We start from the raw sequence: 56,792 nt of genomic DNA, 5'->3' as shown, positions 1-56,792 counted from the left end.
CACCCACACGTTGCTGGCGCCTTCGATGGTCAGGCCGTCGTACTCGGAATTCCAGTTGCCGGCGCTGCCGTCGTCCGGATCCCACACCGGCTGCGGATCCCACGGATTCTCGATGGTGAGGTTGCGGATGATCACGTCGTTGGCCTTGACGTACAGATAGCCTTCGCGGATCTGCGCATTGGAACCGACGCCGATCAGCGTGGTCTTGGTGGGGACGTCCAGGCGCGCGCGGCTCTTCATGTCCGCGGTGGTGCTGTACGGCGTGCCCTCGCTGACGTCGATGATGCCGCTGATCTTGATGATGCGGCCGTTGCTGCCGACGCTGGCCTTCAGCGCGGTCTTCAGCTGCGCGGCGGTGCTGACGCTGTAGACGTTGGCCGCCGCGGCCTTGGAGCCGCCCTTGGTGCCGCCGTTCTGCGTCGCCCACCCGGTGCTGGCGACCTCCAGGCTGGCATCGGCGTAGGCGCTGCCGGTCGCGCCCGCCAGACAGACTGCAAGCGCAATCGCGTGGGTGAGCGTGCGCGGGGATGCGATGAGTGACTGTGTCTTCATCCTGGAACCTCGTAAGCATGGGTGGAGTCGTCGCACGCGTGGCGCGGTTCCGCAGCGCGGAAAACGCAAGCGACGCGCGCGCATTCGCTGTCCCTTCGGACAACTGCGCCTCATGCCATCGAATCAGGCAGCGCCGAAGAGGCGCGCACTGTAGGGAGCGCGTTCGGCTTGGGAAGAGACAAATGCAGCGCGTGCGGATCCAACGCTGCGATATGGGGAAGGCATCTAACAAAACCCACTGGCGATGCCGCTTTCGCATCCGCTCCCGCTGCGGGACAACAACGCTGTCCCGACGACATGTCGCGACATTGCGCGAATGCGCGATGCATTCCGAACGTGCTGAAAAATCCGTGTCGCAGGCGGCATCGTCGGCAGGCATCGGCAGAGCGACAGCGGGCGACACCGGGTCTATCGGTCGCGGCTGGCAACACCGATCACGTCCATCGCGACCGATGGCCCTGGATCACCCGGCGTCGCTCCCACCGCATTCCGCCGGCCGCAAAACGGCCAAGGCCGAAATGCTCCAATCATCGGAAGTGAAACGGCGCGCACCGCCCGCAGAGTGGCGGCGGCGGCAGGCCGTCGCGGGTTACGACATGCCTTCGAAGAACAGTTCGATCGCCATCACCAGCGCGTCCTCGCGGCCGTTCGCCGCCGGGTAGTAGCGCGGGCGGCGGCCGATCTCGTTGAAACCTTCGCTGTGGTACAGCGCGATCGCGCTGGGATTGGACGGGCGCACTTCCAGGAACACGCGGCGCGCGCCCAGGTCGGCGCCGTACTTGATCAGCGCGCGCAGCAGCAGGCGGCCGTAGCCGCGCGATTGCCGTTCCGGCGCGATGCAGACGTTGAGGATGTGCGCCTCGTCGGCGGCGACGCTGATCACGCCGTAGCCGACGATCTGGCCCTGCTCCAGCAGCACCCAGCCCGGATAACCGGCCTGCAGGCAATCGCGGAAGATGCCGCGCGTCCACGGGAACGGATAGGCGCGGCGCTCGATCTCCATCACCGTGTCGAGGTCGGTCTCGCGCAACGTGCGCAGCGTGGCCGCCGCCGGCGAGGACGCCGTGCCCAGCGCGCTCATCGCGGCGCCTGCTTGCGCAGCGCGCGCAGCTGCGGCCACAGCGCGCGCTTGGCGGCGGCATTGCCGCGCAGTTCGGCCAGCGGCCAGGTCGCCATCAACGTCTGCGTGGCCGGATCGTTCGGATTGCGCCCGGAGGCGCGCAACAACGCGATCTGCAGCCGATCCGGCAGACGCAGGCCGGCGCGGCGCGCAGCCGGCGCAGGCGCCGCGCGTTGCGGCTCCGGATAGTCCGCGGGCGCGGCCGGCGCCCGCCCGCGCGGCGACGGCTCCGCAGGCGCGGGCGCTGCGGCGCGCGGCGCGTGAGCCGGTGTCGCGTGCGCGGACGCCCTGGCCGGCGCAGCCACGTCGGCGGCAGGGGCATCGCGCTCCTCGGCCAGCGCCGGCTGCGCGACCACCGCGCCGACGTCGGCGTCGGCCCCGACATAGAGCGTATGGCCCAATGCCTGCAGCCAGCCGTGCTGCTCGGCCGACCACAGCGGCGCGGCGTTGGCCATCGCCTCGCTCACGTCGCGTCCGGCAGCTTGCGCCAGCGCCGCCACAGCCAGTAGCAGGGGCCGGACAGGGCGTACAGCACGCCGATCGCCAGCAACGCGCGCGACAGGTCGATGACCAGCACCGCGATCACCACCGGCGCCAGCACCAGCATCAGGAACGGCACCCGGTCGGCACGCGGGCCTTTGGCGGCGCCGCCCTTGAAGCTCCAGAAACGGATGCGGCTGACCATCAGCAGCGCCGCGACCACGGTCACGCCCAGCGCCACGTAGCGCAGCTGCTCGCCGTCCCAGCCCAGGTTGCCGTCGGCGAACGCCCACACGAAGGCCATCATCAGCCCCGCCGCGGCCGGACTGGCCAGGCCCACGAACCAGCGCTTGTCGACGGTGCCGACCTGGGTGTTGAAGCGCGCCAGGCGCAGCGCGGCGCAGGCCGCGTACAGGAACGCCACCGACCAGCCGACCCGGCCCATCACGCTGCCGTCGAACTTCAGCGCCGACAGCGACCAGTGGTACATCACCAGCGCCGGGGCCATGCCGAAGCTGACTAGGTCGGCCAGCGAGTCGTACTGCACGCCGAATTCGCTGCTGGTGCCGGTCAGCCGCGCCACCCGCCCGTCCAGCCCGTCCATCACCGCGGCGACGAACACCGCCACGCTGGCGTGCACGAACTGGCCGTTGGCGGCGGCGATGATGGCGTAGAAACCGGAGAACAGGCCGGCGGTGGTGAACAGGTTCGGCAGCAGATAGATGGTGCGCGAACGGGGAGGCGGTCGGGATGGGTCCATGCCGGGCAGTTTAATCGACTTGCCAGGCCCGACGGCGGGTGCTGCAATCGGCCCTCGCCCTCGTGCCCCCGGAGAACGTGATGCGCGCCCTGACCCGGCTTTGCTGCCTGTCCCTGCTCGCCGCCAGCGGCGTGGCCGGCGCCGCCACCCTGTACCAATGGAAGGATGCGCAGGGCGTCACCCACTATTCGCAGAGCCCTCCGCCCGGCGGCAAGTACCAGGCGCGGCGGGTCGACCGCCACGGCGACGCCCCGGTCGAGGCCACCGAAGCCGCCGCCCCGGCCGAGAACGCCAACTGCCTGAGCGCGCGCAAGAACCTGGAGATCCTGGGCAAGCCGGGCAAGGTGATGACCGACCGCGACGGCGACGGCAAGCCCGACGCGGAGCTGGACGACGCCCAGCGCGACGCGCAGAAGGGCCTGGCCGAGGCCGCGATCAAGGCCTATTGCGCGCCCCCCGCCGCCGCGGAGTGAGCGCGCCGCGGCGGCACGGACGCGGCGCTGGCCGCCGCACATCCCCGCAGCGCCGGCAATGACTGGCAAAATGGGCGCCCGCCGTTAGCGAAGCCCCTCGATGCGCCTTTCCCAGTTCCACCTGCACACCACCAAGGAAACTCCGGCCGACGCCGAGCTGGTCAGCCACCGGCTGATGCTGCGCGCCGGCATGATCCGCAAGCTCGCCTCCGGCCTGTACACCTGGTCGCCGCTGGGTCTGCGCGTGCTGCGCAAGGTGGAAGCGGTGGTGCGCGAGGAAATGAACCGCGCCGGCGCGGTGGAAGTGCTGTTCCCGACCATCCAGCCGCGCGAACTGTGGGACGCCACCGGGCGCTGGAAGAAGTTCGGCGGCCTGATGCTGCGGATGAAGGACCGCAAGGAGCAGGAATACTGCTACAGCCCCACCGCCGAGGAGGCCGCCGCCGATTTCGCGCGCCAGGAACTGAGCAGCTACAAGCAGCTGCCGGTCAATTTCTACCAGATCCAGACCAAGTTCCGCGACGAGATCCGGCCGCGCTTCGGGGTGATGCGCGCGCGCGAGTTCCTGATGAAGGACGCCTATTCGTTCCACGTCAGCGACGAGGACCTGGCCCGCGAATACGAGAACATGAAGGCCGCCTACAGCCGCATCTTCACCCGCCTGGGCCTGCAGTTCCGCGCGGTGCAGGCCGATTCCGGCGACATCGGCGGCGACGCCTCGCAGGAATTCCACGTGCTGGCCGAGTCCGGCGAGGACTCGCTGGCGTTCTCCACCGGTTCGGACTACGCCGCCAATGTCGAGACCGCGGTCGCCGCCGATCCTGCGCCCCGCGCGGCGGCGCAGGAGGAACTGCGCAAGGTCGCCACGCCCACCCAGAAGACCTGCGAGGCCGTGGCGCAATTGCTCGGCGTCGCGCTGCAGCGCACGGTCAAGTCGGTCGCGGTGATGGCCGGCGACGCGTTCGTGCTGGCGCTGGTGCGCGGCGATCACGCGGTGAACGAGATCAAGCTGGGCAAGGTCGCCGGCCTGGCCGGCTACCGCATGGCCAACGAGGCCGAGATCCGCGCCCACCTCGGCAGCGAGCCGGGCTTCCTCGGACCGCTGAACCCCAGCCAGCCGATCCGCGTGGTCGCCGACCGCGACGTGGCGGCGATGGCCGATTTCGTGGTCGGCGCCAACGAGACCGGCTTCCATCTGGCCGGGGTCAACTGGGGCCGCGACCTGCCCGAGCCGGACACCGTGGCCGACCTGCGCAACGTGGTCGAAGGCGAGCGCGCGCACGACGGCGGCGAGATCCGCCTGGCGCGCGGCATCGAAGTCGGCCATGTGTTCCAGCTCGGCCGCCAGTATGCGCAGGCGCTGGACGCCACCGTGCTGGACGAGAACGGCAAGACCGTGGCGATGGCGATGGGCTGCTACGGCATCGGCATTTCGCGCATCGTCGCCGCGGCGATCGAGCAGAACCACGACGAGGCCGGCATCCGCTGGCCGCAGCCGATGGCGCCGTGGTCGGTGGCGGTGTGCGTGATCAATCCCAAGCGCGATCCGGCGATCGACGCGGCCGGCGAGGCGCTGCTGGCCGAACTGCAGCAGGCCGGCCTGGACGCCGCGCTCGACGATCGCGGCCTGCGCGCCGGCGCGATGTTCGCCGATATCGAACTGATCGGCATCCCGCACCGCGTGGTGGTCTCCGAGCGCGGGCTGGCCGCCGGCACCTTCGAATATCGCGCGCGCAGCGGCGGCGACGCCGAGAACCTGGACCGCGCCGGATTGCTGGCGCGCCTGCAGGGTTAATCGGAAAGGCCGGGAATATATCCCGGCCTTTTTTTTGCGCCGCGATTCGTCACGACGCGGCCTCGACATTTGCCGGGTCAATATGCGATCGAATCAGCGGCGTTACCCCGCGTTGATTTGACAATCGGAATTCGGTGCGTATAAGTGACACCCAGGCCGATCCAGCGATCGGCGTGCCTATCGAAATACCCGGAATATTTGTCAATCCGATAAAGCGATATTATGATTCCGCTCTAGCCAGGGAATGGCTGTATGCCCATCACCCATTTTCCGGAGTACAAATGACCATCGATCTCAGTGGCCTGTCGGCCAAGCAGTTGGGCGCTCTCATCAAGACGGCCAAGAAGCAACAGACCATCGTCGCCAAGCGCACGCCCATCGCCAAGGTCCGCACGCAGCTGGCACGCCTGGCCAAGTCGCACGGTTACAGCATCGACGAAGTCTTCGATGGCGCCGCTCCGGCCAAGCGCGGCCGCAAGCCGGCTGCCGGCAAGCCGGGTCCGAAGCCGGGCCGCAAGCTGGGCAAGGTGCCGCCGAAGTACCGCAATCCGGCCAATACCGCCGAAACCTGGACCGGCCGCGGCAAGCAGCCGCGCTGGCTGGCCGAGCAGGTGGCCAAGGGCAAGAAGGTCGACGACTTCCTGATCGCAGCGCCGGCCAAGTCCGCCGCGCCGGCCAAGAAGACGGCGAAGAAGGCCACCAAGAAAGTCGCCAAGGTCGCCAAGAAAGCCAGCAAGTCCGCCGCCCCGAAAAACTGATCGGCACCCCGATCCGGCAACGGGTCGGGGATCGGTCGTTTATTCGAGAAACGCCGGCGCAAGCCGGCGTTTTTTATGCCTGCCGCAGCGACCGCGGAACTAGAGATTCTTCCGCGCCGGCACCAGCAGATTGCCGAACAGCAGGCCGGCGACCAGCGCCATCACGATATTGGTCACCGCCAGCAGCGCCGACTGCCCGCCGGACACGTCGTGCTGCTGCACCAGGGTCAGCAGTCCGCGCAGGCTGGCGCTGCCGGGCACCAGCATGATGATGCCGGGCAGGCGGATCAGCGCGCCCGGACGCTGCACCAGCCGGCCGAACAGATTGCCGGCCGCGGTCAGCGACATCGCCGACAGGAAGATCCCGACCGGGCTGCCCCAGGCCTCGCCGGCGAAGCGCGCGATCGCGTAGCCGGCCACCGAGGCGGCCATCACCCACGGATAGTCGCGGCCGTTGGCCTTGAACAGCAACGCGAACGCGTACGCCGCGACCAGCAGCGACGCCCATTCCACCCACACCGCCTGCGGCCGCGACGCGTGCACCAGCGGCTCCAGTCCGAGCAACTGCGCCAGGGTCACCGCGATCACCGCGCCCACGGTGAGCTTGAGGATGGTGGTGACCGCGCCGGCGAAGCGCGCCGTGCCGGACACCCAGTGCTGGCTGGTCAGTTCGTTGACCGCATTGGTCAGCGCCATCCCCGGCAGCAGCACCACCAGCGAGGCGATGATCACCGAATTGAGGTTCAGCGGCGCCACGAAGGTCGCCACCAGCGCGGCGACCACGCCGGCCAGCAGCGCCGCCAGCGCCTCGTTGGCCTCCTTGGCGGCCGGGCGCTTGTCGGTGAGCTGGGTCAGCGCGCCGATCAGCAGGCCGATCGCGGTGGCGGTGGCGATATCCAGCCACGGCAGCCGCCACAGCCCGGCCACGCCGAGCGCGGCCAGGCCGAAGCCGAGCACCTGCATCGCCTTCCAGCGCCGCCCCGGCGGTCGGTCCAGCTGGCGCAGCGCGGTATGGCCCTGGGCCACGCTCATGCGTCCGCTGGCGACGTCGTCGGCGATGCTGTCGGCGACGCTGAGCTTGTGCAGATCGTTGTCGCCCGGCGCCAGCCGCACCACGCGGGTGATGTCGCTGGAGCCGATCGCCTTGGTCGGATCGCTGAAGCTGAGGATCAGCCCGGTCGGGTTGGACCAGGGTTCGCAATCCAGGTCCAACTGCTGCGACAACGCCACCACCGCCGCCTCCAGGCGTTGCGCGGTGGTGCCGTAGGTGTGCAGGCGGCCGGCGATCTCGGAGACGAAGGCGATCCGTTGCGCATAGGTGGCGCTGGCAGAGGGAGTGGCGATGGGCGCGGCTTGCATGTCGGCTAGTATGGCGCGAACCCCGCGCACAGCCACCCTGTGGCGCACGACGACATTGCGGTGCAGGCGAAACAGGTATGCTCGCGCCCGGACACCCCATGATCGAACCGCAACCGCCAACACTCAGCCAGGACGACCGAGACCCCACGCGGGTGCGGCTATCCGGCAGTTGGACGCTGGCCACCGCGCTGGCGTCGTCCGACGTGCTGCGCACGCTGCCGGCCGGCACCACCGGCATCGACGCCAGCGGCATCGGCCAGCTGGATTCGGCCGGCGTGCTGCAGCTGATGCGCTACGCCACCCGCAACGGCATCGCCCACGAGGCACTGAACTTCCGCCACGACCACCAGGCGCTGGTCAGCACCATCGAGGACGTCGCCGACGACCGCCCCAAGCGCAAGCGCGACTACGGCTTCGCCGCGGCGCTGGAGCGCCTGGGCTACGCGGTGCACCGCAACGGCAAGGAGATCGTCGCCCTGGTCGGCTTCCTCGGCGAGACCCTGGTCAAGGTGCTGCGCCTGGTGCACGAACCGCGGCGTTTCCGCCTGACCTCCACCGTGCACCACATGGAACAGGTCGGGCTGGACGCGGTGCCGCTGGTCGCCCTGCTGTCCTATCTGGTCGGCGCGGTGATCGCGTTCCTGGGCTCGACCATCCTGCGCGACTTCGGCGCCGAGATCTACGTGGTGGAACTGGTCAGCATCGCCTTCCTGCGCGAATTCGCGGTGCTGCTGACCGCGATCGTGCTGGCCGGGCGCACCGCCAGCGCGTTCACCGCGCAGATCGGCGCGATGAAGGCGCGCGAAGAGGTGGATGCGATCCAGACCCTGGGTCTGGACCCGATGGACCTGCTGGTGATCCCGCGGCTGGTGGCGCTGCTGGTGATGCTGCCGCTGCTGACCTTCGTGGCGATGATCGCCGGCCTGGCCGGCGGCGTCACCGTCGGCGCCTTCGACCTGGGCATCCCGCCGCAGATGTACCTGGCGCGCATGCACGACACCATCCAGCTGCGACACATGCTGGTGGGCCTGTCGAAGGCGCCGATCTTCGCGATCGTGATCGGCCTGATCGGCTGTCTGGAAGGCCTGCGCGTGGAAGGCACCGCGCAATCGGTCGGCGAGCGCACCACCTCCAGCGTGGTGCAGACGATCTCGCTGGTGATCATCATCGACGCGATCGCCGCGCTGTGGTTCATGAACGTGGGGTGGTGATGGAGCCGGGATTGGAGATTGGGAATTGGGGATTCGTTGAAGGCGGGCGCCGCGCGCTGCCTGGCCGGGAGCCATTGCCTTGACCAATCCCGAATCCCCAATCCCCAATCCCGATCAAGAACTGGCCATCTCGGTCCGCGGCCTGCTCAACCGCTTCGGCACCCAGACCGTGCACGAAGACCTGGACCTGGACGTGCGCCGCGGCGAGATCCTCGGCGTGGTCGGCGGCTCGGGCACCGGCAAGTCGGTGCTGATGCGCAGCATCCTCGGCCTGCGCGAGCCCGATGCCGGCCACATCCGCGTGCTCGGCGTGGACACCGACTCCCGGCGCCGCGAAGACCGCCTGCACGTGGAGCGCAATACCGGCGTGCTGTTCCAGGACGGCGCGCTGTTCTCCTCGCTGAGCGTGGGCGAAAACGTGCAGGTGCCGCTGAAGGAGCACTTCGGCGAACTGCCCGACAGCTGGCATTACGAACTGGCGCTGCTGAAGGTGAAGCTGGCCGGACTGCCGGCCGATGCGATCAACAAGCTGCCCTCGCAGCTGTCCGGCGGCATGCGCAAGCGCGCCGGGCTGGCGCGCGCGCTGGCGCTGGACCCGCCGCTGCTGTTCCTGGACGAACCCACCGCCGGGCTGGACCCGATCGGCGCGGCCGCCTTCGACCGCCTGATCCGCACCCTGCAGGAAGCGCTGGGGCTGACCGTGTTCCTCATCACCCACGACCTGGACACCTTGTACGCTATCTGCGACCGCGTGGCGGTGCTGGCCGACCGCAAGGTCATCGCCACCGCGCCGCTGGCCGAGATCGAGCAGGTCGACCACCCCTGGATCCAGGACTATTTCCACGGCCCGCGCGCGCGCGCGGCGCGCGACGCCAAAACCGCCTGGACCGAGACCCACTGAGCCATGGAAACCAAAGCCAACTACGTCCTGATCGGCGCCTTCACCATCGTGGCCGGGCTGGCCTTGCTGCTGTTCGGGCTGTGGGCCGCCAAGTATTCGTCCGACCGCACCTGGCAGGAATACCGGGTGGTGTTCCGCGAGGCGGTGACCGGCCTGTCGGTGGGCAGCCCGGTGCAGTACAACGGCATCGCGGTCGGCTCGATCACCGAACTGACCCTGGCGCCGAACGATCCGCGCCAGGTGGTGGCGCGGGTGCGGCTGAATTCGACCACGCCGATCAAGAGCGACACCCGCGCCAAACTGGGCATCACCAGCCTGACCGGGCCGTCGATCATCCAGCTCTCCGGCGGCACCCCGGAGGCGCCGTCGCTGACCTCCATCGACGCCAGCGACGCGCCGATCATCCAGACCACGCCGTCGGCGCTGCAGAACATCACCGACACCGCCAACCGCATCGTCGAGCGCCTGGACGAAGTGCTCAGCGACCGCAACGTGGCCAGCATCACCGCCACCCTGCACAACCTGGAAACGATCAGCGGCTCGCTGGCCGACCGCGACGAAGGCATGCAATCGCTGATCCTCAGCGCGCGCGATGCCGCGCGCAATCTCGACGTGACCCTGAAGACCACCAACGGCACCATCCAGCGCCTGGACCAGAACCTGGTGCAGCAGCTGCCGCCGATCCTGGACAAGCTGGAAAGCACGCTGAGCAAGCTCGATTCGGCGTCCGGCAACGCCGACAAGATCCTGGGCGAGAACCGCGCGGCGATCAACAGCTTCGCCAACGACGGCCTGGGCCAGCTCGGCCCGACCCTGACCGAACTGCGCGGGCTGATCCGCGACCTGCGCCGGGTCAGCGACCGCCTGGACAACAACCCCGCGCGCTACCTGCTCGGCCGCGACGCCCCGAAGGAGTTCAAACCCAAATGAAGCCGACGCGCGCCCTCCTGCTGCTCGCCCTTCCGGCCCTACTGCTCGCTGGCTGCTCCGCGCTGACCGGCGGCAGCAAGGATCCGGTGACGATCTACGCGCCCAACGTGCGCGTCGCGCCGGATCCGTCATGGCCGCAGGTAACCTGGCAGTTGGCGATCGCCAAGCCCAGCGCCGCGCGGGTGGTCGACAGCCCGCGCATCGCAGTGCGCCCCACCCCGGACGAACTGCAGGTCTACAGCGGCGTCAGCTGGGCGCAGCCGGCCACCGACATGCTGGAGGACACCCTGGTCCGCGCGTTCGAGGATTCCGGCCGCATTCCCGGCGTGGCCCGGCTCGGCACCGGCATCCGCGCCGACTACAAGCTGTTGCTGGACCTGCGCCGCTTCGAATCCGACTACGCCGGCCACGACGTGCCATCGGCCACGATCGAGCTCAACGCCAAGTTGCTGTACACGCCCGACCAGCGCGTGGTCGCCTCGCGCACCTTCCTCGCCGCGCAACCGGCGGCCAGCACCGCGCAGGCGCAGGTCGCCGACGCCTTCAGCCAGGCGCTGTCGCAGGTGACCGGCGATGTGGTCGGCTGGACCCTGCAGCAGGGCCAGGCCGACGCAGCCACGGCCCTGGCACCGGTGCCGAAGGTCGCACCGGCACCGCGCCGCTGATCCGAAGCCCCTCTCCCACCGGGAGAGGGGTTGGGGTGAGGGTACGGCGCGAAGCGTCTAGCAGAGTTGGGTGGCACCAGGCTGCGCCCGTACCCTCATCCGCCCCTTCGGGGCACCTTCTCCCGATGGGAGAAGGGAACGTCTGCCCCTCTCCCACCGGGAGAGGGGTTGGGGTGAGGGTACGGCGCGAAAGCGTCTCGCGGAGTTTGGGGGCACCAGGCTGCGCCCGTACCCTCATCCGCCCCTTCGGGGCACCTTCTCCCGATGGGAGAAGGGAACGTCTAGCCCCTCTCCCACCGGGAGAGGGGTTGGGGTGAGGGTGCGGCGCGAAGCGTCTCGCGGAGTTCGGGTGCACCAGGCTGCGCCCTACCCTCATCCGCCCCTTCGGGGCACCTTCTCCCGATGGGAGAAGGGAACGTCTAGCCCCTCTCCCACCCGGAGAGGGGTTGGGGTGAGGGTACGGCGCGAAAGCGACTCGCGGAGTTGGATGCACCAGGCTTCGCCCATACCCGCATCCGCCCCATCGGGGCACCTTCCCCGGAAAAGGGGGCCATGCTCCCGAGGGGTGAAAGGAATTCGTGGCCGCTAAGGCGCTGCGATTTTCCGAAACGTCAGATTGATCCGCTCGCCGACCGATTTTGCAGTCCGCGGCAAGGCATGCCGGTACAGGCGCTGGGTCTCCCCGCCCATCAACAGCAAGCCACCGGCGCTCAGTTCCAGCGCCTGGCGCAGCGCCGGCTCCTGGCGATGGCGCAGCACGAAGCGGCGTGTGGCGCCCAGGCTCAGCGAGGCGATCAGCGGACGCGCGCCCAATTCCTTTTCGTCGTCGCTGTGCCAGCCCATCGCGTCGCGGCCATCGCGATAGCGGTTGGCGAGCACGCTGTTGAACGCGACTCCGGTCTCCGCGGCCAGCCGTTCGCGCAACGGCTGCAACGCCGGCGGCCACGGATGCGGCGCGAAGCGGGTACCGGAATAGCGGTAGCTCGCCTCCGGGTCGCCGATCCAGCAGCTCAGCCGCGGCGAATCCACCATCCGCCCGAACAGGCGGATGCGGTGAACCTCCCAGGCCACCCCGGCCAGCAGGTGCGCCAACAGCGCCGCCGCCTCGGCCGGGGCGAGCCAGCCGGGCAGCCAGCGGACGTCGGCGCCGGGCAGATCGAGTTGCATCGCGCCACGCTAGCATGCCGGCCGGCACCATACGCCAGCGTGCGGAATTTGCCCCGTCACGCACAAAGCCTGAAAATGCAGACAGCCAGATCGAGCCAACGGGAGCGGACCAGATGACGGAATTGGAGGGCGGCGCCAGCGCGCCGGAGCCAGTGGAACGCGACGTCATGGAATACGACGTGGTCACCGTCGGCGCGGGTCCGGCCGGGCTGGCGTTCGCGATCCGGCTCAAGCAGCTCAACCCGGACATCTCGGTCTGCGTGATCGAGAAGGCCAGCACGGTCGGTGCGCAGATCCTGTCCGGCGCGGTGATCGAACCGGCGCCGCTGGACGCGCTGCTGCCCGGCTGGCGCGACAGCCCGCCGCCGATCTGCGTGCCCGCCGGCGAAGACGAGTTCTGGCACCTGAGCAAGGACGGCGGGCGCAAGTTCCCGATCGTGCCGCCGGGCATGCGTAACCACGGCAACTTCATCGTCAGCCTCGGCGCGCTGTGCGCGTGGCTGGCGCCGCAGGCCGAGGCGCTGGGCGTGGAAATCTATCCCGGCTTCGCCGCCGCCGAGACCCTGCATGCCGACGACGGCACGGTGCTCGGCGTGCGCATCGGCGACATGGGCGTGGCCAAGGACGGGTCGCACAAGCCCGGCTACACCCCCGGCATCGATATCCGCGCCAAGGTCACGGTGCTGGCCGAAGGCGCGCGCGGGCACCTGACCAAGCGCCTGGTCAAGCGCTTCGCGCTGGACGCCGACAGCGACCCGCAGGCCTATTCGATCGGCATCAAGGAACTGTGGCAGCTGCCGGAAGGCCGCGTGGTGCCCGGCAAGATCGTGCATACCCTGGGCTGGCCGGCGGACAACGCCACCTATGCCGGCAGCTTCCTGTACCACCTGGAGAACAACCAGGTGGCGCTGGGCTACGTCAGCGGCCTGGACTACCACGACCCGGAATACCGGCCGTGGGAAGCGTTCCAGCAGTGGAAGAACCACCCGCTGATGAAGCCGCTGCTGGAAGGCGGCACCATCCTGTCGGCCGGCGCCCGCGCCATCGCCAGCGGCGGCTGGCAGTCGTTGCCGAAGGTGGAGATGCCCGGCGCGCTGCTGATCGGCGACAGCGCCGGCCTGCTCAACGTGCCCAAGATCAAGGGCACCCACCAGGCGATCCGCAGCGGCATGCTCGCCGCCGAACACCTTGCCGCCGGCGTGGCGCTGAACCCGGCCGGCTTCGACGCGCGGCTGCGCGGCTCGGAGGTGATGGCCGAACTGCGCCAGGTGCGCAACATCAAGCCCGGTTTCAAGAAGGGCATGTGGTTCGGCCTGCTCAACGGCGCCTGGGAGACCCTGGTCAAGGGCGCCTCGCCGTGGACGCTGAAGGTGACCGCCGACTGGTCGTCGCTGGACCGGCTGGGCGAACACGAACAGCCCAAGCGCGACTACGTGCAGCGCGACCTGGCGCCGCGCGACCGCCTGCAGGCCGTGTACTTCGCCGCCACCGAACACGACGAAGACCAGCCCGTGCACCTGCAGGTGCTGGACCCGCAGATCTGCGTGACCCGCTGCACCGAGGAATACGGCAACCCCTGCACCCGTTTCTGCCCCGCCGCGGTGTACGAGATCGTCGACGACGCGGCCGGCAAGCGCCTGCAGATCAACGCCGCCAACTGCGTGCACTGCAAGACCTGCGACATCAAGGACCCCTACGAAATCATCAACTGGGTCACGCCGGAAGGCGGCTCCGGGCCGAACTACCAGAACCTGTGAGCCACACGCTTCCGACACGATGCTCCTGTTGCGCCGCCGCCGCGTTCTTCGCCACGTGACATCGCGATGAGAGCCCGCTGGCGCAAGGCCGGGTTTGCCGCGCGTGCGGCCGTCGAGCGGCACGGCGGCGGCTGGCGTGGCCTGGTCGCGGTTGCCGAGCGCAGCTGGAAGGTCCTGCGAGCGCTGGGCCTTGCCGGTTTCGTGCGGCGCCTGCGCAATGCCGCGCACGCGCAAACGTCGGCACCTCCGCCATCGGATGTCGCGTTTCCCGCGCCGACGCCGATCGAGCGCGTGCAACTGCGCGTGGGCGTGATGGCCCACGTTTTTTACCCCGACCTGCTGGGTGAATTGGCGCAGGCGCTGACCGCCATGCCGGTGCCGTACGTGCTGATGGTGTCGGTCATCGACGCCGACGCGCAGGCCGCGGCCCAACAGCGCCTGTCGTCGTTGCCCAACCTGCAGACGCTGCACGTGCGCAAGGTCACCAATCGTGGCCGCGACCTGGCGCCGTTGATCGTGACGTTCCGCGAGGACATCCTCGCGCTCGACGTCGTGGCGCACTGGCATAGCAAAAAATCGCTGTATACCGGCAACGAGCGCCAGGATTGGCGCAACTACCTGACCGCGTCCCTGTTCGGTTCGGCGCAGCGGATCGGCTGGATTCTGGGCATGTTCGCCGCCGAACCGCGGCTGGGCATCGTGTATCCGGAAAGCTTCGCCGGCGTGCCGCTGTGGGCGCATACGTGGCTGAGCAACCTGCAGGCCTGCCGCGAACTGGGCCAGCGACTGGGCGTCGGCATCGATGCGACGGCCTACATCGATTTCCCGGCCGGCTCGATGTTCTGGGCGCGCGTGGAGGCATTGCGGCCGATCTACGCACTGGGCTTGAACCTGCACGACTTCCCGGAAGAGCGCGGCCAGATCGACGGGACGCTGCAGCATGCCCTGGAGCGGATGTTCGTGGCGGTGGCGCGCCAGCACGGGCTGCTGGCCGGCATTCTGCCAGCGGACGGAACGCTCGCGCTGAGCACGGAAGGAAGCCGCAACTGGATGCAGGCCTTCCAGATGCCGTTGGCCACGCGCGTGGCGCTCTCGGCGATCGACGCAAACGTGGTATCGCTGGACGTGTTCGACACCCTGGTGACGCGCCCCTTCCTGACCCCCGCCGGCGCGCGCGCCTATCTCGCCCATCTGGCCGCCGAAACGCTGGGCGTCGCCGACTTCGCCATGTTGCGCGAGCGTGCCGAAGGGCGCGCGCGCGCAACGGCCGGGCGCGATGTCGACCTGGACGCCATCTATGCCGCGATGGCGCACCTCGCGGAGGCGAAAGACCTTCCCCTGCACGCCCTGCAGGAACTCGAACTGGATACCGAAGCGCGCCTGTTGCGGCCGCGTCAGGCGCTGGTCGCCGCTGCCGCCGCGCTCGCCGGCAACGGCCGGCGCCTGGTCGCCGTGTCGGACATGTACCTGGACAGCGCCGACCTGCAAAGGGTGCTGCCATCGGCAGTGCGCGGACTGCCGCAAGCCTGGTACGTGTCTTGCGAAACCGGCTGGCGCAAGGACGACGACCAGGCCTGGGAACGGCTGCCGGCGCGCGAAGGCGTGGCGGCGCGGCAGTGGCTGCACGTCGGCGACAACGAACAGGCGGATATCCAGCGCCCGCAGATGCATGGCTATCTCACGCCCGTGCATGTGCTGCGGCCAGCGGCCTTGCTCGACGTGGTCCCGGCGTTGCGCCCGTTGCGGCCTGCCGCCGGCGCATCCAGTCCCTGGCAGGATCAGTTGTGGCTGGGCCTGCTCAGTGGCCACCTGGCGGATCTGGCCGATGCCCGGCCGGAGCAGTTCGGCCACCGCCTGCGCCTGGAGTCGCCGACCTCGCTCGGCTACCTGGTCTTCGGCCCGTTGCTCGCCGACTACCTGCTGTGGCTGTCGCGCGTGGCGCTGTCGCGCGGCATCGGCCAGATCCTGTTCCTGAGCCGGGAAGGCTATCTGCTGCAAAAGGCGTTTGCGCAGCTCCAGGCGGCATGTCCGCCGCTGGCCGCGCTGCGCGGCCGCTATCTGCTGGCCTCGCGCCGCGGCACCGGCGTGCCGACGCTGCGCGAGGCCAGCGACCTGGAGGCATTGCTCGGCAGTACCTATACCGGCAGCCTGCAGGATCTGCTGCAGGCACGGCTCGGCACTGCAGCGACACGCGCGATCGCAGCGCAGCTCGGCGCCGCAGACATGCGCGGCATGGTGATGCTGCCGGAGATGCGCACCGCTTTGCTGCAAAAACTGGCGCCTGCGATGCCGGCGCTGCTCGACGTCGCCGCAGTCGAACGCGAAGGCTATCTGCGTTACTGGCGCGCCACGGTCGAGGACGCGCCAGCCATGGTGGCGGACCTGGGCTACGCAGGCACCATCCAGGCGCAACTGGGCAGGTTGACCGGAACCGCGCTGGGCGGCGGCTATTTCGCGGTGAACGACGGCATCGCGCAGGTCCAGGCCAGCGGCTGGGCCGAAGCCCGCTACTTCGATGGCCGCAACGCGGATGCGGAAACCTCGGCGATCCTGCAACACGACCTGCTGCTGGAAACCTTCCTGACCGCACCGGACGGCCAGTTCTCGCACTTCGCGTTGCGCGACGATGGCAAGGTCGAACCCGTCTTCGCCGACAACGAACTGGATCCCACGCACTTCGCCACGGTCGCCGCAGTCCAGCAAGGCGCGCTCGATTTCGTCGCCGACCTTTGCGCCGTCGGCGGCAGCGAGACCTGGCAATTCACGTTCGACCGGGCATTGATCCAGGCGCCATTGCGCTGCCTGGGCGAGGGCCGCTGGCAGGCCGGCGACTGGGCGCGAGGCCTGGCGGTCGGCGACGCGTTCACTGGCCGCGGCCGGGTCGCCGTGACCATCTGAGCGGCGTCCGCGCCGCGGTAGCGTCAGGCTCTGCGGAAAGCGACCCCGGTCTTGGCAACCAGTTCCGCTTCGTCCACGCCGTCGGCCGCCTCGACCAGCACCAGGCCCTCCGCGCTCACGTCGAACACCGCCAGGTCGGTGATGATGCGGTCGACCACGCCCACGCCGGTCAGCGGCAGGTCGCACTCGGGCAGCAGCTTGTGGCTGCCGTCCTTGGCCACGTGCTCCATCAGCACCACCACGCGCTTGACCCCGGCGACCAGGTCCATCGCCCCGCCCATGCCCTTGACCATCTTGCCGGGCACCATCCAGTTGGCCAGGTCGCCGCGCGCGCTGACCTGCATCGCGCCGAGGATCGCCAGGTCGATATGCCCGCCGCGGATCATCGCGAAGGAATCGTGGCTGCCGAAATAGCTGGCGCCGGCGCGGGCGGTGACGGTCTGCTTGCCGGCATTGATCAGGTCGGCGTCGACTTCGTCCTCGCTCGGGAACGGGCCGATCCCGAGCAGGCCGTTCTCCGACTGCAGCCACACGTCCACGCCCTCGGGGATGTGGTTGGCGACCAGGGTCGGCAGGCCGATGCCCAGGTTCACGTAGGCGCCATCGGTGAGTTCGCGGGCGGCGCGCTGCGCCATTTCGTCGCGGGTCCAGGCCATGTCAGGCGTCCTTCTGGCGCAGGGTGCGCTGTTCGATGCGTTTCTCGGGATGCGGGTTGTGCACGATACGATCGACGTAGATGCCGGGCAGATGCACCTGGTCCGGATCGATGCTGCCGGTCTCGACGACCTCCTCGACCTCGGCGATGCAGACCTTGCCGGCCATCGCGCAGGCCGGGTTGAAGTTGCGCGCGGTCTTGCGGAACACAAGGTTGCCGGCCGCGTCGGCCTTCCAGGCCTTGACCAGGGCCACGTCGGCCTGCAGCGCGGTCTCCAGCACGTAGTGCTTGCCGTCAAATTCGCGCGTCTCCTTGCCCTCGGCGACGATGGTGCCGTAGCCGGTGGCGGTGAAGAACGCGGGAATGCCGGCGCCGCCGGCGCGCAGGCGCTCGGCCAGGGTGCCCTGCGGATTGAACTCCAGCTCCAGCTCGCCGGCCAGGTACTGGCGCTCGAATTCCTTGTTCTCGCCGACGTAGGACGAGATCATCTTGCGGATCTGCCGGGTCGCCAGCAGCTGGCCCAGGCCGAACCCGTCGACCCCGGCGTTGTTGGAGATCACGGTCAGGCCGTTCGCGCCGGAATCGCGCAACGCCGCGATCAGCGCCTCGGGAATGCCGCACAGGCCGAAACCGCCGACCGCCAGGGTCTGGCCGTCCGCCACCACGTCGGCTAGCGCCGTGGCCGCGTCGGGGAAAAGCTTGCCGCGTCGCCCGGTCACCCGGGTGGAGGTATCGCCCATTGGCCCGCATCCGCATTGGAAGTAGACAGATAGTCTAGCCGCTCGCCGGCCGCGGCCCGCTGCGCACTGCCGCAATGACCGATTAAGGGCCGGAACGTTACACTCCAGGTTCCCCCATGCAAGGTCCCTCCCCTATGTCGCTTCCCGCATTCAAGGCCTACGACATCCGCGGTCGCGTTCCCGACGAACTGAACGAGGACCTGGCCCGCCGCATCGGCGTGGCATTGGCGGGGCAATTGGAGAGCGGGCCGGTGGTGGTGGGCCACGACGTGCGCCTGGCCAGCCAGGGGCTGCAGGACGCGCTGTCGGCCGGCCTGCGCGCCAGCGGCCGCGAAGTCATCGACATCGGCCTGTGCGGCACCGAGGAAGTGTATTTCCAGACCGACCACCTGCAGGCCGCCGGCGGGGTGATGGTCACCGCCAGCCACAACCCGATGGACTACAACGGGATGAAGCTGGTGCGCGAGAATGCGCGCCCGATCAGCTCCGATACCGGCCTGTTCGCGATCCGCGACACCGTGGCCGCCGACACTGCGCCGGCCGGCACGCCGACCGCGGCCGAGCACAGCCGCACGGACAAGTCCGCCTATATCGCGCACCTGCTGAGCTACATCGACATCGGCTCGCTCAAGCCGCTGAAGCTGGTGGTCAACGCCGGCAACGGCGGCGCCGGCGCCATCGTCGATCTGCTGGCGCCGCACCTGCCGTTCGAGTTCGTGCGCGTGTTCCACGAGCCGGACGGCCACTTCCCCAACGGCATCCCCAATCCGCTGCTGCCCGAGAACCGCGAGGCCACCGCCAAGGCGGTCAAGGAACACGGCGCGGACTTCGGCATCGCCTGGGACGGCGATTTCGACCGCTGCTTCTTCTTCGACGAGAACGGCCGCTTCATCGAAGGCTATTACCTGGTCGGCCTGCTCGCGCAGGCGATCCTGGCCAAGCAGCCGGGCGGCAAGGTCGTGCACGACCCGCGCCTTACCTGGAACACGATCGAGATGGTGGAAGATGCCGGCGGCGTGCCGGTGCTGTGCAAGAGCGGGCATGCCTTCATCAAGGAGAAGATGCGCAGCGAAAACGCCGTGTACGGCGGCGAGATGAGCGCGCACCACTATTTCCGCGAGTTCGCCTACGCCGACTCGGGCATGATCCCGTGGCTGCTGATCGCCGAACTGGTGTCGCAGTCGGGCCGTTCGCTGGCCGACCTGGTCGAGGCGCGCATGCAGAAGTTCCCGTGCAGCGGCGAGATCAACTTCAAGGTCGCCGATGCCAAGGCCGCGGTGGCGCGGGTGATGGAGCATTTCGCCACGCACGCGCCGGCGCTGGACTATACCGACGGCATCAGCGCCGAATTCGCCGACTGGCGCTTCAACCTGCGCAGCTCCAATACCGAACCGCTGTTGCGCCTGAACGTGGAAACGCGTGGCGATGCGGCATTGCTGGAAGCGCGCACGCAGGAAATTTCCGACCTGCTGCGCGACTGATCTCCCCTCCCCCCAGACGCACTATGGAGTTCCCCCGCCCATGAGCGACGTCCTACCCATCATCCTGTCCGGCGGTTCCGGCACCCGGCTCTGGCCGTTGTCGCGCGAGTCCTATCCGAAACAGTTCCTGCCGCTGGTCGGCGAACACAGCATGCTGCAGGCCACGTGGTTGCGCGCGGCACCCGTGGCCGGGCACGCGCCGATCGTGGTCGCCAACGAAGAGCACCGCTTCGTCGCCGCCGAGCAATTGCAGCAGATCGGCGTGAAGCCGCAGTCGATCCTGCTCGAACCCAAGGGCCGCAATACCGCCCCGGCGATCGCCGTGGCGGCGCTGGAGGCCACCCGCAACGGCGCCGATCCGCTGCTGCTGGTCCTGCCCTCCGACCACGTGATCCGCGATGAAGCGGCCTTCCAGGCCGCGGTACGCGCGGCCGCCGCCGCCGCCGAGCAGGGCAAGCTGGTCACCTTCGGGATCAAGCCGACCGCGCCGGAAACCGGCTACGGCTACATCAAGGCCGGCGCCGGCAACGGCGTCAGCGCGGTCGAGCGCTTCGTCGAGAAGCCGGACCTGGCCACCGCGCAGGGCTACCTGGCTTCGGGCGAGTACTACTGGAATAGCGGCATGTTCCTGTTCCGCGCCTCGCGCTACCTGGAAGAGCTGCGCCGCTTCCAGCCGGCGATCGCCGACGCCTGCAGCAAGGCCTGGGAAGCGTCCAAGCGCGACGCCGATTTCACCCGCCTGGACAAGGACGCCTTCGCCGCCAGCCCGTCGGACTCGATCGACTACGCGGTGATGGAGAAGACCGCCGATGCGGTGGTGGTACCGCTCGACGCCGGCTGGAACGACGTCGGCTCCTGGTCGGCCCTGCTCGAAGTCTCGCCGCAGGACGCGCAGGGCAATGCGCACCACGGCGACGTGATCGAGATCGATTGCCGCAACACCTACGCCTACGGTTCGCGGCTGATCGCGATGGTCGGGCTGCAGGACGTGGTGGTGGTGGAGACCGACGACGCGGTGCTGGTCGGGCACCGCGAGCGGATCCAGGAGGTCAAGGAGATCGTGGCCAGGATCAAGGCCAGCGGCCGCTCCGAAGCCACCTGGCACCGCAAGGTGTATCGCCCGTGGGGCGCCTACGATTCGATCGACAACGGCCAGCGTTTCCAGGTCAAGCGCATCACCGTCAAGCCTGGCGCCACGCTGAGCCTGCAGATGCACCACCACCGCGCCGAGCACTGGATCGTGGTCAGCGGCACCGCCGAGGTCACCCGTGGCGAGGAAGTGCTGCTGCTCACCGAGAACCAGAGTACCTACATCCCGCTGGGCGTGACCCATCGCCTGAAGAACCCGGGCAAGCTGCCGCTGGAACTGATCGAGGTGCAGTCCGGCAGTTACCTGGGCGAGGACGACATCGTGCGCTTCGAGGATACCTACGGCCGCACTTGAGTCCTGCCGCAGCGAAACAAAAAAAGCCGGGTCGATGCCCGGCTTTTTTCGTTTCCGCCTTTCAGGTCGACATGCGCCGCGCTATGCGGACTGCGGCGCATGCGCGGCCAGTTCGCCGATCACTTGGCGCAGGCCATCGCGCCACTGCGGCAACACCAGCGAGAAATCGCGCTGCAGCCTGGAGATGTCCAGCCGCGAATACGCCGGACGCTTGGCCGGCGTCGGATACTCGGCCGTGGCGATCGGCAGCACGCGCGGCGCGCGCGCCAGCAGGCCTGCGACGAGCGCCTCTTCGAAGATCGCCTCGGCGAAGCCGTGCCAGGTGGTCTCGCCGGCAGCGGTCAGGTGCCAGGTGCCAGATTGCGCGGCAGCGCGCTGCTCAAGGACGTGCGCGGTGACGTCGGCGATCAACGCTGCCGGCGTCGGCGTGCCCACTTGGTCTGCGACCACGCGCAATTCGTCGCGTTCGGCGCCGACGCGCAGCATGGTGCGCAGGAAGTTGCTGCCGTGCGCGGCGTAGACCCAGGCGGTACGGAAGATCAGGTGCTGCGCGCCGGAAGCGCGGATCGCGTCTTCGCCGGCGAGCTTGGTCGCGCCGTACACGCCCAACGGCGCCGTCGGCGCGTCCTCCGGATACGGGCGGGTGCCCTGGCCGTCGAACACGTAGTCGGTGGAGTAATGCACCATCGGCACGCCATGCGCCGCACACCATGCGGCAATCGCGGCCGGCGCCTCGGCATTGGCGCGCAGCGCGGCGTCTCGGTCCTGCTCGGCGCGATCCACTGCGGTATAGGCGGCCGCATTGACCACGGCCGTCGGCTGCAGCCGGTCCAGCAAGGCGCCCAGCGTCTGCGGCTGATCGAAGTCGGCTGTTTCGCAGGCGCTGCCGTCGGGCAGGCGGCCGCTGCGCGTGGTCGCCAGCACCGGCCCGCGCCCAGCCAGCGCGCGCAACAGCTCCTGGCCGACCTGGCCGTTGGCGCCGAACACCAGCGTGGTCACGGCGCGTACACCGGCAGGCGGTCTTCGGCGATGTCGGCCAGGAACGGCGCCACCGCATCCTTGGCCGACAGCACCGGCTGGCTGATCGGCCAGTCCACGCCGATCGCCGCGTCGTCCCAGCGCACGCCGGCGTCGGCTTCCTTCACGTACACGTCGGTGCACAGATAGCTGAACACCGCGCGCTCGGACAGCACCGCGAAGCCATGCGCGAAACCTTCCGGGATCCAGAACTGTTTCTTGTTCTCCGCACTCAGCACCACCGCCGCCCAGCGACCGAAGTGCGGCGAGCCGCGGCGGATGTCCACGGCGACGTCGTAGACCTCGCCTTCCAGCACGCTGACCAGCTTGCCCTGCGGGCGCGGCCACTGATAGTGCAGCCCGCGCAGCACGCCCTTGGCCGAGGTCGAGACGTTGCTCTGCACGAAGCGGGTGGGCAGCCCATGCTGGCCGAACCGCTCGGCGTTCCAGGTCTCGAAGAAATAGCCGCGTTCGTCGCCGAACACCGCCGGCTCGATCACCACGCAGCCGGGCAGATTGGTTTCAATCACTTTCACGGAACGATTCCTCGGACAGCCAGTTCATGCAAGTATTTGCCATAGTCGTTCTTCAACAGCGGCGCGGCGAGTTTCTCCAGCTGCGCGGCATCGATCCAGCCCTGGCCGAACGCGATCTCTTCCGGGCAGCACACCTGCAAGCCCTGTCGCGACTGGATGGTCTCGATGAAGTTGGAGGCCTCGTGCAGCGACTGATGCGTGCCCGTATCCAGCCAGGCGTAGCCGCGGCCCAGCGGTTCCAGGTGCAGTTCGCCCGCCTCCAGGTAACGCCGGTTGAGATCGGTGATTTCCAGCTCCCCGCGCGGCGAGGGCTTCAACGCGGCCGCGTGCTCGCTGGCCTGGCCGTCGTAGAAATACAGGCCGGTGACCGCATAGTTGGAGCGCGGCTGGGCCGGCTTTTCGGCGATGTCGATGACCTTGCCGGCCTGGTCGAACTCGGCCACGCCATAGCGCTCCGGATCGTTGACCCAATAGCCGAACACGGTGGCGCCGTGCTGCCGCGCGTCGGCGCGGCGCAGGGTCTCGGTCAGGCCATGGCCGTGGAAGATGTTGTCGCCCAGCACCAGGCAGCTCGGCTTGCCGTCGATGAACTCGCGGCCGATCAGGTAGGCCTGCGCCAACCCGTCCGGACTCGGCTGCACCGCGTACTCCAGGCGCATGCCCCACTGCGAACCGTCGCCCAGCAGCGCGCGGAACAAGGCCTGCTCGTGCGGGGTGTTGATGATCAGCACCTCGCGGATGCCGGCCAGCATCAGCACGCTGAGCGGGTAGTAGATCATCGGCTTGTCGTACACCGGCAGCAGCTGCTTGCTGACGCCCTTGGTGATCGGATACAGCCGGGTGCCGGAGCCGCCGGCCAGGATGATGCCTTTGCGTTGGGTCATGAGGTGCTTCCTAGGAAGTCCGCACATCGATGTGCGGGCTCTTGCGAGGGACTCGCGTTATGCCGCCGTGCCGATGCGTTCCAGCCGGTAGCTGCCGTCGAGCACGCCCTGCACCCAGGCCTGGTTGGCCAGGTACCAGTCCACGGTGATGGCGATGCCCTGCTCGAAGCTGTACTGCGGCTCCCAGCCCAGCTCGTTCTTCAGCTTGGACGCATCGATCGCGTAGCGCCGGTCGTGGCCGGGGCGGTCGGCGACATGGGTGATCTGGCTGGCGCGCGGCTGGCCGTCGGCGCGCGGGCGGCGCGCATCGAGCAGCGCGCAGATCGCCTGCACCACCTCGATGTTCTGCTTCTCGGAGTTGCCGCCGACGTTGTAGGTCTCGCCGACCCGGCCCTTGGCCAGCACGGTGCGGATCGCCGCGCAATGGTCGCCGACGAACAGCCAGTCGCGCACCTGCTTGCCGTCGCCGTAGACCGGCAGCGGCTCGCCGGCCAGCGCCTTGGCGATCACCAGCGGCACCAGCTTTTCCGGGAAGTGGTACGGGCCGTAGTTGTTGGAGCAGTTGGTGGTCAGCACCGGCAGGCCGTAGGTGTGGTGGAACGCGCGCACCAGGTGGTCGGAAGCGGCCTTGGAGGCCGAGTACGGCGAATTGGGCGCGTACGGCGTGGTCTCGGAGAACTTGCCGGTCTCGCCCAGGGTGCCGTAGACCTCGTCGGTGGACACGTGCAGGAAGCGGAACGCGGCGCGCGGCCCGTCCGGCAGCGCCTTCCAGTGGTCGCGCACCGCTTCCAGCAGGCCCAGGGTGCCGACCACGTTGGTCTGGATGAAGGCGCCGGGGCCGTCGATCGAGCGGTCCACATGGCTCTCGGCGGCGAAGTTCAGCACCGCGTCGGGCTGGTGCTCGCGCAGCAGTTGCGCCACCAGATCGCGGTCGCCGATGTCGCCCTGCACGAAGACGTGGTCGGGATTGCCCTCCAGCGTCGCCAACGTGTTCAGATTGCCGGCATAGGTCAATGCGTCCAGATTGATCACGCGCACCCCGCGCGACACCGCTTCCAGTACGAAATTGCCGCCGATGAAGCCGGCACCGCCGGTTACTAGCCATGTAGCCACTGTCACGTCTCCTGGTCGGCGCTGCGAGGCGCGCCGCTGCTCAAACCGCACAGGATATACGCTTTGCCGGGGATGGTCGCCTGCGCCTGCCGGGCCGGGCCGGGTTCAGACTGAGGCAGCCGCCTCCGACCGCCACCATACGCCCTCGCATGGTCCATCGCCGCCGGTTAGAATCCACCGACTGCCCCGTGCCAGCCGCCGCGGCCGGGCCTTCCCGCACTGCTGAAGGATCTCGTACAAGATGAAAATCCTCGTCGCCTACAAGCGCGTGGTGGACTACAACGTCCGCATCCAGGTCAAGCCGGACGGCTCCGGCGTCGTGACCGAGGGCGTCAAGCTTTCCCCCAATCCGTTCGACGAAATCGCCCTGGAAGAGGCGCTGCGCCTGCGCGACGCCGGCATCGCCAGCGAGGTGGTGGTGGTCACCCTGGCTCCTGCCGATGCCGCCGCGCACCTGCGCAACGGCCTGGCGATGGGCGCCAACCGCGCCATCCACGTCGTCACCGATGCCGCGATCCAGCCGCTGACCGCGGCCCGCACCCTGCTCAAACTGGTCGAGCAGGAGCAGCCGGACCTGGTGATCCTGGGCAAGCAGGCGATCGACGATGACGCCAACCAGACCGGGCAGATGCTGGCCACGCTGTGGGGCCGCCCGCAGGCGACCTTCGCCGGCAAGCTGGTGGTCGCCGACGGCAAGGCCACGGTGACCCGCGAAGTCGACGCCGGCCTGGAAACGCTGGAAGTGGACCTGCCGGCGGTGGTCACCACCGACCTGCGCCTGAACGAGCCGCGCTTCATCAAGCTGCCCGACATCATGAAGGCCAAGAGCAAGCCGCTGCAGACCCTGGCCTTCGCCGACCTGGGCGTGGAGTCCAACGACAGCCTCGCCACCACCCACTACGCGCCGCCGCCCAAGCGCAGCCGCGGCGTGATGGTCAAGGACGCCGCCGAACTGGTGGCCGCACTCAAGCAGAAGGGGTTGCTGTAATGGCCAAGATCCTCGTCGTCGCCGAACACCTGAACGGCCAGCTCAACGCGGCCACCGCCAAGACGGTCAGCGCCGCGCAGGCGCTGTCGCCGGAAACCATCGACATCGTGGTGCTGGCCGCCGACCCGGCCGCGGTCGCCGCACAGGCCGCGCAGATCGCCGGCGTGAGCCGCGTGCTCACCGTCGCCGACCCGGCCAACGCACACGCCATCGCGCAGGTGCTGGGGCCGCAGATCGCACAGCTGGCGCAGGGCTACAGCCACGTGTTCGGTCCCTCCACCACCTTCGGCAAGGACCTGATGCCGGTGGTCGCCGCGCTGCTCGGGGTCAACCAGATCTCCGACCTGATGGCGGTCGATGGCGACTATGCCTTCAAGCGCCCGATCTACGCCGGCAACGCGATCATCAGCGTGCAGGCGCCCGCCGACCAGACCGTGGTCGCCACCGTGCGCAGCGCCTCGTGGCCGGAAGCGGCACAGGGCGGCAGCGCGGCGATCGAAGCGGCCAGCGTCAGCGCGACGCTGCCCACCCACACCCGCTTCGTCGGCCTGGCCGCGGGCAGCTCCGACCGCCCCGACCTGCAGAGCGCCAAGCGCGTGGTCTCCGGCGGCCGCGGCGTAGGCTCGGCGGAGAACTTCCAGATCATCTACAAGCTGGCCGACAAGCTCGGCGCCGCGGTAGGCGCTTCGCGCGCGGCGGTGGATGCCGGCTACGTGCCCAACGAACTGCAGGTCGGCCAGACCGGCAAGATCATCGCCCCGGACCTGTACGTGGCGGTCGGCATCTCCGGCGCGATCCAGCACCTGACCGGGATCAAGGACGCCGGCACCATCGTCGCGATCAACAAGGATCCGGAATCGCCGATCTTCGAGATCGCCGACATCGGGCTGGTGGGTGACCTGTTCACCTTGCTCCCGGAACTGGAAACGGCACTGGGTTGAGCTACAGCACCTCACAGGCCACAACCAGGCCCATCGCAGAGCCACCTCTTGCGGCCTAGCTCGGGCGCCAGATGCTATTGCACGGCTCCTGCCATCCTAAAGGATGGCAGGCACGCCGACTGTCAGGCGGGAAGTTGCAACATCCAGACTTTGAGGTCGGAAGGAACTATCCGAAGTATCGGAATGGCGACTATGATGATAGTTGCCATTATCATCCCCCTTAAACGGCGAAACATTGCGGCCATAGCGAACTCGCGCCAGCAAGCCGTGATGACTGACAGACCGCAGCGTGATGGTCCGGCAAGGCGTGAGGCCAGCATGTGAAGCAATCGCCCGACCGAGTCATCGTCCAAATAATGGACATGCGGCGGGGGAAAATCCTTCTGCCGCACCCTCTCGAAAGCACCTGGCCTGCCCGTCTTCGCCAGCAGCATTGCAATACGCTAGAGCATACCTATGCGTGCGTGGGCATCCAGCAAGTTGCCCTCAACTACACGGGCTACAGACGCGATACCAGACCGCTACGCCTTGTTACAACGTCAATCAACATCCTGGAGTCGAGGCTACGCCGTTAGGCAAAGGGTTCTTTGCGAAACCCCTACTAAGCAGGCTCGGTGGCGTATCGTACCGTCTCTTCGGCTCTCTACGTGGTTCGCCGAGCGTAAAAACGCGAGGCCAAACCCCTTGAAGCAGGCCGGCCTGATGCTATCGCGTGCACCGCAGCCGCCATCGCCGCAAACATGAGGCTGCGCTGGATCTCGCATCATGGTGGTGGCGGAGCGCAAGCAAACACTCCACACGCGGCTTCTTGCAGGCTTGAGAGTCGGTGGCCCAAAGCCTGCATCGTCCGACGTGGCGGCCGTCCCGGCTAGAATAGGGGGCACGAGCACTTCCCGAGTGGGCGCTCAAAACCTATCGGAAGGATTTCCATGCTTAGCGGCGCCCGAGCCAGCCTGATGTTTACCAACCCTCTCACGTCGACAGACCTCAGAACCAAGTATCTGTGGGCGGCAGCGATTGGAGTGCTGGCGATCACAATCTATGTGGCGCTTGGACTCTCCCCCTCATCCTATGCCATGGGATTGCGTGTCATGGGCATCGAGCCGAGCGGGCTCTGGCTAGGACAAGCCCGCCAGATCCGGTCCGATGAGTGGATGGTGTTGACCCCCTATATCCAGATTGCCGTTGCCAACGACCTGCAAGGCGTCAACACGATTTCACCGTACCGGGAAATCCTTCGCTCGTTTCAGGCACTTCCGATCAAGGACTGGGCGATGCTCTTCAAACCCTATTACTGGGGTTTTCTGCTGCTGCCGCCAGCCAATGCGTACTCGCTTTACTTTGCCACGATGTCGACTGCCTTTATCGCCGGCTGGTCGATCTTTCTGCGTCAAATGCGCGCCACTCCGATCATCAGCCTAGTAGTCGCCACGACACTTTATTTTTCCCCCTTCGTACAAGTCTGGTGGACCAGCAACGCGGGAGCGTTTGCGCTTGCTCCTTGGGTTGCGGTGTGCTGGCTGCATTTCGACAACAGGTTCTGGCGAATCGGCACCAGCACCTACGCACTTACCGTCTGGCTACTTTCGTGCGCCTATCCGCCATTTCTCTATGCGTCGGGTGTGGCCATGGCAGTGCTGATCATTGCCTTCAGGTCGAACGCGGTGACACGGGCGCGATTGTTCGATGCCACAGTCGCTGGCGCCATCGCGCTGGCATTGTTCATCACCTATTTCCATGAGCTGATCGACATCATGCAAAACACCGTCTATCCCGGACGGCGCCAAAGCATTGCGGGAGGTGTCGAGTGGGCGAAACTATTCGCGCATTTCAATCCGTCGCTCACCACGCGTGGATTCGAGCCGCTGGCAGCCTTTGTCAACTCCAATGCCTGCGAGATTACCGTAATGTCCACGCTAATCCCGCTCTATGCCGCCACGCTCATCGATGGCGATGCATGGCGCCACTGGGCCTGGAAGCATCGGCCGAGCCTGCTGGTCATCGGCGCAGGCCTAGGGTTCTTCGGCTGCTGGATCTTCTTGCCATTGCCCGCGATTGTCGGCAAGGCAACTGGACTCTTCATGGTGCCACCTTCCCGCGCGGTGCTGGGACTGGGCCTGATCCTGAATCTCGCTGCGGCCGTGATCCTGAGCCAATGCGGCGCCCGCCTGAGCACGCGCAGGCTTGCGGCCCTAGCCCTGCTCACCGTGGCAGGCATCCTGGCCAAACTCGCCTACGGCGACGGCAGCGTCCATGGACTCTACAGCTGGAAGGACGCAGTACCTCTGCTATGCCTCGGGCTGCTAGTGCTCATCGCATGCCGGGTCCGGCGAGATAGTGCGCGAACGAAAGCGGTACTGACTGTCGCCTTGCTCGGAAACCTGCTGACCTACGGCCTATTCAATCCAATCCAATCGGCTTATCCGATCTTTTCGCTTGACCGCGAGCAGGTGCGCCAGAATCTGCAGCAGCGTGGTGCCGCCACCGATGCCAATGGCGTGATTGTGGCGCCCGGGCACTACGGAGCGCTTATCGCCGGCGCCGGACTGCCATCAATCAACCATGTGCTCTATTACCCGCAGCTCGACTTCTTCAAGAGGCACTTCTCTGAAATGTCTGATGAGCAGTTTCAGCTGACCTTCAACCGCTACGCTCACATTTCCGTGGGTGACACTGAAGCTCCTGTGATTGTGGGCGCCGATCACATCGCGGTCCCGGCCAGCGCTTTCGTCGCCGGCGCTCTCTCCAAGCCAAAGCGCAGTGCACCACAGAATGGCGACCCACTTCAAATCCACATGCTAAATGCCCGACCGGTAGCGGCGATCGCACAGAGCGTTTTCGGCCATGTCGACTCGATTTCTCCGTGGGAAAACGGGCAAATTACGCTGCAGGGCTGGTTGCATGCTCCGATTGACGACTCAACCAAGATCAGTGTCTGGACCTCCGCGAGCCCAAGTCAGAGCTCGGCCATCCGTATGCTGCGACCTGACGTTGCCGCTGCAGTCGATCCAGCGCTCGGCGCCTCAGGAATTCGCCTAACAGTGAGATTCGCCCCCGGAGTCAAGGCCAGCGATCTGTGCTTGCTGGTCGAACAGAAGGACCGCAGCAGCACTGTTCGCTTCCCCGACGGCAGGCTTGGCTGTACTTCCGTCCACTGAATTACGCATTCGAAAGGATCTTCATGCATACCGGCACACATACCAACGCAATGCGCATTGCGGTCGTCATCCCTTGTTACAAGGTCAAGCGGCATATCCTCCAGGTAATCGCCGCCATTGGGCCTGAAGTAGACGCAATCTATTGCGTGGATGACGCCTGCCCGGAGCAAAGCGGGACATTCATTCAAGAGCACAATCAGGATGCCCGCGTGCGTGTGACACGCCACTCACACAATCAAGGCGTTGGCGGCGCAGTCATGACCGGCTATCGGCTTGCCATCGAAGAAGGCATGGATATTTTGGTGAAGATCGATGGCGACGGGCAGATGGACCCTTCGCTCCTGGGCGACTTTGTTGCACCGATCGCATCTGGCAATGCCGATTACACCAAGGGGAACCGCTTCTGGGATCTGTCCCAGATCAGGCGCATGCCGTTGATCCGGCGCTTCGGGAATCTGGGCCTGTCATTCATGGCTAAGGCCTCTTCCGGCTACTGGGACATATTTGACCCTACTAACGGCTACACCGCCATTCACGCCAATGTGGCAAGCCACCTGCCATTCGAATCAATTAGCAACCGTTACTTTTTCGAGACCGATATGTTGTTCCGGCTCAACACGATCCGCGCCAAGGTCCGTGACGTACCGATGGATGCCCAGTATGGCGATGAAGAGAGCAACCTGAAGATTTCCAAGATCGCTGGCGAATTTGCCTTCAAGCACACGCGCAATCTGTTCAAGCGCATCGGCTACAACTACTTCTTGCGCGACCTCCCCATCGCATCGCTTGAGCTTATTGCAGGCCTGGCACTGCTAGCATTCGGTCTCGTGTTCGGCTGTTATCACTGGGCCTATTCCGCCGCCGAGGGAACTGTTACGCCGGTCGGAACAATCATGCTGGCCATCGTATCCCTGACCAGCGGGCTCCAATTTTTACTGGCATTCATCGGCTACGACATCGCCAATATACCGCGCTTCAGCTTGCATACCACCATCAAGCGCAAACGCTTGAGCTGACCGTGCCCGGCATCCGAGGCGAGGCAATCACGGGCCACGCACTGAATCCCTCGCCGAGCGCAGCACGTGCAAGCGCTGCCAGGTGCCACGCACGGCGGGGGGGACCTTACTTACGTATCCAGCTTCGTGGCCGATAAGCTATAGCATGGCGTCGCGTCAACTGTCAGATTGAGATTGTCTCAACCGATATAGCCAACCAAGACAGGCGGCTCTTGACCTTAAAGGTTGCCGCACCACGCCGCGCGCTCACGCAAGCGCACGATGTAGCGATTGCGGCTGCCAAAGCCGCGGCGGATAGGCTAGCGAGAACGGCGTGGATTCCAACGTCAGATTGACATTGTAATAAGGATCCTGCTGCAAGGCCCAGCCCCAGCGCTGCTTCATGAAACTCTCTTCGCGCTTGAAACGGGCAATCTTCTCAGGCGTGGTCTCGTAGCCACGCGAAGCCGATTCGTGGTGATAAAGCTCGGCAAACGGGGTCCACAGGTTGCGATAGCCGGCCTCGCGCACGCGCAGGCAAAAGTCGACGTCGTTGAAGGCCACTTCCAGTTGCTCGTCCAGGCCACCGACCTGCTCGAACACCGAACGGCGCACGATCGCACAGGCTGCGGTCACCGCGCTCAGACTCTGCGCCAAGCCACCGCGGTGTTTGTCGCCCGGCCAGCCACGCGCCATGCCCACATAGCAGTGCCCGGCCACGCCACCGATGCCGAGAATCACGCCAGCGTGCTGGATCGTATTGTTCGGGTAGTACAGCATCGCGCCCACCACCCCGATCTCGGGGCGCAGCGCGTGCCCGACCATCTCGTCCAGCCAATCGCGACTGATGACTTCGATATCGTTGTTCAGCAATCCCAGCACCGTGCCGCGCGCAATGTGCGCGCCGGCGTTGTTGATCGCCGAGTAGTTGAACGGATGCGGATACGGCAACACGCGTACGCGCGGATCCTGCTGGACTTGCGCGAAATACTTCCTGGACGCCTCTTCCTGGGAGTCGTTATCGATGACCACGATCTCATAGTTGGGATAGTCGGTGCGTTCCAGAATCGAATCGATGCACTGCTTGAGCAGATCGATGCGATCGCGGGTGGGAATCAACAGGCTGACAAGCGGCGCCGGTTCCGGCAGCGGATAGGAAATCCGGAAATAGCCGCTATAGGTGGCCATCTCCAGCACCTTCCCGCCGTTGCCGGTCCGATCAAGATGCGCCTGGACGGCGCGCAGCGCGGCAAGATGCGCATACGACTTTTCACCCGGCGCCATCGCGGTGGAGCCACTGATCATGCGCCAGTGATACAGCACCAGCGGAAGATGGCCGATCGCATCGTGAGGAAGCCTCTCGGTGATCCGCAACGTCAGGTCCCAATCCTGAGCGCCCTCGAATCCCTCCAGGAAACCGCCGACCGCGCGCACCTGTTCGGCACGGTAGACCGTCAAGTGGCAGACGCAATTTTGCGAAAGGAACAGATCGGGATTCCAGTCCGACTTGAAGTAGGGATCCGAACGCTTCCCTTCCACGTCGATCTTGTCTTCGTCGGTGAACAGCATCTGCCACTGCGGATTATTCTCGAACGCGTGAACGCTCTTGAGCAGAGCCAAGGGATGCAGTTCGTCGTCGTGGTCGAGCAATGCGATGAACTCGCCCCTGGCCATCTGCAGGGCCGTGTTCGAGGCTGCGGAAATATGTCCGTTCTGCTCCCGTCGCTGGAACCGCACGCGATCGTCGCGTTCGGCATACTCGGCAAGCACCTGCATCACCACTGGATCGGTGGAGGCATCGTCGGCGATGCACAACTCCCAATTTGGATAGACCTGCTCGCGTACGCTTTCGATGCAGCGCCGCAACCAGCGCTCAGGAGTGTTGTACGTCGGTACGATGACCGAGACCAGCGGCCTGCGCGCTAACGAGACGAGTTCCGCATCCGCCGCCGCCTTCCACGCGGCATCGCGGCAATCGTAGAACTCCTGCCATACCTGGTAGTCGGAGAAAGACCCCGAAAGCATGCGGGTCGAGTATTCGTGATAGAGCCGATCGGCCATCCTGCGGACGCCCTTGGTCAGCAGATCGATCGCCGTTCGCGCCACTAGCTGTAGCTTGTTCACGCCGCCTTCGCGGCGATCGAATGATGCGCCGAAGAGACGCCGCATGGCATCGCCGCGCTCGATACGCTGCAGCTGCAGAGCGGAATGACTGAAATCCATCGGCGCGACAGAGGGATCGAAGCGGATGCCGGTGGTCGACTCCACCAGACGGACCACGATCTCGAACCGGCGCGTTTCACCGCTGGGTATATTCAGGGGAAGATCGATGCGCTCGGCCTCGCCGCTGTGCCTGACCCGATACGTCGGATACAGCACCGGCGCGAACATACGCCCGCGATAGACCGACAGCTCGCCGGTGAGCAGGTACCAACCGCCAGCCAGGGCCTCGCCCTGCCAGCGCAGTTCCATCTGCGGATCGCTGCCGGACGCGCGCCACGCGGCAGCATGCGATGGCGGGGGAGAAAATTCGGCAGCCAGCGGCGCAATCTGCTGCAGCGGAGTGACGCTAAGTGCAATCGTTTCGGACATCTAGCTCTCGGGAAAAGTCCCTCGGATCACCGGGGGAACGTACTCTATAGGATAAACGGGATGTAAATCCCGTGCCAGCGCCAGCGCGTGACGGTCAGGATCCAGCGCGAACGCGGGCGCATCGAGCGACAGGCAGGGGCTATAGGCCGGATCGTCACCGAGCACCTGCTGCCAACGCGCCTGCATCGTGGCAACCTCGCCGGCAAACCGCGCCTGCTTGACCGGATCGTCCTCGATGCCCCGGCTGGCCGATTCATGATGGTAGGCCTGGGCGTGCGGCGTCCACACATTGTCGTAACCGTGCGCGCGCAACCGCAGACAGAAGTCGACATCGTTGAACGCCACCGCGATCGATTCATCCAGGCCGCCCACCGCGATATAGGCCGCGCGCGTCACTGCCAGACAAGCCGCAGTGACCGCCGAATAGCGCTGCGTCAGCAGAGCGCGTCCGTATTCGCCGGCGAAATCGTGCGGCGCGTGGGCGAAGGCATGGGCGGCGACACCGCCGATTCCCAGTACGACGCCAGCGTGTTGCAGCGACCCGTCCGGATAGAACAGCTTCGCGCCGATCGCCCCCGCCCCCGGGCGTGAGGCCAGCCGCACCAGTTCCTGCAGCCACTGCGCATCGGTGATTTCGATATCGTTGTTGAGCAAGACCACGATCTGCGCAGTGCAATGCGCCACGGCGTAGTTGTTGATCGCGGAATAGTTGAACGGGCGGTCGTAACGCAATATCCGGACCCGCGGATCTTGGCCGATCGCCTCGAAATAGGCATGCGATTGCGCTTCGACCGAGCCGTTGTCCACCACTGTGATGCGATAGCGAGAATATTCCGTCCTGGCGAGCAGGGTGGAAATGCACTGTTCAAGAAGATCGATGCGATCGCGCGTCGGGATGACGATCTCCACGTCCGGCTCGGCGTCCAGCGCATATCGCACATGCAAGCGTTGCCGGCCCACCGCATGGATCCGTGCGCCCTGGGACTGCAATGCCCGGCCGAGCACGCGCACGCGCGCCGTCGCATCCGCCTCGCTACGTGCGAACGGGGCACAGATTGGGCCGACGTCGCCGTTCACGTGACGCAACATGTGCGGCAAGTGCAACGGAATCGCGTCGCACTCGTGGATCAGCGCGCACAGCAGCGAGAACCACGGCGCATCCGGGTCGAGGCCATCGAGCAGGCCATCTACAAGCACATCCCTGCGTACGAACGCGCTGCGCCCGAGATAGTCCTGCTCGTACCAACGCAGGCGGTCCCACGCCGGCTTGAACAGCGGCGCGAAACGCCGCCCAGCTTCATCCACCCTGTCTTCGTCGCTGTAGACCAAGGCGGCCGCAGGAAGCGAGATCATCTCGGCGAGGACCTTGGCGGTCATCGGATGGATGCGATCGTCCGCCGCCAGCACCGCCACGTAGGCGCCTTGCGCAGCGCGCAGACGCGCACCGAGCAAAGCCGCAGCATCCACGATCTGCAGCGGTGGCAGCGCACGGTCCACGGGCCACTCGTCCAACTGCTGGGCATCGGCCACGATCTCGACCGCCTGCCCCGCCAGGGAACCGAGCGCATCGAGGCATGCCGAGAAATCCGCCCCCGCGCGATCGTGGAATACCAACGAAAGAACAGGAGCCTGGGCACGCGTGTCGCTGCGTGGCGTCGACACCAGTTCGGCCAGTCGCCGATCCTCGCGCAGCACCCAGGTCGCATAGCCGGCATCACGCGCCGTCGTGTCCGCACGCTGCGTGCGCAGCAAGGCGTGCAACGATGCGTCCGCGCCCTGCTCGCGCCACTGCGACTGCGCGTCACCGACCAGTTCCAGCGCTTCCCGTGGCGCATCGCGCAGCCGTTCACCGACACCGCCGCGCAGCAGCAACCAGAAGGCTTCTCGCTCGCTCAACCGGTAACTCTCGAGCGGCCCCAGTTCGAATCTCGCATAGGCGTCTGTCGGGTCGAACCTCAGCGCCTGCAATGGCTCGGGGAACTGCACCACAACATCCAAGCTGCCGCGGCCAGCGGCCAGCGCGAGATCGATCCGGGTGTCTTCGGCGATCCCGTTGCCATAGTCCGGATAGAGACAGGGGTTGGCCAGACGTCCATCCAATTCGCGCAAGACACCACGCAGCCGGTACCAGCCGGCGGCAAGCGGCAGCGCCGGCTGGGCCAGCGCGAATTGCGGATCGGACCCGACGGATTCCCAGGTCGTGACCTCGCCAGCGGCTAGGCAGGCAAGATCGGCCAACGGCGTCGCGTCCCAGCGCATTCGCACCGGCGGTCGTTGGCTCAGGTCCGCCACGGTCACCGCAACTTCCACCATCTGCGTCCTTGCAGCTGCGCAAGCATGGCCATCTGCTCGCCCTGGACGGCAGCGAGCGCATCCACCTTGGCTTCCAGCGCACGTAGTGCATCGCCACGCTCCATCCGGTCCAGCGCATCGCTGAGCCGGGCGGTCAATTCACCCTGCTGCGTGCTCCAGTGCTGGATCGAATCGACCAGACGATCGTCGCTGGCGACGATTCGGTCGTGCAAGGCGCCCTGGCCCTCGGCCAACTGCTGGACGAGGGCCTCAATCCGTTGCAACGCCGGCAACGTCTGCGCCAGACCGTCTCCAAGCGCCGTGTGCAGCGCGTCGATGGAGGCATACATGTTCACGCCATGCTGGCCCGCCAGGTTGAGCGAGTGCTGAAGCGACGCGAACCCATCGGCGATCTCCGCATGCTGGTGACCGGTGGCAGCAACCGGAGCTGCGGCACGCGGCAACGGCGCATCGAGCATGCGTTCGATCGCTTCGCGCTGGTCCTTGCCCGTGACCTGGCGCTGAAACGCCAATTCGCGCTCGAGCCAGAGATCGAAACCATTCGCCGCCGAGGCAGCGAACAGTTCAGCCACCACATCCAGCAGCAGGGCACGCAACGTGATCGGCTCGCCTTCCGCCATCATCGCCACGACGCTGCCGCCATAGGTGAACAACAGTGAGCGCAACAACAGCCAGCCGAGCGTCGGGCCCTCGGCGACCCACTCGCGATCGAAGTAGACGATCCGGCCATCGGCGGCGCACAGCAAATTCGATGGCGTGGCGTCGAGATAGTCGTCGGGCAGAACGCTGTCGACGCTGTCCAGCGCAACGGCATGCCCTTCGCCGTGCAGCACCTGCGCCAACGCCTGCAAATAGCGCCGCACTTCCGCGACCAGCTCGGCACGGGTCCAGCCAGGCTGGCTCAGTACCGCGCGAATTGCATCGACCAACAAGGGACCCTGGAAATAGTCGGTCGCGCTCTGCACCTGCAAGCGAATCCCGGTCTCTGCCGATGGTGCGTCGGACAATCTGCGCGCATGCACGCGTACCGATTGGTCCTGCTCCGCCACGAAAAGCGTTTCCCGGGCATAGGCGCCCAGCCGCTGCGTGCTGTAGTGATACGCCAGCGCCGATTGCTCGGCCATCGCCGAATCGTCGGCCACGGCTTCCACCAGGAACGAATTGGCCAGATCCAGCGCCAAGCCGTTGGCCGCGACCACCGGCCAGGCACGCTGAAGATTGAATGTCGTCGGCGTGAGCTGAGGATCGCGGCGAACCGCCTGCGCCGCCAGCGCGCCGGCATTGAACAGCGCGGGGTCGGCCGAGATGCCGCGCTCGGTCAGGATCGTGGCCGGCATCTTGTAATCGGGCAACGGTGCCGAGAAACGGCTGCGCGCATAGCCGGCGCGCCGAAGCAGCGCGTCGAGTTCGTTGCGCCCGTATGTGCGCGCGCCGCGCGATTGATAACGGTCCTCCAACCCGACCATCGGCTGCCCCAGATGGTCTTCCGGCACGCCGGCCAGATACTTCAGGCCCAGCTGATTCTCGATGGCCAGAATCAGGCGCCCTCCTGGCGCCAGCAGCTGCCTTGCGGCCTGCAGCATGTGCAGCGCGGGGTTCTGCGCGTCGGAGAACAGACTGGCGTACTCCAGCACGCCGATCAGGGTCACCACGTCGAAGCGCTGGGCGACGGAAAAATCCTGAAAGCGTTCGGCCACCACAACGACATTGCGCAACTCGCGAGTGCGCTCGCGGGCGATGCGTGCGCGCCGCAACGAGCCCTCCAGCGCCAGCACGTCAGCCCCGCTCTCGCCGAGATAGCGCGTGACCGCACCGCATCCGGCGCCGATTTCGAGAACCCTCGCACCCGGCTGAAGATGCTGCGCGAACGGTCGCAGCAGGTTCGCGCGTTCCGTGGACAGGTGATAACGGCTCGGCCAGTCGACGCAAGCGGCCGCCAGCTCGGAAGAAAACACGCTGACGTCGGCAGCGGCGCGCAACGTCGCCAACAGCCCATCTTCGGAGTTGTCGCCATCGCTGTAGCCGATGCTGTCGTAGCCCTCGCGACGCCATACGGCGACGTCCGCAGGCATGACATAACCAGCGGCTGCCAATGAATCAATCATGCAATGCGTCCTCTTGAATCATCGTCGGCGTGATCGATCAAACAGCCTGGCGAGGACTTGCGACTTCCAGACGCATGTCCAGCCCGCCCATACCGAAGAAATCGGCGTTGATCACCTTGAAATGGATGCTGTCGTAGCGCCTGTCATGGGGCACCACATCCTCTTCGCCGCGGCTGGCCACGCCGACAGAAAGGAAATAGTCGCCATCGGCCAGGTCGCAGCGGAATGCGGCCACCACATCGACCGCGCTGCCGGCAGCGCCGCCAGCGGTGAACGCAGGCAGCGGCTTGTACTCGGTATTGGTACCGTAAACGACGACGCCCTCGGCCGTCTTCAGGGTGAAGCCGACGATCGGCCTGATCACCTCGCGCTCGAACACCATTCTGACCACGAGGCGCAATTCCTGACCGGACTCGAGAATCGGCGGGTAAAGCGTTTGCGCCGATCGCAATTCGAAGTCGGTGATGCGTGCGGCACCGTCGCCCCAGCGGAATTCATGGGGATTGTAGTTGGGGCGCGACTCGTAGCCACCGCCCTCGCCGGAGAACGGCACGCTCTCTTCGAACGGCGCGTCCGCGATCCGCTCGCCTGCGTCGGGCGCGGGAGCATCGGTATCGCCGCTACCGAACAGCAAGTTGTAGTAGGCGTTGACCACATCCTTGGGCTTGCCTTGGCGCAGGACGCGGCCGCTATCGAGCAACTGGGCGAACTCGCAGTGCTGCACGATCTGATCGGCCGAGTGGCTGACCAGCAGGATCGAAGCGCCATCGTCCTTGAGCTGCTTGAGCCGCGCGAAGCACTTGGCCTGGAACTTCGCGTCGCCGACCGACAAGGCTTCGTCGACGATCAGCAGCTGCGGGTGCACCTGCGCCTGCACCGCGAACGCCAGGCGCACGACCATGCCGCTGGAATAGCTGCGGATCGGCTGGTCGATGAACGCACCGATGTCGGCGAATGCGAGGATGCGATCGAGGCTTGCATCCACTTCGTCCTTGCTCAACCCGAGGATGGCCGCATTGAGATAGACGTTCTCGCGCCCGGTGAACTCGGGATTGAAGCCGCTCCCCAGTTCCAGCAATGCCGCCACGCGCCCCTGCACCTGGATGCTGCCCTCGGTCGGGGTCAGCGTGCCGGCGATCATCTGCAGGAAGGTCGATTTTCCCGAGCCGTTGCGGCCGATGAGGCCGACCGTCTGGCCGCGGCGCACTTGCAGATCGGCGCCGCGCAATGCCCAGAATTCCCGGTAGTAGCGCCGCGAACCGCCCACCAGACCCTGCAGCAAGCGGTGCGAAGGCCGGTCGTAGATGTGGTAGCACTTGCCGACGCCGCGCGCATCGACCACCAGGTCGGCGTCGCTGGATATCGGGCTGTCCGCTTGCGCCACGGTCAAGAGCTCAGAGGACATCGGCGAACCCCCGGCGCGTCTTCTGGAAGACGAAGTAACCGAAATAGGCGAACGCCAGCGCGCCGAGCGTATACATCCCCAAGCCCGCCCAATCCGGCGCGCGCCCCCAGAACGCGACGTCGCGCGCCTCGTCGATGATGAAGGTCAAGGGATTGAGGTGGAAGATGAATTGGTACTTCGGCGGCAGCGTGCTCACCGGAACGATGGCGGAAGACAGGAACAACGTCGCCGTGGCGATCACGCCGGTCATCTGCCCGATGTCGCGCAGGAAGACGCTCAGCGAGGACAGCAGCCATCCCAGGCCGAGCAATCCGACCGCCAGCGGCAGGAACACGATCGGCAGGAAGACCAGCGTCGGGTGCATTTCGTGCCGCACGATCAGGTTCAGCACGACGAACACCAGCGAATTGGTGCAGGCGTGGAACAGCGCCGACAGCACCATCGTCCAGGGCAGCACGTCGAGCGGAAACACGATCCGCTTGACCAGGTTCGAATTGCCGATGACCAAGGTGGGCGCACGCGTCAGGCATTCGGCGAACAGGCCATGCACGATCAGGCCGAGGAACAGCAGCATGGCGAAGTCGGCGATGTTGCCGCTGGTCCCCGGCCAGCGCGATTTCAGCACGTAGCCGAACGCTAACGTATAGATGATCAACATCATGAAGGGACTGATCAGCGACCACAGCAGACCGAAGCTGGCGCCGCGATAGCGTCCGAGCACGTCGCGCCGGGTCATCTCCATCGTCAGGCTGGGATAGTGCAGCCAGGCATGGAACGGACCGGTCGGCGAAATGCGATTCGCCCGTTGCAGCACGTCGTGCATGTGTCAGCTCCGCAGCGCGCGATCGAGATCGGCCTGCAAATCCCCCACATCCTCGACCCCCACGCTCAACCGCACCAGCGCATCGCTGATGCCGAGCTGGGCGCGCCGTTCCACCGGCACCGAGGCGTGGGTCATGACCGCAGGATGGTTGACCAGGCTTTCCACGCCGCCCAGCGATTCGGCCAGGGTGAACAGCTCGGTGCGTTCGCAGAAGCGCTTGGCCGCGTCGAAGCCGCCCTTGAGCACGATCGAGACGATGCCGCCGAAACCGGACATCTGCCGCTGCGCCAGGGCGTGCTGCGGATGCGAGGCCAGCCCGGGGTAGATCACCTTGTCGATCGCCGGATGAGTATCCAGCCACTGCGCCAGCTGCAGCGCGTTGGCGCAATGCGCGCGCATCCGCAGCGGCAGGGTCTTGAGCCCGCGCAGCGCCAGGAAGCTGTCGAACGGGCCCTGTACGCCGCCCACCGAGTTCTGGAGGAACGCCAGCTGCTCGGCCAGTTCGGCATTGGCGCCGACCACGGCGATCCCGCCGACCATGTCGGAGTGGCCGTTGAGGTACTTGGTCGCCGAATGCACCACGATGTCCGCACCCAGTTCCAGCGGGCGCTGCAGCATCGGCGAGGCGAAGGTGTTGTCCACCACCACCAGCAGGCCGTGCTTGCGCGCGATCGCGGCGATCGCGGCGATGTCGACGATCTTCAGCATCGGGTTGGTAGGCGTCTCGATCCACACCATCCTGGTCTTGGGTCCGATCGCCGCTTCGAACGCGGCCGGATCGGTCAGGTCGACGAAGCTGAAGTCCAGGGCGGCGGTGCGCCGGCGCACGCGCTCGAACAGGCGGTAGCTGCCGCCGTACAGGTCGTCCATCGCCACCACGTGGCTGCCGCTGTCCAGCAGCTCCATCACCGTGGAGGTGGCGGCCATGCCCGAGGCGAACGCGAATCCGCGCGAACCGCCTTCCAGCGCGGCGACGCAGCGCTCGTAGGCGAAGCGGGTCGGATTGTGGGTGCGCGAGTACTCGAAGCCCTGGTGTTCGCCGGGGCTGGACTGGGCATAGGTGGAGGTCGCATAGATCGGCGGCATCACCGCGCCCGTGGACGGGTCCGGATGCTGGCCGCCATGGATCGCCAGGGTCGCCAGCGACAGCGCGGGGCCGTCGCCATTGGGGTTGGACGTGTGGTCCGTCATGAGGGGTTCCCGGAGAAGGGGCGTGATTCTAGCAGCGAGGTCTGAACGGCCCCCTGTATCGGGAGCCGTCCACGAGGCACCGTCACTGGACGCGGCGGCGCAGGTAGTTGAGCAGGTCGATGCGGGTGATCAGGCCGAGGAAGGCGCCTTCGTTCATGACGATGGCGACCTGGCCGCGGTCGAACACCGGCAGCAGCGCTTCGATCGGCGATTTGACGTCGAGCCGGTCCAGCTTGCTGACCATGGCCGTGGCCACCGGGTCGCGGAACCGCGCCTCGTCGCCGTAAACGTGCAACAAGACGTCGCTTTCGTCGACGATGCCGACCAGTTGGTCGCCATCCATCACCGGCAGCTGCGACACGTCGTAGAGCTTCATGCGCTGGTAGGCGGTGGTCAGCAGGTCGTTGGGGCCGACCACCACGGTGTCGCGCTGGCTGTACGGGCGCAGGATCAGGTCGCGCAGGTCGCCGTGCTGCGGGCGCTCCAGGAAGCCGTTGTCCAGCATCCAGTAGTCGTTGTACATCTTCGACAGGTACTTGTTGCCGGTATCGCAGACGAACACCAGCACGCGCTTCGGCTCGGTCTGCGCGCGGCAGTACTTGAGCGCGGCGGCCAGCAGGGTGCCGGTCGAGGAGCCGCCGAGGATGCCCTCCTTGGCCAGCAGTTCGCGCGCGGTATGAAAGCTCTCGGCGTCGCTGATCGAATAGGCTTTCTTGACCCGCGAGAAATCGGAGATGTCGGGCAGGAAGTCCTCACCGATGCCCTCGACCAGCCAGCTGCCGGACTTCTCGCTGACCGTGCCCTGCTCGATGTACTCGGTCAGGATCGAGCCGACCGGGTCGGCCAGCACCAGCTCGGTGTGCGGCGAGGCGGCGGCGAACGCGCGCGACAGGCCGGTCATGGTGCCGGAACTGCCGCAGCCGAACACGATCGCGTCCAGCTTGCCGTCCATCTGCCGCAGGATCTCCGGACCGGTGCCGAACTCGTGCGCGGCCGGGTTGTCGGGGTTGCCGAACTGGTTGACGAAATAGGCCCCCGGCGTCTCGGCGGCGAGGCGCGCGGCCAGGTCCTGGTAGTACTCGGGATGGCCCTTGGCCACGTCCGAGCGGGTCAGCACCACTTCGGCGCCCATCGCCTTGAGGTTGAAGATCTTTTCCCGGCTCATCTTGTCCGGCACCACCAGGATCAGCTTGTAGCCCTTCTGCTGGGCGACCAGGGCCAGGCCGATACCGGTGTTGCCGGCAGTGCCCTCGACCAGTACCGCGCCGGGCTTCAGCTCGCCGCGGCGCTCGGCCGCCTCGATCATCGACAGGCCGATGCGGTCCTTGATCGAGCCGCCGGGGTTGGCGCTTTCCAGCTTCAGGTACAGCTCGCACACGCCAGTGTCGAGCTTGCTGGCCTTTACGATGGGGGTGTCGCCGATCAGATCGAGTACGGAAGAGTGAATGGCCATCGCGTCCGGATGCATCGCGCCGTCATAGCGGCTGGACCGGTGATTATCCGCGGTATGCGCCGGAATGTCAGACAAAGCGCCGAACCGGCACGAAAAAAGCCGCGATCGCGGCTTCGGAGGAGATGACGCGGACGGTGGCAAGCCGACGAGGAGGCCGGCCACCGCCCGCGACAATTGAACGCTTGTCGTGGGAGGGAGGAATCAGTGAGGCTTTTGCTGCTCGTCGTAGAGCCGCAACAGCTTTTCCTTGGCCGCGAGCTTTTCCCGCTTCATCTGCGACAGGGTGAGATCGTCGATCGGCAGCACGCCGAGCTCGGCGTCCATGCACTTCTTGTCCAGGGTCTTATGGCGTTGGTAGAGCTGCTTGAACTCCGGATCGGACTTGATCAACGCGTCGATTTCGGTCTGCGGTTGCCCTTCGAACATAGGAATAGCCTCCTTCAGCTGGAAACAAGAACGCCCCGGCCGGAACGGCACGGGGCGTTGCCTGGGAGCGGAGTCGCGCGGGTCGCCAGCCACTCCACCGCAACGCCCGGGCCTGCTGCCCTTGGAACGTCTCGCTGCGGTGCGTGCCACTGCTTCATCGGCCCGGAGTCTCCGTGGAACCAGGCGACGGTGTGTCGCCTGGGAGTTCGACCCTACGCCTCCCCACCAGTTCCGGCAAGGGCAGCAGCGCGCGCTTTCCGCATTCAGTTGCTTGCCGCTCAGGCCCAGAGAAAAACCGCGTTAAACGGGCTCCAGGGCCTGCAACGGCCAACCCCGCTCAGGGCGCGATCACCACCTCGGCGGCACGCGCCTTGGTCGCCGGCGCCTTCTTGCCGACCGCCTGCAACCGGCTCGCCGTCACGCCGCCGGCGACCAGCGCCTCGCGCAACGCGTCGGCGCGCTTCTGCGCCACGCCGGCATCGGCGTCGTAGGCCTCGATCCGCACCCGGCCCTTGGCGCCGATCTGCAGGTACTGCGCCAGCGCCTTGGCCTGGCCGGCGGCATCGGCCGACAGCGCCGCCTTGCCTGCCGCGAACGCCCCGCCGGTGACGGTGAAGACCTCCCCGCGCGGCTCGAAACGCGACGCCGGCAGCTTGGCCCCGGCGACCAGCTCGGCCTCCTCGCGCGCCAGCTTGGCCGACTTCTGCTGCGCGGCGCTGAGCTTGGCGGTCTGCTGCCCGGCCACGTTGGTCAGCGCCTGCTCGGCATCCTGCCGCGCCAGCTGCTCGGCCTCGGCGGCCTGGCGCAGGCTCTCGGCTTCTTCGGCCTGGATCTGCGCCTGCACCCGCAGCCGCTCGGCTTCCTGGCGCGCGCGCGCGGCTTCGCGCCGGCTGGCCTCGACCAGCAAGTCGCTGCGGGTCTTCTCCAACTGGTCGACCTGGCGCCGCGCCAGGGCGGCGCGCGCGGCGGTCTCGGCGATCTCGACGCGGCGCTCGGCGAGATAGCGCGCGTCGTCCTGCTCCTTGCGCTTGGCCGCGGCGAACGCGGCTACCGCCTGCTGCGCCTGCAACCGCTCGTAGGCGGCCACGTCGGCACTCAGCGGATCGGCCTGCAGCGCGACCAGGCGCTGGTTCAGGACCGCCAGCTCCGGATCGTCGGCGGCGAACGCGGCCAGCGGCGCGACCAGCAACAGCAGCGCGGCCAGGCGGCCGGCCATTCCCAGGCGGCGGCTCATGGACGCGCCTCCCCGGTGTTCAAGCTGCGCTGCAGGTCGGCCACCTCGGCCTTGCGCTGCTTGAGTTGCGCATTCGCCACCGCCTCCTCGCTGCGCACCCGCGCCAGGTCGGCATCGGCCGCCACGCGCAGCGCCAGCTGCGGTGCGATCTTGCGTTGGCGGCGGTCCAGCGCCGCCTGTTGCGCCTGCTCCAGGCCCTGGCGGGCAGTGGCGATCAGGTCCGGGGCGTATTGGTCGGCGTCGGCCTGGATCGCGCGCTGCACCGCCTGCTGCGCGGTCTGCAGTTCCGGCGAGGCGACCTGGGCAAAGGCGGCGGGCGTGGCAAACAGCGCCAATGCGCACGCCATCACGTACTGCGGGCAACGGATTTGTGCGAAGCTAGTTTTCATCAAGGGGGGCCGTAGGCGGAGACGTCGAGCGCGGCCATTGTCGGAAGCCTGTGGCGCGCTTGCAACGGGCGGCCGCAGATTGTTGGGGAACCATTGCGCATGGATATCGGCTACTTCCTGAAGCTGATGACCGAAAAGAACGCCTCGGACATGTTCCTGACCACGGGAGCACCGGTCTATATCAAGATCGAAGGCAAGCTGTACCCGCTCGGCGCCACCGGCCTGCCGCCGGGCATGGTCAAGAAGATCGCCTACTCGCTGATGGACGAGGGCCAGGTGCCGCAGTTCGAGCGCGAGCTGGAGCTGAACATGGCCATCGCGCTGCAGGACGCCGGCCGCTTCCGGGTCAACGTGTTCAAGCAGCGCGGCGAGGTCGGCATGGTGATCCGCGCGATCCGCAGCAAGATCCCCAGCATCGAGGAACTGCACCTGCCGCAGGTGCTGAAGGACGTGATCATGACCCCGCGCGGGCTGGTGCTGGTGGTCGGCTCCACCGGCTCCGGCAAGTCCACCTCGCTGGCGTCGATGATCGACCACCGCAACAGCACCACCACCGGGCACATCCTCACCATCGAGGATCCGATCGAATACCTGCACAAGCACAAGATGTCGATCGTCAACCAGCGCGAGGTCGGCCTGGACACCCACGCCTTCCACAACGCGCTGAAGAACGCGATGCGCGAGGCGCCGGACGTGATCCTGATCGGCGAGATCCTGGACGCGACGACGATGGAGGCGGCGATCGCCTTCGCCGAGACCGGGCATCTGTGCCTGGCCACGCTGCATTCCAACAACGCCGACCAGACCATCGAGCGCATCCTCAACTTCTTCCCGGAGAGCGCGCACAAGAACGTGCTGATGAACCTGGCGCTGAACCTGCGCGCGGTGGTCTCGCAGCGCCTGGTCAAGGACAAGAACGAGCGCCGCCGCCCGGCCACCGAGGTGCTGCTGAACACGCCGATGATCCGCGACCTGCTGCGCCGCGGCCAGGTCCACGAGATCAAGGCGGCGATGGAGGAATCGCTGGAGGAAGGCATGGAAACCTTCGACCAGTGCCTGTTCCGGATGGTCAAGCAGGGCCAGATCGAGCAGGAGGAGGCGCTGCGCGCGGCCGACTCGCGCGACGGCCTGGCGCTGAAATTCCGCCTGTCCGAAGGCTCCAGCGGGGAACACGATCCCTACGCCGACTACGACGCCGGCAACAGCGGCGGCGTCAGCTCACCGCGGATCACGCACGGCTTCGGTTGAGACAGCCGCACTCCTGTAGGAGCGGCTTCAGCCGCGACACACAGCATCCGGCAAGACCCTGTCGCGGCTGAAGCCGCTCCTACAGAGGCAGGACGCCAGCCTCAGCCCTGCGCGTCCGGCTGCCGCTCCGGGCGCGCCGCCTCGAACGCCGGCAGCGCCAGACAGGCCTGCTCGATCCGCGCGATGGTCGGATACGCCTGCATGTCCACGCCGAAGCGGCGCGCGTTGAACACCTGCGGCACCAGGCAGCAATCGGCCATTCCCGGCTGTTCGCCGTGGCAGTAAGTGCCGGTGTCGGGCGACTCGGCAAGCAACTGTTCCAGCGCATCGAAGCCCAGCACGATCCAGTGCAGCATCCACTCTTCGCGTTCGGACTGCGGCACGTTCCAGACGTTCTCGAAGAACTGGGTCACGCGCAGGTTGTTGAGCGGATGCACGTCGCTGGCGATCAGTTGCGCCAGCCCGCGCACCCGCGCGCGGTCGATCGCCGCGTCGGGCAACAACGGCGGCTCCGGCCAGCGCTCGTCCAGGTATTCCAGGATCGCCAGCGACTGGCGGATCGCCTGGCCGTCGTGGCACAGCGTGGGCACCAGTTCCTGCGGATTGAGCCGCGCGTACTCAGGCGAATGCTGCTGGCCGCCGTCGCGCAGCAGGTGCACCGGCAACGCCTGGTAGGCCAGCCCCTTCAGATTGAGGCCGATGCGAACGCGATAGGCGGCGCTGGAACGCCAGTAGGTGTACAGCTGCAACGCCTCTTCCACGCTCTGCCCTCCCGTCCGGACGATCACGATACCGGTGGACACAGTAGCAGCGGCACCGCCGGTCGTCTCGGTGCCGCCACTGGCCGGCTCAGGGCCGGGAGGCGGGCTCGATGCGCTGTTCGATCGCGCCGAAGATGCTCACTCCGTCACGGTCCAGCATCTCGATCCGCACCACGTCGCCGAACTTCATGAACGGCGTGCTCGGCTGCCCGTCGCGCAGCGTTTCCACTACGCGCAGCTCGGCGAAGCACGAGGCGCCGCGCGTGGTGTCCTGGTTGGCGATGGTGCCCGAGCCGATCACCGCACCGGCCGCCAGCGGCCGCGTCTTGGCCGCGTGCGCGACCAGTTGGGCGAAGTCGAACTGCATGTCCTCGCCGGCTTCCGGCGCGCCGAACCAGGCGCCGTTGATGTGGGTCAACAGCGGCAGATGCAGCTTGTTGCCACGCCAGGCCTCGCCCAGCTCGTCGGGGGTGACGAACACCGGCGACAGCGCCGAGCGCGGCTTGGACTGCACGAAGCCGAAGCCCTTGGCCAGTTCGGCCGGGATCAGGTTGCGCAGCGACACGTCGTTGACCAGCCCCACCAGCTGGATATGCGCGGCGGCCTGCTGCGCATCGACCGCCATCGGCACGTCGTCGGTGACCACCACGATCTCCGCCTCCAGGTCGATGCCGTAGTCCTCGCTGACCACCTTGACCGCATCGCGCGGGCCGTAGAAGCCGGCGCTGACCGCCTGGTACATCAGCGGATCGGTGTAGAAGCTCTCCGGCACTTCGGCGCCGCGCGCGCGGCGTACCCGCTCGACGTGCGGCAGGTAGGCGCTGCCGTCGAGGAATTCGTAGGCGCGCGGCAACGGCGCGGCCAGCGCGGCGAGGTCCAGGTCGAACTGGCCGTCGGCGCTGCCGTCGTTGAGCGACTCGGACAGCGCGTTCAGGCGCGGCGCCAGATTGCTCCAGTCCTCCAGCGCGCGCTGCAGGGTCGTGGCGATGCCGGTGGCGCGCACGGCGCGGGTCAGATCGCGGGAAACGACGATCAGGGTGCCGTCGCGGCCGCCTTCCTTCAGGGAACCTAGCTTCATGTCCGTCCAGTGCTGGGGAGCTGATCGGGCGATTGTACGGCCAGACCGCATATTGGTTGCAACTGAAACGGAATTGCCGACTGTCGGATGGTTCACTGCGACTTTTGTGCAACGCGCCAATTCAGCGTAGACTGGCCAGGTCTGCATGCGGCCGTCCGTTTCCCTTAGGGATCGCCGGCGAGGCCAGGATCGTTTCGATCCGCTCGCCCGCCCCGCCCGACGCCTTTCGTGGTGCCGACAAACCCGAGCGCTGTCTGCTCCGGGTTGATCCACCCTCTCGCAGCGCGGTTCACGGGAACGCTCCGAGCCTCACCCAACTTGCGTCTTCCCGCCGGGCATGTCCCGGCGACGGCGCGTTATCCGGAGCTTTCCTCGATGTCGTTCGAATCCCTGGGCCTGGCGCCCTTCCTGCTGCGTGCGTTGGCCGAGCAGGGCTATGAAACCCCCACCCCGATCCAGTTGCAGGCGATTCCGCTGGCGCTGGCCGGCCACGACCTGATGGCCGGCGCGCAGACCGGTACCGGCAAGACCGCCGCGTTCGGCCTGCCGCTGCTGCAGCACCTGGGCACCTCGCCGCAGCCGGTCGGCAATGGCGCACGCAAGCCGCGCGCGCTGATCCTGACCCCGACCCGCGAGCTGGCCACCCAGGTGCACGACAGCCTGCGCGGCTACAGCAAGTACCTGCGCATCCCCAGCACCACCATCTACGGCGGCGTCGGCATGGGCAACCAGCTCGACGCGCTGCGTCGCGGCGTGGACCTGCTGATCGCCTGCCCGGGCCGCCTGCTCGATCACCTCGAGCGCCGCAGCGTGGACCTGTCGGGCATCGAGATCCTGGTGCTGGACGAAGCCGACCGCATGCTCGACATGGGCTTCCTGCCCTCGATCAAGCGCATCCTGGCCAAGCTGCCCAAGCAGAACCGGCAGACCCTGCTGTTCTCGGCGACCTTCGAGGAAGGTATCAAGCAGCTGGCCCGCGAATTCATGCACGACCCGCAGGAAATCCAGGCCACGCCGAGCAACACCGTCGCCGACACCATCACCCACCGCGTGCACCCGGTCGACGGCACGCGCAAGCGCGAGCTGCTGCTGCACCTGCTGGCCGCCGATTCGCGCATGCAGACGCTGGTGTTCGCGCGCACCAAGCACGGCGCCGACAAGCTGACCATGTTCCTGGACAAGTCCGGGCTGAAGACCGCCGCGATCCACGGCAACAAGAGCCAGGGCCAGCGCCTGCGCGCGCTGAGCGACTTCAAGGCCGGCCGCATCACCGTGCTGGTGGCGACCGACATCGCCGCGCGCGGCATCGACATCGACCAGCTGCCGAAGGTCATCAACTACGACCTGCCGATGGTCGCCGAGGACTACGTGCACCGGATCGGCCGCACCGGCCGCAACGGCTCGCAGGGCGAGGCGGTGTCGCTGGTGGCGCAGGACGAGGCCAAGCTGCTGCGTGCGATCTCGCGCATGCTCAAGCGCGAGATGGACATCCGCGACGTACCGGGCTTCGAGCCGTCCACGCCGATCCGTTGGGGCAACAACAATCCGGCCGACGAGCGTCCGGGCGGCCAGCGTCCGCCGCGCAAGAGCACCCACGCACGGCGTCCGCACGGCGACGCGCCGCGCCCGCACGCGCATGCCGGCGCCAAGCCGGCCGGCGGCGCCCAGCCGGGCGGCGCACGTCGCCAGGGCGAGCGCCGTCGCAGCGGCGGCCAGCCCAGCGCCGCGCGCTAAGCGCAGCCGACCGCAGCACCACCAACGCCGCCTCCGGGCGGCGTTCGTGTTTTCGCGACGCGCCGCTGTCGCGGGACCGCGGCAGTACCGGCGATGCGCCGGCCAATTCCCACGCCACCTACAATGACGCCATGGACATCTTCAAGAGTTTTACCCTGGAGGCAGCGCACCGCCTGCCCAACGTCCCGCCCGGCCACAAGTGCGCACGGCTGCACGGGCATTCGTTCCGGATCGAGCTGCACGTCAGCGGCGAACCTGGCGCCGACACCGGCTGGGTCATGGACTTCGGCGACATCAAGGCCGCGTTCCGCCCGATCTACGACCGCCTCGACCACCACTACCTCAACGACATCGAGGGACTGGAGAACCCGACCAGCGAACGCCTGGCGATCTGGATCTGGGAACGGCTCAAGCCGGCATTGCCGCTGCTGAGCGAGGTGGTGGTCCACGAGACCTGCACCTCTGGTTGCCGGTATCGCGGTCCTGCTTGAGGCGGGGATTGGGGATTAGGGATCGGAGATTCGCAAGGGCGGCGTGACGGCGACTGACCAGGTGCCGATGAACGGTCCCGTTCCTGGGTCCGCGGCGGCGCAACCGGCGCCTGCGCGGTGCATCCGCAGGCCCGGTCGGCGACAGGCAGAGCGTCTTCAACCTATTGATCCCAAAGTAAGTTTAAACGAAACCTGAGCGGCTTCAGAAAATAATGTTGCATTGCAGCAGAATGCGCGTATGTTGCACTGCAACAGCAATCGGCATTCCCTTGGAGTCGCATGATGTCCGCTCAGTTCAACGATCAATTCAGCAGCTACACCCAGCAGTTCGCCGCCGCCGCTTCGCGCGCCAACCGCCTGGCGTTGGAAAGCGCTGAGAGCGTGTTCGGCGTGCAGTTGAAGACCTTCGAGAAGAACGTCGCCGCGACCACCGGCTTCCTCGGCGAACTCACCGAAGCGCGCGACCTGGGCAGCGTGCAGTCGCTGTGGCCGAAGGGCCTGCAGATCGCCCGCGACAATTTCGAGCGGCTGGCCACGGCCAACCAGGAAGTGTTCGGCCTCGGCCTGAAGACCTCCGAAGCCATCGGCCAGCTCGCCAAGAGCCAGTTCGAGGCGGCCAGCGACCAGGCCGCACCGAAGGCCAAGACCAAATAAGTCCACTGCGGCGCAGCCGCACGACTGACCAGTGGTACGCGCGGGTCCCTCCCCCCGCGCAGCCAAGACCCGGTAGATCCCTCCCTCTACCGGGTCTTTTTTATGGCCGGGATTCGGGATTTGGGATTCGGGATGGACAGCCTGCGGCTGTCGAAGAGCGGGCGGGATCGGGGGGCGCAAGTGCGGGCATTCCTGCGCGTCTCGCCAAACTCCCGACCACGGAAGCCCGCTTTTACGATTCCCGATTCCCGATTCCCGATTCCCGATTCCCGATTCCCGATTCCCGATTCCCCATTCCCAGCTCTTGGGCCTCGACCCGAAGTTTCAGTCCGGCGTCAGGGCTTGAAGCCTCTCCTGCACGACAGCCCTTTCCTCGCAGAGCGGTTCCTGCGCTGCGCGCGCTTCCGCCCAGACGCCGATTCAGTCCTGCGCTGTCTGCGCGTCCTGCCATGGGCGCAGCGACGCCGCCAGCGCCGCCGGGTCCGGATGTGGCCGATACGGCAAGCGTCCCCAGCACGGTATCGGCAGCCGCTCCTGCAGCATGCGCATGTTGGCGTCGATGCGCTCCATCGTCGGATCGATCTCGTTGCCGATCCAGCCGATGCAGCGCAGGCCGTCGGCGGCGATCGCCGCGGCCGTGAGCCGGGCGTGGTTGAGGCAGCCCAGGCGCAGGCCGACCACCAGCACCACCGGCAGCGCCAGCGCGCGCGCCAGATCGGCCTGCTCCAGGGTCGCCGACAGCGGCGCCGCCCAGCCGCCGACGCCTTCCACCACCACCACGTCGGCTTGCGCACGCAACCGCGCGAAGGCATCGGCGATCGGCGCCAGTTCCACGCACACCCCGGCATCGGCGGCGGCCAGTTCCGGCGCCAGCGGTAGCGGCAAGGCGTAGGGGTTGAGGTCGGCATAGTCCGGGCGCGGCATGCTCGCCGCCTGCAGCGCCAGCGCATCCTCGTTGCGCCAGCCGTCCGCACTGCGCTCGCAGCCGCTGGCGACCGGCTTCATGCCCACCGCCGTCTGCCCGCGCGCGCGCAACGCGTGCAGCAGTGCGGTGCTGGCGACGGTCTTGCCGATGCCGGTATCGGTGCCGGTGACGTAGAAGGCGGGGAAGCGCATCGTGGCAGGATCCTCGAGGTCGGCGCATGCGGCGCGGGCGCGCAGGATAGCCGGCGCGCCGCGCCGCGTCAGCGCTGCCCGGCCTTTCGCCGGTGCGCTCGGGACTGGCGCCTCGGGCCGCGGTCCTGCCTCGCGCCTCGACAGGCGCCGGCGCACAGGCCGCCATCGGCCGCTGCTAGACTCGCGTGATGTTCGCTTCCTCTTCGCTCACCGGCAGCAAGCCGGAACAGTACGCCCAGCTGCTCGCCCAGGCCCGTTCCCTGGTCAGCGGCGAGCCCGACCGCATCGCCAATGCCGCCAATCTGGCGGCGCTGGTGTACCACGCGCTGCCGCGGCTGAACTGGGTCGGTTTCTACCTGTACGACGGCAAGGAACTGGTGGTCGGGCCGTTCCAGGGCCTGCCCGCCTGCGTGCGCATCCCGCTGCACAAGGGCGTGTGCGGCGCCGCCGCCAGCACCGGCCAGACCCAGCGCATCGACGACGTCGAGGCCTTTCCCGGGCATATCGCCTGCGATGCGGCATCGCGCTCGGAGCTGGTGGTGCCGCTGCTGCGCGCTGGCGAGCTGATCGGCGTGTTCGACCTGGACAGCCCGGACCTGGCGCGCTTCGATGCCGACGACCAGCACGGCCTGGAAGCGATCGCGCAGGTCTTCGTCGGCGCACTGCGATGAGCCGGCGATGAGCACCGAAAAACTGCGCAACATCGGCCCCAAGAGCGCGGCCTGGCTGCGCCAGGTCGGCTTGCGCACGCAGCAGGACCTGGCCGCGGCCGGCGCGGTCGGCGCGTTCCTGAAGGTCAAGCGCGCCGGCTTCAAGCCCAGCCTCAACCTGCTGTATTCGCTGGAAGGGGCGCTGACCGGCTGCCATTGGCAGGAACTGCCCGAGGCGCGGCGCGCGCAACTGCTCGGCGAGCTGGACGCCGCGGCGGCGCAGTTGCCGGCGCAGCGCGGCCTGCCGGTGGCCGGACCGGTGGCGACCACCCATTTCGACCGCGACGGCGACCGCAGCGACACGCCCTATGCGCAGGACGCGTACGACGCATCCGACGACCACGAACGCGACGACGGCCACGCCAGCGAGCGCGACGACGGCTGATCCGCGCGCAACAGCGGCGATCGCGTACAATCGCGCCGCTTCAAGGTGACCTGCCGGCTCCGGCCTGCAGGTTGAAACGGGAAGCCGGTGCGTCTTGCGACAAGGCCGGCGCTGCCCCCGCAACGGTAAGCGATCCGCGCTGACGACTTGCGCCACTGTGCCTCGGGCATGGGAAGGCGTCGCAGCCGGGAGTCCGACTCCCAGATCGCCAGCCCGGAGACCGGCCTTGCAGTTCACTGGTTGCGATGCGGAGGGCGTCGCGGCGTGCCGCGCCGCGTCTGGCGCCGTCCGCTTGCACCTTCCGTTCGCGACTCCTTCGCCGTCACAGCGCGTCCGCGCGCCGGAGTTGCCCCATGTCGTTCCGCCTGCTTTCGGTCGCGATCGCGTCCGCCCTGTCCCTGCCCTCGCTGGCGCTCGCCGCCGATGCCGCCACCGACCTGGACCAAGTCCTGGTCACCGCCACCCGCACCCAGATCTCGGTCGAGGACAGCGTGGTCCCGGCGCAGGTGATCGACCGCGCCGAGATCGAGCGCAGCCAGGCCACGTCGCTGGCGCAGCTGCTGCAGGGCCGCGCCGGCATCGGCGTGTCCAACCAGGGCGGGCTGGGCAAGCTGACCACGCTGAGCCTGCGCGGCAGCGAATCGGACCACGTGCTGGTGCTGGTGGACGGCGTGCGCATCGGCTCGGCCAGCGCCGGCCTGGCCGCGTTCCAGGACCTGCCGCTGAGCCAGATCGACCGCATCGAGATCGTGCGCGGCCCGCGTTCGAGCCTGTACGGCTCCGATGCGATCGGCGGCGTGATCCAGATCTTCACCCGCCGCGGCGGCCAGGGCCTGCAGCAGAACCTGAGCCTGGGCGCCGGCAGCAACGGCCTGCGCGAGGCCAGCGCCGGCTTCAGCAACCGCGGCGAGCGCGGCTGGCTGTCGGTGCAGGGCGGCTACCAGAAGACCGACGGCATCAATGCCTGCAACGGCTCGGCCACCCTGTTCGCCGGCTGCTACGTCGACGAGCCGGACCGCGACGGCTACCGCAACACCTCGCTCAGCGCGCGCGGCGGCTATGCGCTGAGCGACACGCTGCGCATCGAAGGCCAGGCGCTGAACATCGACAGCCGCAACGAGTACGACGGCGATGCGCTGTTCGCCGGCAACGAGGCCGACAACACCCAGCAGGTGTTCGGCGGCAAGCTCGACTGGACCCCGTCCGAGCGCGTGCACCTGGCCGCGCAGCTCGGCCGCAACACCGACCAGGCCGACAGCTACTACCACGCCGCCGGCAGCGACACGCGCAGCTTCGTCAGCACCTTCGACAGCCGCCGCGACACCGCCTCGCTGCAGGGCGACTTCGGCCTGGCCGAAGGCCATCTGCTCAGCGCCGGCGCCGACTGGCAGCGCGAGGAAGTCACCGGCACCACCGCCTTCGACGTGGACCAGCGCGACAACACCGGCGTGTTCGCCGAGTACCAGGGCCGCTTCGGCGCGCAGCAGGTGCAGGCCAGCGTGCGCAGCGACGACAACGAGCAGTTCGGCCAGCACACCACCGGCAGCCTCGGCTGGGGCCTGGCGCTGGACGGCGGCTTCAAGCTCACCGCCAGCCTCGGCACCGGCTTCAAGGCGCCGACCTTCAACGACCTGTACTACCCGTTTTCCGGCAATCCGGAACTGAAGCCGGAGAAGTCCAAGAGCGGCAACCTGGGCGTGGCGCAGTACGCCGACAGCTGGAACTGGACGTTCAACGTCTACGAGACCCGGGTCGACGACCTGATCTCCTACGATGCCGCCACCTTCCTGCCGGTCAACGTGGACAAGGCGCGGATCCGCGGCGCCGAGCTGACCGGCTACGCGACGCTGGCCGGCTGGGAACTGTCGGCGCAGCTCAGCCACACCGATCCGCGCAACCGCAGCGACGGCGCCAACCGCGACAACTGGCTGGCGCGGCGCGCGCAGGACACCGCGCGGCTGGACGTGGACCGCGGCTTCGGCCCGGTCAAGCTCGGCGTCACCGCGTTCGGCAGCGGCCACCGCTACGACGACGCGGCCAACAGCGTGCGCCTGGCCGGCTACGGCACGCTGGACCTGCGCGTGGAATACGCGTTCGCGGCGGACTGGACGCTGCAGGCCAAGGCCAGCAACGTGTTCGATCGCGACTACCAGACCATCAGCTGGTACAACCAGCCGGGCCGCGAGTACGCGCTGACCCTGCGCTACGCGCCGGCGGCGCGCTGAGCCCCCGCAGCGGGCTGCGCCGGACGGCGTGGCCCGCTGCGCATGCATGCATCGCAGGCATGCGCGCGCGACGCGACGTGTCTCGCCCAACGCGGGTTCGGCGATCGGGCGCCACCGGCGCCGCTGGCAACATCCGTCGCGTCTGACGCCGCGCCATAGGCTTCGCCGTGCGTCGCGCGGCATGGCCCAGGCACCGCCTTCAGGGCATGGGGGACGACGTCCGCGCTTCCTCGATGAGCCAGTCCGCCAGCATCTGGATTGGCGCATCGTTCAACCGGATCGGTTCCGGCAGCACAAGACAGAAGGTCTTGGAGATCGACGTGCCGTCGGGCCATGGCGCAACGAGCCGCCCGGCGGCCAGCTCGGCCGCGACATAGAGGCGTGGTACCAGCGCGACACCGAGACCGGCCAGCGCCGCCTCGATCGACATCGCGTGGAGATCGTAGCGGGCGCCGATCGCCGGATGCGTCAGCCCCATTCCGGTTTCCTGCGCATAGCGCTGCCAGGCGTCCGGGTTCTGGCGGCGATGCAGGCGTGGCAACGCGTCGAGCGCCGTCGCGGCGTCTTTCCCAGCGAGCAGCGCCGGATGGCAGACCGGCACCAGCACCTCCTGCCACAACCGATGCGTGCGCATCCCCGTCCAGGCCGGGTGCTCGAAATGGATGGCCGCATCGAAACCGCTGCCGGCCAGGACGAAAGGCTGCATGCGCTCGGCCAGATGCACGGTGATGTTCGGGTGCCGGGTCTGGAAGTGTTTCAGGCGGGGGATGAGCCAGCGTGTGGCGAAGGTCGGGAGCACGGCGATGTCGAGGCTGGCCCCGTCGCTGCGCTGGCCCATCAGGTACTGGCTGTCGCGTTCCAGCCGGTCGAGCGTCTCGCGCACCTGTGCCGCATAACGCTCGCCGTTCGGCAAGAGCCTGACCCGGTTGCCGATCCGGGCGAACAAGGTGACGCCCAGAAAATCTTCCAGCCGGCCGATCTGGCGGCTGATCGCCCCTTCGGTCAAGGCAAGTTCCTCGGCCGCACGCGCGAAGCTGGCATGCCGGGCAGCCGCCTCGAATGCCATGAGCGCGGAGTGGCTGGGAATCTTGCGGCGCATGTACGGCTCCAACGCGGTGATACGGCATTCGACCCGTCCACCATGACATCGAGTCACTGAAGCGTGATCGAATATCGATATTCGCGCTGAAAACGCCGGCCTACCATGAGCGGACATCAACGAAAGGCAAGGCCGACGCAATGATCTACACGGTGGAATGCAGCTTTGCCGATCCCGCCAGCGAAGCGGAATGGAACGACTTCTACAGCCTGGACAAGCTGCCGGCGCTCATCTCGGTGCAGGGCTTCCACAGTTCGCAACGCTTCAAGGCCTTGCGCCGCGGCTACCCCACCTATCTGGCAGTGCACGCGATCGATGGCCTGCACATCCTGACCGGCGAGGACTATCGCCGGAAGGGCGGCGGCAACTTCGCACGCTGGCAACAGCACATCGTCGACTGGCACCGCAACCTCTACGCCGGCCTCGATCGGGCCCCCGCCGTGGGCAGCCACGGAGTGCTGTTGTCGAGTGCCACCGGCGCCGAGCCGCTGATCGGGCTGGGACTGACTCCATGCGCCATGCATGCGGTGGAATTGGAGAAATGTCCGGAGCGCCGCTGGCTGGCGACGCTAGACCGCACCA

The 56,792-nt window shown here is 67.3% G+C and carries 49 protein-coding genes and 1 riboswitch (2 of these 50 cut by a window edge); of the genes, 23 read left to right on the top strand and 26 right to left on the bottom strand.

Annotated features, from left to right (window positions below; translation table 11 throughout):
* The 4 genes from H9658_RS11470 to pssA all read right to left on the bottom strand — a co-directional run.
* Positions 1–552: the 5' portion of a pectate lyase family protein gene (locus tag H9658_RS11470; protein WP_225209903.1), read on the bottom strand. 600 nt of this gene lie to the left of the window's left edge; the window shows 552 of its 1,152 coding nt (coding positions 1–552); it begins with the start codon at positions 550–552; its stop codon lies beyond the left edge, outside the window.
* Between the two features lie 589 nt (positions 553–1,141).
* Complete coding sequence (gene rimI / locus H9658_RS11465) at positions 1,142–1,633, bottom strand: ribosomal protein S18-alanine N-acetyltransferase (RefSeq protein WP_179568555.1); 492 nt, start codon at positions 1,631–1,633, stop codon at positions 1,142–1,144.
* Positions 1,630–2,127, bottom strand: a complete 498-nt coding sequence (locus H9658_RS11460; RefSeq protein WP_191825541.1) for an alanine acetyltransferase — start codon at positions 2,125–2,127, stop codon at positions 1,630–1,632. Before H9658_RS11460 ends, rimI begins: the two co-directional genes overlap by 4 nt.
* An 8-nt stretch (positions 2,128–2,135) precedes the next feature.
* Positions 2,136–2,912 carry a CDP-diacylglycerol--serine O-phosphatidyltransferase gene (pssA, locus tag H9658_RS11455; RefSeq protein ID WP_179568557.1) on the bottom strand — a complete coding sequence of 259 codons (777 nt, stop codon included), beginning with the start codon at positions 2,910–2,912 and terminating at the stop codon, positions 2,136–2,138.
* Positions 2,913–2,992: 80 nt separating this feature from the next.
* Between pssA and H9658_RS11450 the strand changes: the two genes are divergently transcribed.
* The 3 genes from H9658_RS11450 to H9658_RS11440 all read left to right on the top strand — a co-directional run bounded on the left by H9658_RS11450 (position 2,993) and on the right by H9658_RS11440 (position 5,938).
* Complete coding sequence (locus H9658_RS11450; protein ID WP_191825436.1) at positions 2,993–3,385, top strand: DUF4124 domain-containing protein; 393 nt, start codon at positions 2,993–2,995, stop codon at positions 3,383–3,385.
* A gap of 100 nt (positions 3,386–3,485) precedes the next feature.
* Positions 3,486–5,180: a proline--tRNA ligase gene (locus tag H9658_RS11445; RefSeq protein ID WP_191825435.1), complete on the top strand. Its 1,695-nt coding sequence runs from the start codon at positions 3,486–3,488 to the stop codon at positions 5,178–5,180.
* Between the two features lie 281 nt (positions 5,181–5,461).
* Positions 5,462–5,938, top strand: a complete 477-nt coding sequence (locus H9658_RS11440) for an H-NS histone family protein (protein WP_191825434.1) — start codon at positions 5,462–5,464, stop codon at positions 5,936–5,938.
* A 99-nt stretch (positions 5,939–6,037) separates the two neighbouring features.
* On the opposite strand, the gene H9658_RS11435 is transcribed toward H9658_RS11440, so the two are convergent.
* Entirely contained in the window at positions 6,038–7,297 is a 1,260-nt protein-coding gene (locus H9658_RS11435) for a threonine/serine exporter family protein (RefSeq protein ID WP_179568563.1), read from the bottom strand.
* A 98-nt stretch (positions 7,298–7,395) separates the two neighbouring features.
* Here H9658_RS11435 and H9658_RS11430 point away from each other — a divergent pair, with 98 nt between their 5' ends.
* The 4 genes from H9658_RS11430 (at position 7,396) to H9658_RS11415 (ending at position 11,004) form a co-directional block, all read left to right on the top strand.
* A complete protein-coding gene (locus H9658_RS11430) occupies positions 7,396–8,508 on the top strand; it encodes an ABC transporter permease (RefSeq protein ID WP_179568565.1) in 1,113 nt (370 codons plus the stop codon).
* A 79-nt stretch (positions 8,509–8,587) separates the two neighbouring features.
* Entirely contained in the window at positions 8,588–9,409 is an 822-nt protein-coding gene (locus H9658_RS11425; RefSeq protein WP_179568567.1) for an ABC transporter ATP-binding protein, read from the top strand.
* A gap of 3 nt (positions 9,410–9,412) precedes the next feature.
* Positions 9,413–10,339, top strand: a complete 927-nt coding sequence (locus H9658_RS11420; RefSeq protein ID WP_191825433.1) for an MlaD family protein — start codon at positions 9,413–9,415, stop codon at positions 10,337–10,339.
* Positions 10,336–11,004, top strand: a complete 669-nt coding sequence (locus H9658_RS11415; RefSeq protein WP_191825432.1) for an ABC-type transport auxiliary lipoprotein family protein — start codon at positions 10,336–10,338, stop codon at positions 11,002–11,004. The genes H9658_RS11420 and H9658_RS11415 overlap by 4 nt, the downstream gene beginning before the upstream one ends.
* Positions 11,005–11,589: 585 nt before the next feature.
* On the opposite strand, the gene H9658_RS11410 is transcribed toward H9658_RS11415, so the two are convergent.
* Positions 11,590–12,171, bottom strand: a complete 582-nt coding sequence (locus H9658_RS11410) for an alpha-ketoglutarate-dependent dioxygenase AlkB family protein (RefSeq protein ID WP_191825431.1) — start codon at positions 12,169–12,171, stop codon at positions 11,590–11,592.
* A gap of 113 nt (positions 12,172–12,284) precedes the next feature.
* Between H9658_RS11410 and H9658_RS11405 the strand changes: the two genes are divergently transcribed.
* Together H9658_RS11405 and H9658_RS11400 are read left to right on the top strand one after the other, a co-directional pair.
* On the top strand, positions 12,285–13,928 hold the full coding sequence (locus H9658_RS11405; RefSeq protein WP_191825430.1) for an electron transfer flavoprotein-ubiquinone oxidoreductase: 1,644 nt from the start codon (positions 12,285–12,287) through the stop codon (positions 13,926–13,928).
* A gap of 66 nt (positions 13,929–13,994) precedes the next feature.
* Entirely contained in the window at positions 13,995–16,826 is a 2,832-nt protein-coding gene (locus tag H9658_RS11400) for a rhamnan synthesis F family protein (protein WP_191825429.1), read from the top strand.
* Between the two features lie 23 nt (positions 16,827–16,849).
* Here H9658_RS11400 and H9658_RS11395 read toward each other — a convergent pair whose 3' ends face one another.
* Together H9658_RS11395 and H9658_RS11390 are read right to left on the bottom strand one after the other, a co-directional pair.
* A complete protein-coding gene (locus H9658_RS11395) occupies positions 16,850–17,482 on the bottom strand; it encodes a CoA transferase subunit B (protein WP_191825428.1) in 633 nt (210 codons plus the stop codon).
* Position 17,483: 1 nt separating this feature from the next.
* Positions 17,484–18,221, bottom strand: coding sequence for a CoA transferase subunit A (locus tag H9658_RS11390; RefSeq protein WP_191825427.1), 738 nt, complete (start codon positions 18,219–18,221; stop codon positions 17,484–17,486).
* 134 nt (positions 18,222–18,355) lie between these two features.
* Here H9658_RS11390 and H9658_RS11385 point away from each other — a divergent pair, with 134 nt between their 5' ends.
* Both H9658_RS11385 and H9658_RS11380 read left to right on the top strand, forming a co-directional pair.
* Positions 18,356–19,702, top strand: coding sequence for a phosphohexomutase domain-containing protein (locus H9658_RS11385; RefSeq protein ID WP_191825426.1), 1,347 nt, complete (start codon positions 18,356–18,358; stop codon positions 19,700–19,702).
* Positions 19,703–19,742: 40 nt separating this feature from the next.
* Positions 19,743–21,146 (top strand): mannose-1-phosphate guanylyltransferase/mannose-6-phosphate isomerase, encoded by a 1,404-nt coding sequence (locus H9658_RS11380; protein ID WP_179568585.1) that lies wholly within the window; start codon positions 19,743–19,745, stop codon positions 21,144–21,146.
* Positions 21,147–21,227: 81 nt separating this feature from the next.
* Here the strand turns inward: H9658_RS11380 and rfbD are convergent, their stop codons facing one another.
* From rfbD to rfbB, 4 genes are read right to left on the bottom strand one after another with little or no spacing between them, the layout of a single operon-like run.
* Positions 21,228–22,145, bottom strand: a complete 918-nt coding sequence (gene rfbD / locus H9658_RS11375; protein ID WP_191825425.1) for a dTDP-4-dehydrorhamnose reductase — start codon at positions 22,143–22,145, stop codon at positions 21,228–21,230.
* Positions 22,142–22,699 carry a dTDP-4-dehydrorhamnose 3,5-epimerase gene (gene rfbC, locus H9658_RS11370; RefSeq protein WP_179568589.1) on the bottom strand — a complete coding sequence of 186 codons (558 nt, stop codon included), beginning with the start codon at positions 22,697–22,699 and terminating at the stop codon, positions 22,142–22,144. Before rfbC ends, rfbD begins: the two co-directional genes overlap by 4 nt.
* Complete coding sequence (gene rfbA / locus H9658_RS11365) at positions 22,696–23,583, bottom strand: glucose-1-phosphate thymidylyltransferase RfbA (RefSeq protein ID WP_179568591.1); 888 nt, start codon at positions 23,581–23,583, stop codon at positions 22,696–22,698. Before rfbA ends, rfbC begins: the two co-directional genes overlap by 4 nt.
* A 57-nt stretch (positions 23,584–23,640) precedes the next feature.
* A complete protein-coding gene (gene rfbB / locus H9658_RS11360) occupies positions 23,641–24,696 on the bottom strand; it encodes a dTDP-glucose 4,6-dehydratase (protein ID WP_191825424.1) in 1,056 nt (351 codons plus the stop codon).
* 241 nt (positions 24,697–24,937) lie between these two features.
* Between rfbB and H9658_RS11355 the strand changes: the two genes are divergently transcribed.
* From H9658_RS11355 to H9658_RS11340, 4 genes are all read left to right on the top strand, one after another.
* Positions 24,938–25,684 carry an electron transfer flavoprotein subunit beta/FixA family protein gene (locus H9658_RS11355; RefSeq protein WP_179568594.1) on the top strand — a complete coding sequence of 249 codons (747 nt, stop codon included), beginning with the start codon at positions 24,938–24,940 and terminating at the stop codon, positions 25,682–25,684.
* Complete coding sequence (locus H9658_RS11350) at positions 25,684–26,625, top strand: electron transfer flavoprotein subunit alpha/FixB family protein (RefSeq protein ID WP_191825423.1); 942 nt, start codon at positions 25,684–25,686, stop codon at positions 26,623–26,625. The genes H9658_RS11355 and H9658_RS11350 overlap by 1 nt, the downstream gene beginning before the upstream one ends.
* Before the next feature lie 956 nt (positions 26,626–27,581).
* Complete coding sequence (locus H9658_RS11345; protein WP_191825422.1) at positions 27,582–29,783, top strand: DUF7657 domain-containing protein; 2,202 nt, start codon at positions 27,582–27,584, stop codon at positions 29,781–29,783.
* A gap of 23 nt (positions 29,784–29,806) precedes the next feature.
* Positions 29,807–30,799, top strand: a complete 993-nt coding sequence (locus H9658_RS11340) for a glycosyltransferase family 2 protein (RefSeq protein ID WP_191825421.1) — start codon at positions 29,807–29,809, stop codon at positions 30,797–30,799.
* Between the two features lie 246 nt (positions 30,800–31,045).
* Here H9658_RS11340 and H9658_RS11335 read toward each other — a convergent pair whose 3' ends face one another.
* The 10 genes from H9658_RS11335 to H9658_RS11290 all read right to left on the bottom strand — a co-directional run bounded on the left by H9658_RS11335 (position 31,046) and on the right by H9658_RS11290 (position 44,709).
* Complete coding sequence (locus H9658_RS11335; protein ID WP_191825420.1) at positions 31,046–33,370, bottom strand: glycosyltransferase family 2 protein; 2,325 nt, start codon at positions 33,368–33,370, stop codon at positions 31,046–31,048.
* A complete protein-coding gene (locus H9658_RS11330; protein WP_225209901.1) occupies positions 33,371–35,683 on the bottom strand; it encodes a glycosyltransferase family 2 protein in 2,313 nt (770 codons plus the stop codon).
* Entirely contained in the window at positions 35,665–37,788 is a 2,124-nt protein-coding gene (locus tag H9658_RS11325) for a class I SAM-dependent methyltransferase (protein ID WP_191825419.1), read from the bottom strand. Before H9658_RS11325 ends, H9658_RS11330 begins: the two co-directional genes overlap by 19 nt.
* Positions 37,789–37,825: 37 nt before the next feature.
* Positions 37,826–39,193 (bottom strand): ABC transporter ATP-binding protein, encoded by a 1,368-nt coding sequence (locus tag H9658_RS11320; protein ID WP_191825418.1) that lies wholly within the window; start codon positions 39,191–39,193, stop codon positions 37,826–37,828.
* Positions 39,183–40,016, bottom strand: coding sequence for an ABC transporter permease (locus tag H9658_RS11315; RefSeq protein ID WP_191825417.1), 834 nt, complete (start codon positions 40,014–40,016; stop codon positions 39,183–39,185). The genes H9658_RS11320 and H9658_RS11315 overlap by 11 nt, the downstream gene beginning before the upstream one ends.
* A gap of 3 nt (positions 40,017–40,019) precedes the next feature.
* On the bottom strand, positions 40,020–41,207 hold the full coding sequence (locus tag H9658_RS11310; protein ID WP_191825416.1) for a cystathionine gamma-synthase: 1,188 nt from the start codon (positions 41,205–41,207) through the stop codon (positions 40,020–40,022).
* An 82-nt stretch (positions 41,208–41,289) separates the two neighbouring features.
* The gene (locus H9658_RS11305; protein WP_179568627.1) at positions 41,290–42,660 is read right to left on the bottom strand and encodes a pyridoxal-phosphate dependent enzyme; all 1,371 of its coding nucleotides are present in this window, start codon (positions 42,658–42,660) and stop codon (positions 41,290–41,292) included.
* 201 nt (positions 42,661–42,861) lie between these two features.
* Complete coding sequence (locus H9658_RS11300; protein WP_009575526.1) at positions 42,862–43,086, bottom strand: YdcH family protein; 225 nt, start codon at positions 43,084–43,086, stop codon at positions 42,862–42,864.
* Positions 43,087–43,423: 337 nt separating this feature from the next.
* Complete coding sequence (locus H9658_RS11295; RefSeq protein ID WP_179568629.1) at positions 43,424–44,320, bottom strand: OmpA family protein; 897 nt, start codon at positions 44,318–44,320, stop codon at positions 43,424–43,426.
* Positions 44,317–44,709, bottom strand: a complete 393-nt coding sequence (locus tag H9658_RS11290; RefSeq protein WP_179568631.1) for a DUF4398 domain-containing protein — start codon at positions 44,707–44,709, stop codon at positions 44,317–44,319. The genes H9658_RS11295 and H9658_RS11290 overlap by 4 nt, the downstream gene beginning before the upstream one ends.
* 99 nt (positions 44,710–44,808) lie before the next feature.
* Here H9658_RS11290 and H9658_RS11285 point away from each other — a divergent pair, with 99 nt between their 5' ends.
* Complete coding sequence (locus H9658_RS11285) at positions 44,809–45,957, top strand: PilT/PilU family type 4a pilus ATPase (RefSeq protein WP_179568633.1); 1,149 nt, start codon at positions 44,809–44,811, stop codon at positions 45,955–45,957.
* A 101-nt stretch (positions 45,958–46,058) separates the two neighbouring features.
* On the opposite strand, the gene maiA is transcribed toward H9658_RS11285, so the two are convergent.
* The gene (gene maiA / locus H9658_RS11280) at positions 46,059–46,718 is read right to left on the bottom strand and encodes a maleylacetoacetate isomerase (protein ID WP_191825415.1); all 660 of its coding nucleotides are present in this window, start codon (positions 46,716–46,718) and stop codon (positions 46,059–46,061) included.
* Between the two features lie 88 nt (positions 46,719–46,806).
* Positions 46,807–47,796 carry a fumarylacetoacetate hydrolase family protein gene (locus tag H9658_RS11275; RefSeq protein WP_179568642.1) on the bottom strand — a complete coding sequence of 330 codons (990 nt, stop codon included), beginning with the start codon at positions 47,794–47,796 and terminating at the stop codon, positions 46,807–46,809.
* Between the two features lie 375 nt (positions 47,797–48,171).
* Here H9658_RS11275 and H9658_RS11270 point away from each other — a divergent pair, with 375 nt between their 5' ends.
* From H9658_RS11270 to H9658_RS11260, 3 genes are all read left to right on the top strand, one after another.
* Entirely contained in the window at positions 48,172–49,530 is a 1,359-nt protein-coding gene (locus H9658_RS11270) for a DEAD/DEAH box helicase (RefSeq protein WP_191825414.1), read from the top strand.
* 131 nt (positions 49,531–49,661) lie between these two features.
* On the top strand, positions 49,662–50,021 hold the full coding sequence (gene queD / locus H9658_RS11265) for a 6-carboxytetrahydropterin synthase QueD (RefSeq protein WP_179568646.1): 360 nt from the start codon (positions 49,662–49,664) through the stop codon (positions 50,019–50,021).
* Between the two features lie 282 nt (positions 50,022–50,303).
* On the top strand, positions 50,304–50,675 hold the full coding sequence (locus H9658_RS11260; RefSeq protein WP_191825413.1) for a phasin family protein: 372 nt from the start codon (positions 50,304–50,306) through the stop codon (positions 50,673–50,675).
* Between the two features lie 420 nt (positions 50,676–51,095).
* On the opposite strand, the gene bioD is transcribed toward H9658_RS11260, so the two are convergent.
* Positions 51,096–51,791: a dethiobiotin synthase gene (gene bioD, locus H9658_RS11255; RefSeq protein ID WP_191825412.1), complete on the bottom strand. Its 696-nt coding sequence runs from the start codon at positions 51,789–51,791 to the stop codon at positions 51,096–51,098.
* Positions 51,792–51,979: 188 nt separating this feature from the next.
* On the opposite strand from bioD, the gene H9658_RS11250 reads away from it, so the two are divergent.
* From H9658_RS11250 to btuB, 3 genes are all read left to right on the top strand, one after another.
* Positions 51,980–52,462 carry a GAF domain-containing protein gene (locus H9658_RS11250; protein ID WP_191825411.1) on the top strand — a complete coding sequence of 161 codons (483 nt, stop codon included), beginning with the start codon at positions 51,980–51,982 and terminating at the stop codon, positions 52,460–52,462.
* Between the two features lie 7 nt (positions 52,463–52,469).
* The gene (locus H9658_RS11245) at positions 52,470–52,886 is read left to right on the top strand and encodes a TfoX/Sxy family protein (RefSeq protein WP_179568654.1); all 417 of its coding nucleotides are present in this window, start codon (positions 52,470–52,472) and stop codon (positions 52,884–52,886) included.
* Between the two features lie 26 nt (positions 52,887–52,912).
* Positions 52,913–53,129: riboswitch (cobalamin riboswitch) on the top strand.
* Positions 53,130–53,239: 110 nt separating this feature from the next.
* A complete protein-coding gene (gene btuB / locus H9658_RS11240; protein WP_179568656.1) occupies positions 53,240–55,111 on the top strand; it encodes a TonB-dependent vitamin B12 receptor in 1,872 nt (623 codons plus the stop codon).
* Positions 55,112–55,310: 199 nt separating this feature from the next.
* Here btuB and H9658_RS11235 read toward each other — a convergent pair whose 3' ends face one another.
* Positions 55,311–56,210, bottom strand: a complete 900-nt coding sequence (locus tag H9658_RS11235) for a LysR substrate-binding domain-containing protein (RefSeq protein ID WP_179568658.1) — start codon at positions 56,208–56,210, stop codon at positions 55,311–55,313.
* A gap of 140 nt (positions 56,211–56,350) precedes the next feature.
* Between H9658_RS11235 and H9658_RS11230 the strand changes: the two genes are divergently transcribed.
* Positions 56,351–56,792 carry the 5' portion of a sugar ABC transporter gene (locus H9658_RS11230; RefSeq protein ID WP_191825410.1) on the top strand. The gene runs 104 nt beyond the window's last position, so 442 of the gene's 546 nt are visible here — the first part of the coding sequence; it begins with the start codon at positions 56,351–56,353; its stop codon lies off the right edge, out of view.

This window comes from Xanthomonas bonasiae (genome assembly GCF_014836395.1).
Classification (GTDB): Bacteria; Pseudomonadota; Gammaproteobacteria; order Xanthomonadales; family Xanthomonadaceae; genus Xanthomonas_A; species Xanthomonas_A bonasiae.
Note: the sequence above shows the minus strand (reverse complement) of the source record. Positions and strands in the feature narration are given on the sequence as shown.

What these genes read in the sequence shown, in the direction of transcription:
- rimI (WP_179568555.1), bottom strand. Translation starts at nt 1,633, where the DNA reads ATGAGCGCGCTGGGCACGGCGTCCTCGCCGGCGGCGGCCACGCTGCGC.
- H9658_RS11460 (WP_191825541.1), bottom strand. Translation starts at nt 2,127, where the DNA reads ATGGCCAACGCCGCGCCGCTGTGGTCGGCCGAGCAGCACGGCTGGCTG.
- pssA (WP_179568557.1), bottom strand. Translation starts at nt 2,912, where the DNA reads ATGGACCCATCCCGACCGCCTCCCCGTTCGCGCACCATCTATCTGCTG.
- H9658_RS11450 (WP_191825436.1), top strand. Translation starts at nt 2,993, where the DNA reads ATGCGCGCCCTGACCCGGCTTTGCTGCCTGTCCCTGCTCGCCGCCAGC.
- H9658_RS11445 (WP_191825435.1), top strand. Translation starts at nt 3,486, where the DNA reads ATGCGCCTTTCCCAGTTCCACCTGCACACCACCAAGGAAACTCCGGCC.
- H9658_RS11440 (WP_191825434.1), top strand. Translation starts at nt 5,462, where the DNA reads ATGACCATCGATCTCAGTGGCCTGTCGGCCAAGCAGTTGGGCGCTCTC.
- H9658_RS11435 (WP_179568563.1), bottom strand. Translation starts at nt 7,297, where the DNA reads ATGCAAGCCGCGCCCATCGCCACTCCCTCTGCCAGCGCCACCTATGCG.
- H9658_RS11430 (WP_179568565.1), top strand. Translation starts at nt 7,396, where the DNA reads ATGATCGAACCGCAACCGCCAACACTCAGCCAGGACGACCGAGACCCC.
- H9658_RS11420 (WP_191825433.1), top strand. Translation starts at nt 9,413, where the DNA reads ATGGAAACCAAAGCCAACTACGTCCTGATCGGCGCCTTCACCATCGTG.
- H9658_RS11415 (WP_191825432.1), top strand. Translation starts at nt 10,336, where the DNA reads ATGAAGCCGACGCGCGCCCTCCTGCTGCTCGCCCTTCCGGCCCTACTG.
- H9658_RS11410 (WP_191825431.1), bottom strand. Translation starts at nt 12,171, where the DNA reads ATGCAACTCGATCTGCCCGGCGCCGACGTCCGCTGGCTGCCCGGCTGG.
- H9658_RS11405 (WP_191825430.1), top strand. Translation starts at nt 12,285, where the DNA reads ATGACGGAATTGGAGGGCGGCGCCAGCGCGCCGGAGCCAGTGGAACGC.
- H9658_RS11400 (WP_191825429.1), top strand. Translation starts at nt 13,995, where the DNA reads ATGAGAGCCCGCTGGCGCAAGGCCGGGTTTGCCGCGCGTGCGGCCGTC.
- H9658_RS11395 (WP_191825428.1), bottom strand. Translation starts at nt 17,482, where the DNA reads ATGGCCTGGACCCGCGACGAAATGGCGCAGCGCGCCGCCCGCGAACTC.
- H9658_RS11390 (WP_191825427.1), bottom strand. Translation starts at nt 18,221, where the DNA reads ATGGGCGATACCTCCACCCGGGTGACCGGGCGACGCGGCAAGCTTTTC.
- H9658_RS11385 (WP_191825426.1), top strand. Translation starts at nt 18,356, where the DNA reads ATGTCGCTTCCCGCATTCAAGGCCTACGACATCCGCGGTCGCGTTCCC.
- H9658_RS11380 (WP_179568585.1), top strand. Translation starts at nt 19,743, where the DNA reads ATGAGCGACGTCCTACCCATCATCCTGTCCGGCGGTTCCGGCACCCGG.
- rfbA (WP_179568591.1), bottom strand. Translation starts at nt 23,583, where the DNA reads ATGACCCAACGCAAAGGCATCATCCTGGCCGGCGGCTCCGGCACCCGG.
- H9658_RS11355 (WP_179568594.1), top strand. Translation starts at nt 24,938, where the DNA reads ATGAAAATCCTCGTCGCCTACAAGCGCGTGGTGGACTACAACGTCCGC.
- H9658_RS11350 (WP_191825423.1), top strand. Translation starts at nt 25,684, where the DNA reads ATGGCCAAGATCCTCGTCGTCGCCGAACACCTGAACGGCCAGCTCAAC.
- H9658_RS11345 (WP_191825422.1), top strand. Translation starts at nt 27,582, where the DNA reads ATGTTTACCAACCCTCTCACGTCGACAGACCTCAGAACCAAGTATCTG.
- H9658_RS11340 (WP_191825421.1), top strand. Translation starts at nt 29,807, where the DNA reads ATGCATACCGGCACACATACCAACGCAATGCGCATTGCGGTCGTCATC.
- H9658_RS11335 (WP_191825420.1), bottom strand. Translation starts at nt 33,370, where the DNA reads ATGTCCGAAACGATTGCACTTAGCGTCACTCCGCTGCAGCAGATTGCG.
- H9658_RS11330 (WP_225209901.1), bottom strand. Translation starts at nt 35,683, where the DNA reads ATGGTGGAAGTTGCGGTGACCGTGGCGGACCTGAGCCAACGACCGCCG.
- H9658_RS11325 (WP_191825419.1), bottom strand. Translation starts at nt 37,788, where the DNA reads ATGATTGATTCATTGGCAGCCGCTGGTTATGTCATGCCTGCGGACGTC.
- H9658_RS11320 (WP_191825418.1), bottom strand. Translation starts at nt 39,193, where the DNA reads ATGTCCTCTGAGCTCTTGACCGTGGCGCAAGCGGACAGCCCGATATCC.
- H9658_RS11315 (WP_191825417.1), bottom strand. Translation starts at nt 40,016, where the DNA reads ATGCACGACGTGCTGCAACGGGCGAATCGCATTTCGCCGACCGGTCCG.
- H9658_RS11310 (WP_191825416.1), bottom strand. Translation starts at nt 41,207, where the DNA reads ATGACGGACCACACGTCCAACCCCAATGGCGACGGCCCCGCGCTGTCG.
- H9658_RS11305 (WP_179568627.1), bottom strand. Translation starts at nt 42,660, where the DNA reads ATGGCCATTCACTCTTCCGTACTCGATCTGATCGGCGACACCCCCATC.
- H9658_RS11300 (WP_009575526.1), bottom strand. Translation starts at nt 43,086, where the DNA reads ATGTTCGAAGGGCAACCGCAGACCGAAATCGACGCGTTGATCAAGTCC.
- H9658_RS11295 (WP_179568629.1), bottom strand. Translation starts at nt 44,320, where the DNA reads ATGAGCCGCCGCCTGGGAATGGCCGGCCGCCTGGCCGCGCTGCTGTTG.
- H9658_RS11290 (WP_179568631.1), bottom strand. Translation starts at nt 44,709, where the DNA reads ATGAAAACTAGCTTCGCACAAATCCGTTGCCCGCAGTACGTGATGGCG.
- H9658_RS11285 (WP_179568633.1), top strand. Translation starts at nt 44,809, where the DNA reads ATGGATATCGGCTACTTCCTGAAGCTGATGACCGAAAAGAACGCCTCG.
- H9658_RS11275 (WP_179568642.1), bottom strand. Translation starts at nt 47,796, where the DNA reads ATGAAGCTAGGTTCCCTGAAGGAAGGCGGCCGCGACGGCACCCTGATC.
- H9658_RS11270 (WP_191825414.1), top strand. Translation starts at nt 48,172, where the DNA reads ATGTCGTTCGAATCCCTGGGCCTGGCGCCCTTCCTGCTGCGTGCGTTG.
- queD (WP_179568646.1), top strand. Translation starts at nt 49,662, where the DNA reads ATGGACATCTTCAAGAGTTTTACCCTGGAGGCAGCGCACCGCCTGCCC.
- H9658_RS11260 (WP_191825413.1), top strand. Translation starts at nt 50,304, where the DNA reads ATGTCCGCTCAGTTCAACGATCAATTCAGCAGCTACACCCAGCAGTTC.
- bioD (WP_191825412.1), bottom strand. Translation starts at nt 51,791, where the DNA reads ATGCGCTTCCCCGCCTTCTACGTCACCGGCACCGATACCGGCATCGGC.
- H9658_RS11250 (WP_191825411.1), top strand. Translation starts at nt 51,980, where the DNA reads ATGTTCGCTTCCTCTTCGCTCACCGGCAGCAAGCCGGAACAGTACGCC.
- H9658_RS11245 (WP_179568654.1), top strand. Translation starts at nt 52,470, where the DNA reads ATGAGCACCGAAAAACTGCGCAACATCGGCCCCAAGAGCGCGGCCTGG.
- btuB (WP_179568656.1), top strand. Translation starts at nt 53,240, where the DNA reads ATGTCGTTCCGCCTGCTTTCGGTCGCGATCGCGTCCGCCCTGTCCCTG.
- H9658_RS11235 (WP_179568658.1), bottom strand. Translation starts at nt 56,210, where the DNA reads ATGCGCCGCAAGATTCCCAGCCACTCCGCGCTCATGGCATTCGAGGCG.